This window comes from Dechloromonas agitata is5 (genome assembly GCF_000519045.1).
In the GTDB taxonomy this organism is placed as follows: Bacteria; Pseudomonadota; Gammaproteobacteria; order Burkholderiales; family Rhodocyclaceae; genus Azonexus; species Azonexus agitatus.
The window spans coordinates 1,414,545-1,470,113 of record NZ_KI912532.1 but is presented as its reverse complement, the minus strand read 5'-3'; the positions used below and the strand labels follow the sequence as shown (position 1 = coordinate 1,470,113).

The 55,569-nt window shown below is 65.4% G+C and carries 56 protein-coding genes (2 of these 56 running past the window's edge); 34 read left to right on the top strand and 22 right to left on the bottom strand.

Going from position 1 to position 55,569, the window contains the following annotated elements; all coding sequences use genetic code 11:
- The 12 genes from K420_RS0107255 to K420_RS0107200 form a co-directional block, all read left to right on the top strand.
- Positions 1-1,545, top strand: the 3' portion of a protein-coding gene (locus tag K420_RS0107255; protein ID WP_027457495.1) for a hypothetical protein. The gene continues 9 nt to the left of window position 1, outside the view; only the last 1,545 of its 1,554 coding nucleotides appear in the window; its start codon lies off the left edge, out of view; its stop codon occupies positions 1,543-1,545.
- Positions 1,546-1,634: 89 nt separating this feature from the next.
- Positions 1,635-1,886, top strand: a complete 252-nt coding sequence (locus tag K420_RS0107250) for a hypothetical protein (RefSeq protein WP_027457494.1) — start codon at positions 1,635-1,637, stop codon at positions 1,884-1,886.
- A complete protein-coding gene (locus tag K420_RS0107245; protein ID WP_027457493.1) occupies positions 1,883-3,331 on the top strand; it encodes a DegQ family serine endoprotease in 1,449 nt (482 codons plus the stop codon). The genes K420_RS0107250 and K420_RS0107245 overlap by 4 nt, the downstream gene beginning before the upstream one ends.
- A gap of 306 nt (positions 3,332-3,637) precedes the next feature.
- Positions 3,638-5,893 carry a methyl-accepting chemotaxis protein gene (locus K420_RS0107240; RefSeq protein WP_198293815.1) on the top strand — a complete coding sequence of 752 codons (2,256 nt, stop codon included), beginning with the start codon at positions 3,638-3,640 and terminating at the stop codon, positions 5,891-5,893.
- Between the two features lie 196 nt (positions 5,894-6,089).
- Complete coding sequence (locus tag K420_RS0107235; RefSeq protein ID WP_027457491.1) at positions 6,090-7,403, top strand: DUF3422 family protein; 1,314 nt, start codon at positions 6,090-6,092, stop codon at positions 7,401-7,403.
- Positions 7,404-7,441: 38 nt separating this feature from the next.
- Positions 7,442-8,374 (top strand): phosphoribosylaminoimidazolesuccinocarboxamide synthase, encoded by a 933-nt coding sequence (locus tag K420_RS0107230; protein WP_027457490.1) that lies wholly within the window; start codon positions 7,442-7,444, stop codon positions 8,372-8,374.
- A gap of 108 nt (positions 8,375-8,482) precedes the next feature.
- Positions 8,483-9,256: a DUF2189 domain-containing protein gene (locus tag K420_RS0107225; protein WP_051453005.1), complete on the top strand. Its 774-nt coding sequence runs from the start codon at positions 8,483-8,485 to the stop codon at positions 9,254-9,256.
- Positions 9,257-9,315: 59 nt separating this feature from the next.
- The gene (locus K420_RS0107220) at positions 9,316-11,373 is read left to right on the top strand and encodes a M3 family metallopeptidase (protein ID WP_027457488.1); all 2,058 of its coding nucleotides are present in this window, start codon (positions 9,316-9,318) and stop codon (positions 11,371-11,373) included.
- 23 nt (positions 11,374-11,396) lie between these two features.
- The gene (locus K420_RS18390) at positions 11,397-11,885 is read left to right on the top strand and encodes a glutaredoxin family protein (RefSeq protein ID WP_051453004.1); all 489 of its coding nucleotides are present in this window, start codon (positions 11,397-11,399) and stop codon (positions 11,883-11,885) included.
- Positions 11,882-12,655 carry an exodeoxyribonuclease III gene (xth, locus tag K420_RS0107210; protein ID WP_027457487.1) on the top strand — a complete coding sequence of 258 codons (774 nt, stop codon included), beginning with the start codon at positions 11,882-11,884 and terminating at the stop codon, positions 12,653-12,655. Before K420_RS18390 ends, xth begins: the two co-directional genes overlap by 4 nt.
- Positions 12,652-13,320 carry a Crp/Fnr family transcriptional regulator gene (locus K420_RS0107205; protein ID WP_027457486.1) on the top strand — a complete coding sequence of 223 codons (669 nt, stop codon included), beginning with the start codon at positions 12,652-12,654 and terminating at the stop codon, positions 13,318-13,320. The genes xth and K420_RS0107205 overlap by 4 nt, the downstream gene beginning before the upstream one ends.
- A 73-nt stretch (positions 13,321-13,393) precedes the next feature.
- Positions 13,394-13,582, top strand: a complete 189-nt coding sequence (locus tag K420_RS0107200; RefSeq protein WP_027457485.1) for a YgaP family membrane protein — start codon at positions 13,394-13,396, stop codon at positions 13,580-13,582.
- 127 nt (positions 13,583-13,709) lie between these two features.
- Here the strand turns inward: K420_RS0107200 and K420_RS0107195 are convergent, their stop codons facing one another.
- The 5 genes from K420_RS0107195 to K420_RS18385 form a co-directional block, all read right to left on the bottom strand.
- Positions 13,710-14,186 (bottom strand): hypothetical protein, encoded by a 477-nt coding sequence (locus K420_RS0107195; RefSeq protein WP_027457484.1) that lies wholly within the window; start codon positions 14,184-14,186, stop codon positions 13,710-13,712.
- Positions 14,187-14,331: 145 nt separating this feature from the next.
- Complete coding sequence (rsmA, locus tag K420_RS0107190; protein ID WP_027457483.1) at positions 14,332-15,099, bottom strand: 16S rRNA (adenine(1518)-N(6)/adenine(1519)-N(6))-dimethyltransferase RsmA; 768 nt, start codon at positions 15,097-15,099, stop codon at positions 14,332-14,334.
- Positions 15,096-16,085 (bottom strand): 4-hydroxythreonine-4-phosphate dehydrogenase PdxA, encoded by a 990-nt coding sequence (gene pdxA / locus K420_RS0107185; protein ID WP_027457482.1) that lies wholly within the window; start codon positions 16,083-16,085, stop codon positions 15,096-15,098. The genes rsmA and pdxA overlap by 4 nt, the downstream gene beginning before the upstream one ends.
- The gene (locus K420_RS0107180) at positions 16,085-17,392 is read right to left on the bottom strand and encodes a peptidylprolyl isomerase (protein WP_051453272.1); all 1,308 of its coding nucleotides are present in this window, start codon (positions 17,390-17,392) and stop codon (positions 16,085-16,087) included. Before K420_RS0107180 ends, pdxA begins: the two co-directional genes overlap by 1 nt.
- An 8-nt stretch (positions 17,393-17,400) precedes the next feature.
- Positions 17,401-19,947 carry an LPS-assembly protein LptD gene (locus K420_RS18385; protein ID WP_051453003.1) on the bottom strand — a complete coding sequence of 849 codons (2,547 nt, stop codon included), beginning with the start codon at positions 19,945-19,947 and terminating at the stop codon, positions 17,401-17,403.
- A 92-nt stretch (positions 19,948-20,039) separates the two neighbouring features.
- Here K420_RS18385 and K420_RS0107170 point away from each other — a divergent pair, with 92 nt between their 5' ends.
- From K420_RS0107170 to hemF, 13 genes are all read left to right on the top strand, one after another.
- Positions 20,040-21,065 (top strand): aminoglycoside phosphotransferase family protein, encoded by a 1,026-nt coding sequence (locus K420_RS0107170; RefSeq protein ID WP_027457480.1) that lies wholly within the window; start codon positions 20,040-20,042, stop codon positions 21,063-21,065.
- A complete protein-coding gene (murU, locus tag K420_RS0107165) occupies positions 21,066-21,755 on the top strand; it encodes an N-acetylmuramate alpha-1-phosphate uridylyltransferase MurU (protein WP_027457479.1) in 690 nt (229 codons plus the stop codon).
- The gene (locus K420_RS0107160) at positions 21,748-22,275 is read left to right on the top strand and encodes an AAA family ATPase (protein WP_027457478.1); all 528 of its coding nucleotides are present in this window, start codon (positions 21,748-21,750) and stop codon (positions 22,273-22,275) included. The genes murU and K420_RS0107160 overlap by 8 nt, the downstream gene beginning before the upstream one ends.
- Positions 22,272-22,490 (top strand): hypothetical protein, encoded by a 219-nt coding sequence (locus K420_RS0107155; protein ID WP_027457477.1) that lies wholly within the window; start codon positions 22,272-22,274, stop codon positions 22,488-22,490. Before K420_RS0107160 ends, K420_RS0107155 begins: the two co-directional genes overlap by 4 nt.
- A complete protein-coding gene (locus tag K420_RS0107150) occupies positions 22,487-23,785 on the top strand; it encodes an aminopeptidase P N-terminal domain-containing protein (RefSeq protein ID WP_027457476.1) in 1,299 nt (432 codons plus the stop codon). The genes K420_RS0107155 and K420_RS0107150 overlap by 4 nt, the downstream gene beginning before the upstream one ends.
- Positions 23,778-24,923 carry an FAD-dependent monooxygenase gene (locus K420_RS0107145; protein ID WP_027457475.1) on the top strand — a complete coding sequence of 382 codons (1,146 nt, stop codon included), beginning with the start codon at positions 23,778-23,780 and terminating at the stop codon, positions 24,921-24,923. Before K420_RS0107150 ends, K420_RS0107145 begins: the two co-directional genes overlap by 8 nt.
- Positions 24,924-24,980: 57 nt before the next feature.
- On the top strand, positions 24,981-25,397 hold the full coding sequence (locus K420_RS0107140; RefSeq protein ID WP_027457474.1) for a hypothetical protein: 417 nt from the start codon (positions 24,981-24,983) through the stop codon (positions 25,395-25,397).
- Between the two features lie 18 nt (positions 25,398-25,415).
- Positions 25,416-26,294 carry a 1,4-dihydroxy-2-naphthoate polyprenyltransferase gene (locus K420_RS0107135; protein ID WP_198293814.1) on the top strand — a complete coding sequence of 293 codons (879 nt, stop codon included), beginning with the start codon at positions 25,416-25,418 and terminating at the stop codon, positions 26,292-26,294.
- A 70-nt stretch (positions 26,295-26,364) separates the two neighbouring features.
- Positions 26,365-27,393, top strand: coding sequence for a tRNA dihydrouridine synthase DusB (gene dusB, locus K420_RS0107130; protein ID WP_027457472.1), 1,029 nt, complete (start codon positions 26,365-26,367; stop codon positions 27,391-27,393).
- Complete coding sequence (locus K420_RS0107125; RefSeq protein ID WP_027457471.1) at positions 27,390-27,623, top strand: Fis family transcriptional regulator; 234 nt, start codon at positions 27,390-27,392, stop codon at positions 27,621-27,623. The genes dusB and K420_RS0107125 overlap by 4 nt, the downstream gene beginning before the upstream one ends.
- Before the next feature lie 6 nt (positions 27,624-27,629).
- The gene (gene purH, locus K420_RS0107120; RefSeq protein WP_027457470.1) at positions 27,630-29,222 is read left to right on the top strand and encodes a bifunctional phosphoribosylaminoimidazolecarboxamide formyltransferase/IMP cyclohydrolase; all 1,593 of its coding nucleotides are present in this window, start codon (positions 27,630-27,632) and stop codon (positions 29,220-29,222) included.
- A gap of 27 nt (positions 29,223-29,249) precedes the next feature.
- Positions 29,250-30,527 (top strand): phosphoribosylamine--glycine ligase, encoded by a 1,278-nt coding sequence (gene purD / locus K420_RS0107115; protein ID WP_027457469.1) that lies wholly within the window; start codon positions 29,250-29,252, stop codon positions 30,525-30,527.
- A 67-nt stretch (positions 30,528-30,594) separates the two neighbouring features.
- On the top strand, positions 30,595-31,503 hold the full coding sequence (hemF, locus tag K420_RS0107110) for an oxygen-dependent coproporphyrinogen oxidase (RefSeq protein ID WP_027457468.1): 909 nt from the start codon (positions 30,595-30,597) through the stop codon (positions 31,501-31,503).
- Between the two features lie 63 nt (positions 31,504-31,566).
- Here hemF and K420_RS0107105 read toward each other — a convergent pair whose 3' ends face one another.
- The 5 genes from K420_RS0107105 to hemC are packed head-to-tail and all read right to left on the bottom strand — an operon-like array spanning position 31,567 to position 35,774.
- Positions 31,567-31,806, bottom strand: coding sequence for a hypothetical protein (locus K420_RS0107105; RefSeq protein WP_027457467.1), 240 nt, complete (start codon positions 31,804-31,806; stop codon positions 31,567-31,569).
- A gap of 24 nt (positions 31,807-31,830) precedes the next feature.
- The gene (locus K420_RS0107100) at positions 31,831-33,015 is read right to left on the bottom strand and encodes a heme biosynthesis protein HemY (RefSeq protein WP_027457466.1); all 1,185 of its coding nucleotides are present in this window, start codon (positions 33,013-33,015) and stop codon (positions 31,831-31,833) included.
- Entirely contained in the window at positions 33,012-34,052 is a 1,041-nt protein-coding gene (locus K420_RS0107095; RefSeq protein ID WP_027457465.1) for a uroporphyrinogen-III C-methyltransferase, read from the bottom strand. The genes K420_RS0107100 and K420_RS0107095 overlap by 4 nt, the downstream gene beginning before the upstream one ends.
- Positions 34,049-34,831, bottom strand: coding sequence for a uroporphyrinogen-III synthase (locus K420_RS0107090; protein ID WP_027457464.1), 783 nt, complete (start codon positions 34,829-34,831; stop codon positions 34,049-34,051). The genes K420_RS0107095 and K420_RS0107090 overlap by 4 nt, the downstream gene beginning before the upstream one ends.
- Positions 34,832-34,838: 7 nt before the next feature.
- Positions 34,839-35,774 (bottom strand): hydroxymethylbilane synthase, encoded by a 936-nt coding sequence (hemC, locus tag K420_RS0107085; RefSeq protein WP_027457463.1) that lies wholly within the window; start codon positions 35,772-35,774, stop codon positions 34,839-34,841.
- A 55-nt stretch (positions 35,775-35,829) separates the two neighbouring features.
- Between hemC and K420_RS0107080 the strand changes: the two genes are divergently transcribed.
- The 5 genes from K420_RS0107080 to K420_RS0107060 all read left to right on the top strand — a co-directional run bounded on the left by K420_RS0107080 (position 35,830) and on the right by K420_RS0107060 (position 40,846).
- The gene (locus K420_RS0107080; protein WP_051453002.1) at positions 35,830-36,252 is read left to right on the top strand and encodes a thioredoxin family protein; all 423 of its coding nucleotides are present in this window, start codon (positions 35,830-35,832) and stop codon (positions 36,250-36,252) included.
- Positions 36,249-36,854, top strand: coding sequence for a methyltransferase domain-containing protein (locus tag K420_RS0107075; protein WP_027457461.1), 606 nt, complete (start codon positions 36,249-36,251; stop codon positions 36,852-36,854). Before K420_RS0107080 ends, K420_RS0107075 begins: the two co-directional genes overlap by 4 nt.
- A 109-nt stretch (positions 36,855-36,963) precedes the next feature.
- The gene (locus K420_RS0107070; protein WP_027457460.1) at positions 36,964-37,434 is read left to right on the top strand and encodes a hypothetical protein; all 471 of its coding nucleotides are present in this window, start codon (positions 36,964-36,966) and stop codon (positions 37,432-37,434) included.
- A gap of 82 nt (positions 37,435-37,516) precedes the next feature.
- Positions 37,517-40,120 (top strand): aminopeptidase N, encoded by a 2,604-nt coding sequence (pepN, locus tag K420_RS0107065; protein ID WP_027457459.1) that lies wholly within the window; start codon positions 37,517-37,519, stop codon positions 40,118-40,120.
- A 210-nt stretch (positions 40,121-40,330) separates the two neighbouring features.
- The gene (locus K420_RS0107060; protein ID WP_027457458.1) at positions 40,331-40,846 is read left to right on the top strand and encodes an RNase H family protein; all 516 of its coding nucleotides are present in this window, start codon (positions 40,331-40,333) and stop codon (positions 40,844-40,846) included.
- Here K420_RS0107060 and K420_RS0107055 read toward each other — a convergent pair.
- The 3 genes from K420_RS0107055 to K420_RS0107045 are packed head-to-tail and all read right to left on the bottom strand — an operon-like array spanning position 40,836 to position 43,145.
- On the bottom strand, positions 40,836-41,351 hold the full coding sequence (locus K420_RS0107055; RefSeq protein WP_027457457.1) for a glutaredoxin family protein: 516 nt from the start codon (positions 41,349-41,351) through the stop codon (positions 40,836-40,838). The two genes, K420_RS0107060 and K420_RS0107055, sit on opposite strands and share 11 nt — an antisense overlap.
- Before the next feature lie 22 nt (positions 41,352-41,373).
- The gene (locus K420_RS0107050; RefSeq protein WP_027457456.1) at positions 41,374-42,150 is read right to left on the bottom strand and encodes a LytR/AlgR family response regulator transcription factor; all 777 of its coding nucleotides are present in this window, start codon (positions 42,148-42,150) and stop codon (positions 41,374-41,376) included.
- A complete protein-coding gene (locus K420_RS0107045; protein WP_051453001.1) occupies positions 42,129-43,145 on the bottom strand; it encodes a sensor histidine kinase in 1,017 nt (338 codons plus the stop codon). The genes K420_RS0107050 and K420_RS0107045 overlap by 22 nt, the downstream gene beginning before the upstream one ends.
- A gap of 67 nt (positions 43,146-43,212) precedes the next feature.
- Here K420_RS0107045 and argH point away from each other — a divergent pair, with 67 nt between their 5' ends.
- Both argH and K420_RS0107035 read left to right on the top strand, forming a co-directional pair.
- Positions 43,213-44,601 carry an argininosuccinate lyase gene (gene argH, locus K420_RS0107040; RefSeq protein WP_027457454.1) on the top strand — a complete coding sequence of 463 codons (1,389 nt, stop codon included), beginning with the start codon at positions 43,213-43,215 and terminating at the stop codon, positions 44,599-44,601.
- Between the two features lie 135 nt (positions 44,602-44,736).
- Entirely contained in the window at positions 44,737-45,114 is a 378-nt protein-coding gene (locus K420_RS0107035) for an OsmC family protein (RefSeq protein WP_027457453.1), read from the top strand.
- A 66-nt stretch (positions 45,115-45,180) separates the two neighbouring features.
- Here the strand turns inward: K420_RS0107035 and grxD are convergent, their stop codons facing one another.
- Genes grxD through prfA form a run of 3 tightly spaced genes read right to left on the bottom strand, consistent with a single transcriptional unit; the run spans position 45,181 to position 47,420 of the window.
- Positions 45,181-45,501 carry a Grx4 family monothiol glutaredoxin gene (gene grxD / locus K420_RS0107030; protein WP_027457452.1) on the bottom strand — a complete coding sequence of 107 codons (321 nt, stop codon included), beginning with the start codon at positions 45,499-45,501 and terminating at the stop codon, positions 45,181-45,183.
- Positions 45,502-45,513: 12 nt separating this feature from the next.
- Positions 45,514-46,335: a peptide chain release factor N(5)-glutamine methyltransferase gene (gene prmC / locus K420_RS0107025; RefSeq protein WP_027457451.1), complete on the bottom strand. Its 822-nt coding sequence runs from the start codon at positions 46,333-46,335 to the stop codon at positions 45,514-45,516.
- 2 nt (positions 46,336-46,337) lie between these two features.
- Positions 46,338-47,420: a peptide chain release factor 1 gene (gene prfA / locus K420_RS0107020; protein WP_027457450.1), complete on the bottom strand. Its 1,083-nt coding sequence runs from the start codon at positions 47,418-47,420 to the stop codon at positions 46,338-46,340.
- Between the two features lie 133 nt (positions 47,421-47,553).
- Between prfA and K420_RS0107015 the strand changes: the two genes are divergently transcribed.
- Positions 47,554-49,179, top strand: coding sequence for a GGDEF domain-containing protein (locus K420_RS0107015; protein ID WP_035854584.1), 1,626 nt, complete (start codon positions 47,554-47,556; stop codon positions 49,177-49,179).
- Between the two features lie 123 nt (positions 49,180-49,302).
- On the opposite strand, the gene hemA is transcribed toward K420_RS0107015, so the two are convergent.
- The 5 genes from hemA to K420_RS0106990 all read right to left on the bottom strand — a co-directional run bounded on the left by hemA (position 49,303) and on the right by K420_RS0106990 (position 54,554).
- Positions 49,303-50,553, bottom strand: coding sequence for a glutamyl-tRNA reductase (hemA, locus tag K420_RS0107010; RefSeq protein ID WP_027457448.1), 1,251 nt, complete (start codon positions 50,551-50,553; stop codon positions 49,303-49,305).
- Positions 50,554-50,625: 72 nt separating this feature from the next.
- Positions 50,626-51,693, bottom strand: a complete 1,068-nt coding sequence (locus tag K420_RS0107005; RefSeq protein ID WP_027457447.1) for a sulfate/molybdate ABC transporter ATP-binding protein — start codon at positions 51,691-51,693, stop codon at positions 50,626-50,628.
- A complete protein-coding gene (cysW, locus tag K420_RS0107000; RefSeq protein ID WP_027457446.1) occupies positions 51,690-52,565 on the bottom strand; it encodes a sulfate ABC transporter permease subunit CysW in 876 nt (291 codons plus the stop codon). Before cysW ends, K420_RS0107005 begins: the two co-directional genes overlap by 4 nt.
- The gene (cysT, locus tag K420_RS0106995) at positions 52,562-53,440 is read right to left on the bottom strand and encodes a sulfate ABC transporter permease subunit CysT (RefSeq protein ID WP_027457445.1); all 879 of its coding nucleotides are present in this window, start codon (positions 53,438-53,440) and stop codon (positions 52,562-52,564) included. The genes cysW and cysT overlap by 4 nt, the downstream gene beginning before the upstream one ends.
- Positions 53,441-53,555: 115 nt before the next feature.
- Positions 53,556-54,554: a sulfate ABC transporter substrate-binding protein gene (locus K420_RS0106990; protein WP_027457444.1), complete on the bottom strand. Its 999-nt coding sequence runs from the start codon at positions 54,552-54,554 to the stop codon at positions 53,556-53,558.
- Between the two features lie 178 nt (positions 54,555-54,732).
- Between K420_RS0106990 and K420_RS18380 the strand changes: the two genes are divergently transcribed.
- Positions 54,733-55,326 carry an OmpA family protein gene (locus tag K420_RS18380; protein WP_035854581.1) on the top strand — a complete coding sequence of 198 codons (594 nt, stop codon included), beginning with the start codon at positions 54,733-54,735 and terminating at the stop codon, positions 55,324-55,326.
- A 64-nt stretch (positions 55,327-55,390) separates the two neighbouring features.
- On the opposite strand, the gene K420_RS0106980 is transcribed toward K420_RS18380, so the two are convergent.
- Positions 55,391-55,569, bottom strand: the 3' portion of a protein-coding gene (locus K420_RS0106980) for a cytochrome c (protein ID WP_232422743.1). 148 nt of this gene lie beyond the right edge of the window; only the last 179 of its 327 coding nucleotides appear in the window; its start codon lies beyond the right edge, outside the window; it ends in the stop codon at positions 55,391-55,393.

Here is a 55,569-nt window from a genome sequence, read left to right as displayed (position 1 = left end):
GGCAAGATCGCCACGCTGCTGGTCATCGCCACCATCCTGTCGGTGATCGGCGCCTTGCTGGTCGCCTGGCGCTACCGTTTGGCAATGCAGGCGCTGATGAAGGCGCCGCTTACCACAACACCGGCAGCGAGCGAGATACCGGCAGCCCGCCTGCCCTACGCCGCCGATGCGGCGCCCGTTCCCGTCACGTTGGCCGACAACCGCCAGGCCGAGCGCCGGCTGATCCTCGCCTTCCTCGGCATCACGCTGGTCATGGCCCTGAGCCGCACCCTGCTCATGCAGCTACTGGCCAACGGGCCGATCACGCTGATCACCGTCAGTACCCTGTGCGCCGCCTACGCCTGGCCGGTGGTGCCGGTCGTCGCGGTGATCCGCCGCTGGTCGCGCTGGCGCTTCGTCGGTGTGCTATTGCTCTGGTTCGTCGCCGCCGTTGCGCTGCTCAGCTGGCGCACCAACGAGAATGTCAGCTTCGCGCAGGTCTTCGGCTGGATGCTGTTCGACATCGGCCTGCCGCTGATTGTTGTCACCGCGCTGTGCCTGGGCAGCGCGACGCGGGCCGTCGCCCCCTGGCTGGCGCCGCTGTTCATCGCCCTGTGCTGGGCTTCGCAAGCCGGCGTCGATCTGCTGGCGGCGCTGGTCGAGGCGCAAAGCCCGATTGCCTTCTGGCTGGCCAGGCAGATCGGGGCCGTCACGGCCATCGCGCTGTTCGCGCTGGCGCCCTGGCTGATCGCCTGGTGGCCGGCCCGGGCGCTCGGCCGCTGGCTGGGCCAAGCCTATGCCGCCCGCCGGATCTCGGAACTGTTCTACCTATTTACTGCGGTCTGGATCATCGCCCTGACCGGTCCGGCCCTGGGCGCCATCGCCAGCGAAGGCTGGGGTGCCCTGCTCTATTTCCTGCCCCTGCTCTGGATACCGCTCGGCGGGCACTTCATGGCCCGGCGCCGGCGCCCCGCCGGCCGGCCACCCACCCTGCTCGTGCTGCGCGTCTTCCGCCAGGATGCCAACGTGCAGGACATCTTCGACCGCGTCATCGAGCGCTGGCGCCTGACTGGCAACACCGTGCTGATCGCCGGCACCGACCTGGCCGAACGCACCATTGACGCCGACGACATCTTCACCTTCCTCGACGGCCGCCTGGCCGAGCGATTCATCCACCGCCCCGCCGATGTCCCCCGTCGGCTCGGCGCCTTCGAGTGGCAGCCGGATGCCGAGGGTCGCTACCGGGTCAACGAATGCTATTGCCACGACACCACCTGGCAACAGGCACTGGCCGAACTGCTCAAGGTCAGCGATGTGGTGCTGATGGATCTGCGCAACTTCGTCGCCGCCAACCAGGGCTGCCTGTACGAGTTGCAGACCCTGGCCGCCACGGCCGGCCGGCTGCGCGTCGTCGTACTGGTCAACGAACGCACCGAAAGGGCCGCGGCCCAGGCCGCCACAGCCCAAGCCCCGGCCGGACGCTTCGTCTGGCTGGCCCAGCAGGGCAGCACGCCCCCCGCCACCGACGCCGTGCTGGCGCCCTTGCTGGCGGCAGACGCGACCTGAAAAACTTGGATACAAATCGTCGCAAAAAGAGCACTTGAAAAAGCCCGGTTTCGCGCAAAACTTGGACGAAAAATCCAAGGAGCTTTTTCATGCAGCCCGAATCCTTCGCCCCCCACAGCCTGACCGCCTTTCTCAGGACGAGCCGCCGGCATTTCGGCCTGACCCCGGCGCCGGCCACCCACCGCGGGCAGCCGCCTGATCGCCTGCGTCCGATGCTGCGTTCCCTCGCCCTCATCGGCTCGCTCGGCACCGCCCTGGCCCAGCCGGCACTGGCCACTGAAGCCGGAGATGCCGCCCAGACCACACCCCCATCCGTTACCCAGGAGAAATCCACGCCATGAAACCCCTGAAGCTGACCGTTGCCGCTGTTGCGGTTGCTGCCGCACTTGGCGGCGCCTACTCCTTCGGCCATCTGCAAGCCATCCCCGACGCGCATGCCACGCCGGCCGCCAGCGTCGCAACGACTACCGTGCCGCCCGTCACCGTCGCGCCGGCGGCCCTGCCCGACATGCGCAGCATCGTCGCTGCCAATGCCCCGGCAGTGGTCAACATCAGCGTGACCGGTACGCGCAAGACGACGAATGGCCCGCAGATCGACCCGGACGACCCGTTCTACCAGTTCTTCCGCCGCTTCGGTGGGCGCCTGCCGCAGGGCGCGACGCCGGTACAGGGCCAGGGTTCCGGCTTCATTGTCAGCGCCGATGGCACCATCCTGACCAACGCCCACGTCGTCGAGGAGGCCGACGAAGTCACGGTCAAGCTCAACGACAAGCGTGAATTCAAGGCTAAGGTCCTCGGCGCCGACAAGACGAGCGACGTGGCCGTACTGAAGATCGCGGCGCAGAACCTGCCAACGGTGCGCATCGGCGCCTCGGCCCAGACCCAGGTTGGCGAGTGGGTGCTCGCCATCGGCTCGCCCTTCGGCTTCGAAAGCAGCGCCAGTGCCGGCATCGTCTCGGCCAAGTCGCGCAGCCTGCCGGACGGCAGCTACGTGCCTTTCATCCAGACCGACGTGGCTGTCAACCCGGGCAACTCCGGCGGCCCGCTGTTCAACATGAATGGCGAGGTGATCGGCATCAACTCGCAGATCTACTCGCGCAGCGGCGGCTACCAGGGCCTGTCCTTCGCCATCCCCATCGAAGTGGCGATGAACATCGAGCGGCAGATCGTCGCCACCGGCAAGGTGCAGCGCGGCAAGCTCGGCGTCAGTATCCAGGACGTCAACCAGGCGCTGGCCGACAGCTTTGGCCTGGCCAAGCCGGCCGGGGCGCTGGTTTCCTCGGTCGAGAAGGGCAGCCCGGCGGCCAAGGCCGGCCTGGAGCCGGGCGATGTGATCCTCGGCATCGACGGCAAGACGCTCGCCTCGGCTGGCGACCTGCCGGCTGCGGTCGCGCTGAAGAAGCCGGGCGAGGCCGCTCGCCTGCAGGTCTGGCGGCAGGGGGCGACGCGCGACATCGAGGTACGCGTCGGCAGCTTCGGCGACGAGAAGGTCGCGAAGCTCGACACGCCGAGCGCCGACAAGGGCCGCCTGGGCGTTGCCGTCCGCCCGCTGACACCGGAAGAGCGGCGCCAGGCCGAAACCAGGGGCGGCCTGCTCGTCGAACAGGCCAACGGGGCCGCGGCGCGGGCCGGGATCCGGCCGGGCGACATCATCCTGTCGGTGAACGGCCAGGCCATCGACAGCGTCGAGCAATTGCGCGGCATCATCGCCAAAGCCGGCAAGAAGGCGGCGATCCTGGTTGAACGCGGCGATTCCCGCCTGTTCGTGCCGGTCGATCTCGGCTGAAGCAAGACCAGCCGGTTTCCTGCGTTCCATGCTCAGCCCCGGATTTCCGGGGCTTTTTTTTGGCTGGGTCTGGCTTGCCCCCCGCCGCCAGCGTCCCTCCGCAAGGTAGCGCCGGGGGCGCAATACAATGAAAGCATTAAATGTGATTCAATCATCAATTCATCAAGGAACTGTGCGTAAAATGGGGTTCAAGGCCTTGGCCCTGACAGTTTTCGAAGTAAATTCCCTTGCAAATACCGTTTCTCAGTCCGTTTCAAAAAACCGGCAAAGGATGAATGGGTGATGGAAACAGGAACAAAATCCGAAATGAAGGTTTCAACCAGGCTGGCGCTGGGCTTCGGTGCCTTGGTATGTCTCATGCTGATCATCGGCGGCTCGGCCTGGTTGGCCATGAACAGCATCACCCACCGGCTGAACGAGGTGATCGAAGACAAGGTACCCAAGCTCGAATGGATTGCCTCGATCAACTACAACGTGCTCGACATCGCCCGAGGGCTGCGCAACGCGCTGCTCGAAGCACAAGATCCGGCCATCATGGAAAAGCACATCACGCAGGTGATGGAGGCGCGCAAACGGATCAAGGAAACGATCGAGAAACTGGAACCGCGCCTCGTGCAGCCCGAGGCCAAGGCCACGATGAAACGTATCCTCGAGGCCCGCAGCGCCTTCGTTGAAGGCCAGGATACGGTCATCCGCCTGCTGCGCGAAAGGAAGAACGAAGAAGCCCGCGACTTCCTGCTCACCGAGATGCGCGAGCGGCAGCGGTTATATGCAGCCGCCACCGGGGAGCTGCAGAAGCTTCAGGAAACCCTGCTCCATGAAACCGGCCATGCCGTCCAGCAGGAGGCCGACCAGGCCAAGCTCATCATGCTGGTATCGCTGCTGGTGGGGGTGCTGGCGGCAGGCGGCATTGCCTGGCTGATTGTGCGCAACCTGGTCAACCGCCTGGGCGGCGAACCGGCGTATGCCGCCGACAGCGTGCTGGCCATCGCCAAGGGCGATCTCTCGGCGAGCATCGTGACGCGGCCGGGGGACACGACCAGCCTGCTGGCTTCGCTCAGTGTCATGCAGGACAGCCTGGCCAAGCTGGTGGCCGAAATCCGCGACATGGTCGAAGCGGCGGCACAAGGCAACTTCGCGCAGCGCATCGATCTCACCGGCAAGCAGGGCTTCGGCCGCGACATCGGCGAGTCGCTCAATCGCCTGGCCGAAACCACCGACACCGGACTCAATGATGTGATGCGCGTGGCCAAGGCGCTGGCCCAGGGCGACCTGACGCAACGCATCGAGAAGAACTACCCCGGCGTTTTCGGTGAAACCGGTCGTTCGGTCAATGCCACGGTCGATGCGCTCAAGCAGATCGTCAGCGACATCGAAGAAATTGCCGAGGCATCGGCCCAGGGCGACTTCAGCGTGCGCGCCGAGGTGGCCGGCAAGCAGGGCTTCGCCCGCGACCTCAGCGTACTGCTCAACCAGCTCTCCGACACCACCGAAAGCGGCCTCAAGGACGTCATGCGCGTCGCCAACACCTTGGCCAACGGCGACCTGACCCAGCGCATCGACAAGGAATACCCCGGCCTGTTCGGCGAAACCCGCCAGGGCATCAACAGCACCGTCGGCAACCTGAGCGAACTGGTGGAGCAGATCAAGCAGGCAGTGGAAGCCATCAACACGGCCGCCAGCGAAATCGCCACGGGCAACCAGGACCTGTCGAGCCGTACCGAAGAACAGGCATCAAGCCTGGAAGAGACGGCGTCGAGCATGGAGCAGCTCAATGCTACGGTAAAGAACAACACGCAGAGCGCCCAGCGGGCCCGGGTGGAAGCCGTTGCGGCGACCGAAGTGGCACGCCGCGGCGGCGATACCGTCCGCACGTCGGCACTCACCATGGCCAGCATTGCCGAAAGCTCGGCCAAGATCGTGGACATCATCGGCGTTATCGACAGCATCGCCTTCCAGACCAACATCCTGGCCCTCAATGCGGCGGTCGAAGCCGCCCGGGCGGGCGAACAGGGGCGCGGCTTCGCGGTCGTCGCCAGCGAAGTGCGCAACCTGGCCCAGCGCTCGGCCGAAGCGGCAAAGGAAATCAAGGTGCTGATCAACGATTCGGTTTCGCGCGTCAAGGAAGGCACGACGCAGGCCGAACTGGCGGGCAGCCAGATGATGGATATCGTCAATGCCATCGATCGGGTCTCCGGCATCATCAACGACATTTCAGACGCCAGCGAGGAGCAGGCCTCGGGCATCGACCAGATTTCGCTGGCCGTGACCCAGATGGATGAAGTCACCCAACAGAATGCCGCCCTCGTCGAGGAAGCTGCGGCCGCGGCCGAATCCTTGCAGGAGCAGGCCGAGCAACTCCGGGGCGCGGTGGCCGTCTTCAAGCTGGAGACGCTGACCGGTAGCCAGCCGATGGCCATCGCCCGAAGCAAACCGGCCGCCCTGCCCAACCTTACCCCGCCTCGGCTCGCTGCCCAACCGAGCAAGGCGCCGCCACTTCGCCAAAGCCCTGCCCCGGCCCAGCACATGGGCGATGACGACGGCGACTGGGCCGAGTTCTGAGCCTCGCCGCCCTCCCCACCTGATTGTCGACAGCACGGGCGGGAGGGCCCTCCCGGGCCGGCCGGCAGGAAGCGGTTGGGCTAGTCTTCGCTAGCCCACGGTTTGCGCGAAACGCCGAAATCCGACGCGAGCGGTAAGCCGATCCCGATACGCTACAATCTGCTGCACCGCACCAACGACATCACCGGCACCGATCATGCACCCTCGCCTCGCGCTTTCCGAACTGCAGGAGCACCCGCTCCGCCAGCGCCTGAACAACGAGTTCCACGCCCGACCACCGGTGCCGCTGGTCGGTGCCATGCTCGTCTCACACCTGGTGTTCAAGCACAGCGCGGAAAAAGCGGCGCAGGCACGCGACAACCTCGGCAAGCTTTGCCAGAGCCATGTCTGCAACGCCATCGAAAGCTCCGACGCGCACCTGATGATCGATACCGGCGCCTTCCGCATGCGCTGGGAACTGCACACGGAATTCTCGAGCTACACCTTCTTCCGCCCGCTGGCGGATGGCGAAGAGTTGAACCCGGACGCCACCGCCTTCGATGCCGTGTACCCCGAGTGGATTTCTGGCATCCCGGGCAAGCTGATCGTTGCCACCCACGTCGAGTTGCGCTCAACCGACGAGATCAGCCCGGACTCCATCCTCGCCAGCCTGACCCCGAACGGCCGCACCATGGTCGCCGCCCGCGTCGCCGACAACGCGGCCTGGATCTTCACCGACTTCAAGATCGACAACGGCTTCTCGCGCTTCCTCGTCCTCAACGCCGGCATGACCCAGCGCCAGACCGGCCGCACGGTGCAGCGCCTGGTCGAGATCGAAACCTACCGGATGATGGCCCTGCTCGGCCTGCCGGTCGCCAAGGAAGTCGGTCGCTGGCTGTACGACGGCGAGAAGCGGCTGGCCGACATGATGGATCGCATCGGCCGGGCCCGCAGCGCCCAGGACGAACGCGACATCCTCGCCGCACTCTCGACGCTGGCGGCCGAAGTCGAGCACTCCGTGGCCCGCACCACCTTCCGCTTCGGTGCCGCACGCGCCTATCACGGACTGGTCATGCAGCGTATCGAGGAACTGCGCGAAACCCGGATTTCCGGCCTGCCGACCTTCTACGAATTCATGCAGCGCCGCCTGCTGCCGGCGATGAACACCTGCGAAGCGATCAGCCGCCGCCAGGAAGAACTCTCCGCCCGCGTCGCCCGCAACAGCCAACTCCTGCGCACCCGCGTCGATATCGAACTGGAGCGCCAGAATCAGGAGCTGCTCGGCCAGATGAACCGCCGCGCCAAGCTGCAACTGCATCTGCAGGAAGCGGTCGAGGGCCTGTCAGTGGTGGTGCTGACCTACTACGGCTCCCAGCTGGTGCAATACATCGCCAAGGGGACGAAGGAATTGCACCATCTGAATACCGACGTGATCACGGCGGTGTCCATTCCGGTGATTGCGGGGGTGGTGGCCTGGGGCACGCGTCGCATGCGCCGGAAACTCGCCGCCGAGGAAGGCGCCTCACATTAATTTATAATGCGCCTTTTGCACTTCTCGGGAACCCGATCGTGACCGCTCCGCTCTTCGAATCCTCCATCAAAAGCCTGCCGCTGATCTCCAAGGGCAAGGTCCGCGACATCTACGCCATCGACGCCGACAAGCTGCTGATCGTCACCACCGACCGCCTGTCCGCCTTCGACGTCATCCTGCCCGACCCCATCCCGCGCAAGGGTGAGGTGCTGCAGGCCGTGGCCAACTTCTGGTTCGAGAAGCTCGGCCACGTCGTCCCCAACCAGTTGACCGGCATCGACCCGGAAACGGTCGTCGCCGACAACGAACGCGAACAGGTGCGCGGCCGGGCCGTCGTCGTCAAGCGCCTGAAGCCGCTGCCGATCGAAGCGGTCGTGCGCGGCTACGTCATCGGATCCGGCTGGAAGGACTACCAGCAGACCGGCGCCATCTGCGGCATCGCGCTGCCGGCCGGGCTCAAGATGGCGGCCAAGCTGCCGGCGCCGATCTTCACGCCGGCCACCAAGGCCGAGGTCGGCGACCACGACGAGAATGTTTCCTACGAGCAGGCTGCCGCCAACTGTGACAAGACGCTGGCCGAGGCCCTCAAGGGCACCGGCAAGACCGGCGCCCAGCTCTGCGCCGAAGCCCGCGACGCCGCCATCCGCTTGTATCAGGAAGCTTCGGACTACGCCGCGACGCGCGGCATCATCATCGCCGACACCAAGTTCGAATTCGGCATCGACGCCGCCGGCACGCTGCACCTGATCGACGAAGCCCTGACCCCGGATTCCTCCCGTTTCTGGCCGGCCGACCAGTACCAGGAAGGCAGCAACCCGCCGTCCTACGACAAGCAGTACGTCCGCGACTACCTGGAAACCCTCGACTGGGGCAAGGTGGCACCCGGTCCGAAGCTGCCGGCCGACGTCATCGCCCGGACCAGCGCCAAGTACATCGAGGCCTTCGAGAAGCTGACCGGCAAAACGCTGTAAGCAGCCCCCACCGCACCCGGAACGCCCGCCACGCGCGGGCGTTTTTTTGCCTGAACCTGGCCGACCGGCTGCAGTCAAACAGGCAGTATTCCACTACTGGAGACTGCCATGAATCCCCTCCCGGAACTGCCCGCCCATGCCCTGCCCTTGCCTGGCGTTCGACGCATCGCGGCAGACCGTCCCCTGCGCTGGCTAAGTGCCGGCTGGCGGGACCTGAAGGCCAATCCCCTACCCTCGCTGGCCTACGGCCTGCTCTTTGCGCTGGCCGGCGACCTGATCATCCTCGCCACACTCGACCGACCGCACCTGCTGACGGTATCGATTTCCGGTTTCTTCCTCGTCGCCCCCCTGCTCGCTGCCGGTCTCAACGAACTAAGCCGACGCACAGCACGCGGGGAGAGAATCCTGTTCATCGACTCCATTCGCTGCTTCCGGCGCAATGGCGAATCGATGGCCCTCTTCGGCCTGATCCTGGCGCTGACCGCGCTACTTTGGGAACGTTTCTCCGCTGTCGCCTTCGCCTTGCTCGGCAGCAGTTCCGGCATCGACGCCGGTGCCTTCATTACCAGCCTGGTCCTGAGCGGCGAGCACACGGCCTTCATCGCCACCTGGTTCGCCCTGGGCGGCCTGCTCGCGCTGGGCGCCTTTGCCATCTCCGTTGTCGCCGTGCCGCTGATGCTCGACCACGACGCCGATGTGCCGACCGCCATCCTGACCAGCCTGCGCGCCTTCGCCACCAGCCCAGGCCCGTTGCTGCTGTGGGCGGCCCTGCTCGTCGGCCTGACCCTGATCGGCTTCGCCACCCTGCTCTTCGGCCTGGTCGTGATCATGCCGATTCTCGGCCACGCCTCGTGGCACGCCTATCGCGACCTAGTAGAATAAGCTGTTGAACGCCAATCCACGGGCGGCGCAGACCGCCCGTTTTTATTGCCCCGACGACCATGACCCATACCCAGAATCCGCTGCTCGATTTCACTGACCTGCCCCGCTTCGACCTGATCCAGCCGGAACACGTCAAGCCCGCCATCACGCAACTGCTGGCCGATGGCCGGGCGCTGGTCGAGCAACTCACTGCCGAAACCACGCCAGCCACCTGGGCCGACTTCGCCGGTCCGCTCGGCGACGGCCTGGAAGGCTTTGGCCGCGCCTGGGGTATCGTCGGCCATCTGCATTCGGTCAACGACGTACCGGCCTGGCGCGAGGCCTACAACGAAATGCTGCCCGAAGTATCGCGCTTCTACACCGAACTCGGCCAGAACCTGGCGCTGTTCGACAAATACCGCGCTCTGAAGGCCAGCCCGGCATACGCCACGCTCTCCGCCGAGCAGAAAAAGATCGTCGATAACGAAATCCGCGATTTCCGTCTCGGCGGCGCCGAACTGCCGGAAGACCAGAAGCCACGCTTCCAGGCGATCATGGAAGAACTGTCGCAACTTGCCGCCAAGTTCTCGGAAAACCTGCTCGATGCGACCAATGCCTTTGCCGAAGTCGTCACCGACGAGGCACAACTGGCCGGCCTGCCCGACTACGCCCGGGAGGCCGCCCGCGAAGTGGCCGAGAAGGCCGGCGTCGACGGCTGGCAGTTCACCCTGCACGCCCCGTCCTACGGCCCGGTCATGCAGTACGCCGACAACCGCGACCTGCGCGCCCGCCTGTACCGCGCCTACGCCACCCGCGCCGCCGAGATCGACAACGGCTACTCCAAGCCGGAATGGGACAACGGCCCGCTGATGAAGCGCATCCTCGAACTGCGTGCCGAAGATGCCCAGATGCTCGGCTTCAGGAATTTCGCCGAAGTCTCCCTGCTCCCCAAGATGGCCGACACGCCGGAACAGGTCCTCGCCTTCCTGCGCGACATGGCGAAGAAGGCCAAGCCCTTCGCCGAGAAGGACATGGCCGAATTGCTCGCCTTCGCCAGGGACGAACTGGGCATTGCCGATTTCCAGCCGTGGGATGCCGCCTACGTCTCGGAAAAACTGCAGCAGGCGCGCTACGCCTTCTCGGCGCAGGAGGTGAAGCAGTACTTCACCGAGCCGAAGGTGATCGCCGGCCTGTTCAAGGTCATCGAGAGCCTGTTCACCGTCCAGGTGAAGGAAGACACCGCGCCGGTCTGGCACGAGGACGTGCGCTTTTACCGCATCGAAACGCCGGCCGGCGATCTGGTCGGCCAGTTCTACATGGACCTCTACGCCCGCGAAACCAAGCGCGGCGGCGCCTGGATGGACGAGGCCCGCTCCCGCAAGCACACGGCCGGCGGCATCCAGAAGCCCATCGCCTACCTGAACTGCAACTTCGCCCGCCCGGTCGGCGGCAAGCCGGCCACCTTCACGCACGACGAAGTCATCACCCTGTTCCATGAAACCGGCCACGGCCTGCACCACCTGCTGACGCGCGGCACCGAGCTGGGCGTCTCGGGCATCCACGGCGTCGAGTGGGATGCCGTCGAATTGCCCTCGCAGTTCATGGAAAACTACTGCTGGGAATGGGATGTGCTGCAAGGCATGACCGCCCACGTGGACACCGGCGAGCCGCTGCCGCGCACCCTGTACGACAAGATGCTGGCCGCCAAGAACTTCCAGAGCGGCATGATGACCGTCCGCCAGCTCGAATTCTCGATCTTCGACATGCGCCTGCATTGCGAATTCGACCCTGCCGGCAAGCAGACGATCATGGACCTCATCGACGCAGTGCGCCGCGAAGTCGCCGTCCTGATCCCGCCCGCCTGGCACCGTTTCCCGAACAGCTTTTCGCACATCTTCGGCGGCGGCTACGCAGCCGGCTACTACAGCTACAAGTGGGCAGAAGTGCTGTCGGCGGACTGCTACGCTGCCTTTGAGGAAGCCGGCAATCCGTTCGATCCGGTGGTCGGCAAACGCTTCCTGGACGAAATCCTGTCACGGGGCGGCGAGCGCCCGGCGCTCGACAATTTCCGGGCCTTCCGCGGCCGCGAGCCCAGCCCGGACGCACTGCTTCGACACAGCGGTATGATTGCGGCGTGAGATCGCCGAGGGAGGAAAACAAGATGCGTCGCCTGTTCATGCTCTGCCTCGCCCTGACCTGCCTGCAGGCCCAGGCCGAAACCTACCGGTGGACCGATTCCGCCGGGCGAACCGTGATTTCCGACACCCCGCCGCCGGGCCAGACCAAGTCCGTGGTCAAGACCGGCGAGGCGGCCGAGGCCGGCGAAGCCCTGCCGTTCGCCACCCGCAAGGCGATGGCGTCCTTCCCCGTCACGCTGTACACCTCGGCCGACTGCGTCGCCGACTGCAAGCAGGCGCGAGACGTCCTGAACGGACGCGGCGTGCCCTTCACCGAAAAAATGGTGCAGAAGCAGGAGGACATCGACGAACTGAAGCAACTGGTCGGCGATGCCGCCGTGCCGTCGCTGAAGGTCGGCAAGCAATCCTTCCGCGGCTTCGACGGCGCCGCCTACAACAACCTGCTCGACCTCGCCGGCTACCCCAAGACGGCGCCCTACGGCAGCAAACCGGCAGGCGGGCTGAGCCAGTGAAAATCGCCAGCTGGAATGTCAATTCGCTGAAGGTCCGGTTGCCCCACCTGCTCGACTGGCTGGCCGCCGCCAGGCCTGACGTGCTGTGCCTGCAGGAACTGAAGCTGGAAGACCACAATTTCCCCCGGGCGGAGATCGAGGCAGCCGGCTACCACGTTGCCTTCTCCGGACAGAAGACCTACAACGGCGTGGCCCTGCTGGCCCAGCAACCGATCCACGATGTCGTCTGCGGCAACCCGCATTTTCCCGACGAGCAGAAGCGCCTGATCAGCGGTACGGTCGACGGCACGCGCATCATCTGCGCCTACATGCCGAACGGCCAGGAAGTCGGTTGCGACAAGTACGACTACAAGCTGCGCTGGCTCGACGCCCTGGCCGTCTGGCTCGGGGAGGAACTGGCAAAATATCCGCAACTCGCGCTGTGCGGCGACTACAACATCGCCCCGGACGACCGCGATGTGCACGACCCGCAGCGCTGGGCCGGCAAGATCCTCTGTTCCGAGCCGGAACGCGCTGCCTTCCAGCGCCTGCTTGGCCTTGGCCTGACCGACAGCTTCCGCCTGTTCGAACAGCCGGAAAAGACCTTCTCGTGGTGGGATTACCGCATGCTCGGCTTCCAGAAGAACCTCGGCCTGCGCATCGACCACGTGCTGCTCTCCAAGCCACTGGCCGAGCAGTGCTCGGCGGCTGGCGTCGACCGGGCACCGCGCAAGCTGGAACGCCCGTCCGACCACGCCCCGGTATGGGCCGAGATCGGTCGGCCGGCATGAGCGCCGCCCTGACACCCGAGGGGCTGGTCGCGCTCTACCCGGCCCTCGCCGGCCTGCCGGCCGAACGGCTCGCCCGGCTGCTCCGCCCCGAAGCCATCATGCACCTGCCAGCCGGCACGCAGGTGTTCGCCGAGCACCAGCCCTGCCAGGGCTTTCCGCTGCTCGTCGACGGCACCATCAAGGTCATCAAGCTCGCCGCCAGCGGCCGCGAGTTGATGCTCTACCGCGTTAGCCCGGGCGGTTCGTGCATCATCAGCTCCAGCTGCCTGCTCGGCCATACCGACTACAACGCACGCGGCATCGCCGAAACGCCGCTCACCCTGCTGGCACTGCCGATGCAGGAGTTTTCGTCGCTCATCGTCGAGCACCCGGCTTTCCGCGATTTCGTCTTCCACTTGTTTGCCGAGCGCATCGGCGAATTGATGCAACTGGTCGAGGAAGTCGCCTTCGCCCGTCTCGACCAACGTCTGGCCAAGCTGATCCTGGCCCGCAACGAGGCGACGCTGAACGTCACGCACCAGCAGCTAGCCGACGAACTGGGCAGCGTGCGCGAGATCGTCAGCCGGCTGCTCAAGGGCTTCGCCTCGCAAGGCCTGGTCAGCCTCGGCCGCGAGCAGGTGGCGGTCATCGATCGGGAAGGCCTGCAGAAACTGGCGACTGTGTGACCCAGGTTACATACGGCTGACACCGCCCGGCCGTACAGTGCGCTCGTCTACAACACCTGACGGAGAACACACCATGGCTGCAAATGTTGGCGGTATCGACAAAATCTTGCGTATCGTTGCCGGCGCCGGCCTTGTCGGCTGGGCCGCGATGGGCGGACCGGTCTGGGCCTGGATCGGCGTCGTCCCCCTGGCCACCGGCGTCATGGGCTGGTGCCCGGCCTACACGCTGTTCGGCATGAACACCTGCCCGATGAAGAAATAAGCCCGCAGCACAAGGCTTTCCAGGCTTTATCGCAGAAGGCGGCCGGGGCAACCCGGGCCGCCTTTTTCGTGACCCCACCCCATTTTTTCGAATCAACAGGGACGGCGTAGGGACAAACGCCAGCCGCTCAACCCTGCGCGGCGCGCCAGCCCGGATGCTGGAAATACTGCCCGTAGGCCTTCAAGGCGCGCAGCACCCGGACCGCCCCGTCATGGCGATCGACCCCCGTCTTGCCCGACATCACCTCGGCACCGCCCTGCAAGTCGGCGATGATCAGGTGCAGCATGGCGTCGGCCTTGGCGTCGAGCTTGCAGTTCTCGATGGCAAAGGCGATCTGCTGTTCGATGCTGCCGGCCAGCGCCTGGTACTGCGCATCGCTGAATTGCTGGCGGTGAATGAGCGGCAGTGCCTTGCCCATCGCCTCGTTGATGGCCGACATCGCCTGGCGCAGCGAGGCATCCGTCGCCCACTTCTTGCCGGCATTGAGTTGCAGTTTTTGGGGCACCTCGGCTTCGTGGCCATGGTGATGGTCATGCGCAGCATGCGCGGCACCGGCCAGGCACAAGCCCAGCGCGACAACATAAATCGAACGGGTCAATTTCATCGCTTCCTCCTTGAGTGACATCGCCCGGCCTGGCATCTTCCTGGCCGATGGCGAATCCCGAGTAATTTACTCAAGCAATCTTAAAGCGGGCTTAAGGCGGGGCCGGGGACGCCCCGTGGCCAACGGCACGGGGCTCTGCTCCGGCTCAACTCAGGAAGTTGGCGATCCGCACGTAGTCTTCGACCGGGATATCCTCGGCCCGTCGCGTCGGGTCGATGCCGAGGGCAGCGAAGCCGGCGTCGTCGAGGGTGCCCCTGAGGGTATTGCGCAGCATCTTGCGGCGTTGCGCGAAGGCCTGCTGGACGACAGCCGCCAGCCTGGCCGACGACTTGGCATTCAACTCGCCAAGCGGCTTGGGAATCAGGCGCACCACGGCCGAATCGACTTTCGGCGCCGGATCGAAGCTCTCCGGCGGTACGTCGATCAGCCATTCCATCCAGAAGCGGTATTGCAGCATGACCGACAGGCGGCCGAAATCGGCGTCGCCCGGCTCGGCCACCATACGCTCGACGACCTCCTTTTGCAGCATGAAGTGCATGTCGTACACCTGCTCGGCATAGTCGGCCAGATGGAAGAGGAGCGGCGTCGAGATGTTGTAGGGCAGGTTGCCGACCAGGCGCAGTCGCTGGCCGATGGTGGCGAAATCGAAGGCCAGCGCGTCGCCCTCGTGGATGGTCATGCGCTCCGGACTATGCTGTTTCTTCAGGCGGGCGATCAGGTCGCGGTCGATTTCGACGACGTGCAGGTGATCGACGCGCTGCAGCAGGGGTTCGGTGATGGCGCCCAGGCCGGGGCCGATTTCGACGACCGTATCGCCGCGTTGCGGGTTGATCGCCGAGACGATGGCGGAAATGATACCGCTGTCCACCAGGAAATTCTGGCCGAAGCGTTTGCGAGCGATGTGGCCTTTCATGCAGTCTTCCTTTGAGCCATGCGGGCCGCTTCGGCGACCGCCGCGAACAGGCTGCCCGGGTCGGCCTTGCCGGTGCCGGCCAGTTCCAGCGCCGTGCCGTGATCGACCGAAGTCCGGATGATGGGCAGGCCCAGCGTGACATTGATGCCGTGGCCGAAGGTAGCGTATTTGAGCGCCGTCAGCCCTTGGTCGTGGTACATCGCGAGGACGGCATCGCCACCGGCCAACACCGGCGGCGTAAACATGGTGTCGGCCGGATGCGGCCCGGAAAGTTGCATCCCTTCAGCACGCAGTGTGTCGAGTACCGGCGTGATGACCTCGATTTCCTCCCTGCCCAGATAGCCGCCCTCCCCGGCATGCGGGTTGAGTCCGGCGACCAGGATGCGGGGCTGGGCAATCCCGTATTTGCCGCGCAGATCGGCATGCAGGATGCGGAGGGTCTGTTCCAGCACGGCCGGCGTGATGGCTGCCGGGACATCTCTGAGCGGCAGATGGGTGGTCGCCAGCGCCACGCGGAGCGGGCCGCGCGGTGTGTCGCCAGCCAGCATCATGACGACCAGCGGGGTAGCGGTTTTCTCGGCCAGATACTCGGTGTGGCCGGTGAACGGCACGCCAGCCTGGTTGATGACCCCCTTGTGCACCGGGGCCGTCGCCATGGCGGCGAATTCGCCGGACTGGCAACCGGCCAGCGCCCGGTCGAGCAGGGCAAGGACGTAAGGTCCGTTGGCCGGATTCAGCCGACCGGCCTGCGCTGCAGTGGCGAGCGGCAGGTGCAGCACGTCGAGCGTGCCGGCCAGGGGAGCATTGGCCGGGTGGTAGTCACGCAGGGTGACAGCCATGCCAAGCGCGGCAGCCCGTGCTTCGAGCAGGGCGCGGTCAGCCAGGACGACCGGATGCGCCTCGCCCGGCTGGGCAGCCAGGCGCAGGCAGAGCTCCGGCCCGATACCGGCCGGTTCACCACTGGTGACGGCGATGCACGGCCGCATCACTGCTCGTTGAGCCGGTTTTCGACGTAGGTCCGGTCGCGCAGCTGGCGCAGCCAGTCCTGGTAGGCCTCGTCGAGCTTGCGCTCCCGGATGGCCTGACGGGCCACGGCCCGCTGACGCTCGGCCGATACGTCCTTCTCGCGCCGCTCCAGGACCTGGATCAGGTGCATGCCGAACGGCGACTGGACGACCGGGCTGACTTCGTTGACCTTCAGCGCATTCATCGCCTGCTCGAACTCGGGGACCGTGTCGCCCGGGTTGAGCCAGCCGAGATCACCGCCCTTGGCGGCCGAACCGTCCTGCGAGTAGAGGCGAGCTTGTTCGGCGAAATCGATGCCGTTGGCGATGCGCTCGCGGACGCTTTCCAGCTTGCGGCGCGCTTCCCCTTCGGAAACCACTTCGTTGACCCGGATCAGGATGTGACGGGCGTGGGTCTGCTGCACCGAAGCGGCATCGGAACCGCCCCGCTTGCCGATCAGCTTGACGATATGGAAACCGGCCGACGAGCGGAGCAGGTCGCTGACTTCGCCGGCCTGCAGGCGGGCGGCCACCTCGGCATAGAGGCCGGGCAGGCGGCTCAAGGGGCGGAAGCCGAGGTCGCCCCCCTGCAGGGCATCCGGCGCGTCGGAAAAGGCGGCGGTCAGTTCGGCGAAATTCTCGCCGGCCCGCGCCCGCTTCAGCGCCTGCTCGCCGCGCTGACGCAGCTTCTGCAATTGCTCGGGACTGGCCGACTCCGGGGCGCGCAACAGGATGTGGGCCAGCTGATATTCCTCGGAAGTGCCGCTGGCGGCCTGGTTGGCCAGGTAGTTGTCGATTTCGCCGTCCGAGATGACCAGCTTGCTATCGACTTCGCGCTCGCGCAGGCGGACGGCAATCATTTCGTTGCGGATTTCCTCGCGGAAGCTGGCGTACTGGACACCGTCCTTCTCCAGGGCAGCCCGGAACTGCGGCACCGTCATCTTGTTGCCGGCCGCGATGCGACCGATGGCCTGGTCAAGCTGGGTGTCATCCACGCGCATGCCGGAGTCCTTCGCGTACTGCAACTGGGCGCGGTCCATGATCAGGCGCTCCAGCATCTGGCGCTCCAGCACATCCTGCGGCGGCAGCGGCGTGCCCTGCTTCTGCAACTGCTTGAGCGCGGTCGCCAGGCGGCTGCGCAACTCGACGTAGGTGATCACGTCGGTGCCGACGACGGCGACGATGCGATCCGCCTCGACAGGGTCCTGCGGCACGGCAAGCGCCGTTTGGGAGAGCAGGCCGGCGAAGACGGCGAACAGGAAGGCGAGGATGCGGACGAAGGGGGTCATGGATCTCACTAGGGGGTTAGCAGGCGGCTATCGGTCGGCAATTCGTTGATCTTGCCATAGCCCGGAACGCTGCGCCGGAGCAAGCCGATCGGGTTGGAGCCGATGCTGCCGAAATCGTTGAGTTCGAGTTGCAGGAACAGGGTTTCGTTGGGGGCACCGGAAATGGCCGCCAGACGCTGGCCGACCAGGCGGATCGACCAGCAACTGGCGTTGTACTCGACGCCGGCGATGACCTCCAGCGCCTTGCTGTCGCGCAGCGAGTAGTTGTAGCGACCAACCGCGTACCAGCGGCTCGACAGCGGCCACTGACCGGCGAAATCGACCTGGTCGACCGTCGAATTACCGGTCAACGGGTCACGGGTGTAGCGGTAGCTGGCCGAGAGCACGCGGCCGTAATCCGGCTGGAAGCGCGCCCCGGCCGAGAAGCGCTCGATAACGTTCTCGCGGTAATTGTATTCGGTCGCCACGTCGGCATAGGTCTTGGGCGCAACCAGGCCGTTGAAGGCCGCGACGATGTTGGAGAAGTTTTCCGCACGGGTCGTTTCGCCGGCGATCGAGACGCGCTGTGGCTTGAAATAATAGCGCTGGCCAACCATCGCCTTGAAACGCTCGACCCCCGTCGCCCCGTCGAGCAGGCGAGTAGTCAGGCCGGCCGTCAGTTGGTTGGCGTCGTTCAGTCGGTCATAGCCGCTGTAGCGGTTCTCGGAGAAGATCTGCGCAAAATTGAAGTCGGACAGACCGGTATCGAAGAGCGGAATCTGGCTCTGGTCCTTGTACGGAATATTCACGTAGTAAAGGCGTGGCTCCAGGGTCTGGATGTAGCTCTTGCCGAGCAACTCGCCCTCGCGCTCGAAAACCACCGTCGAGTCGAGCGAGAAGGTCGGCAGGGCGCGGCTGAAGGTGTTGGGCAGGCCGGCGGCCTGCTCATCCAGGGAATATTTGGTCAGATGCAGGCCGACCTTGGGCGTGATCTGGAAAGCCGGATGCACGATGGGCAGCGACAGCTGCGGATAGAACACCATCCGGTCGCCCTGTACCTTGCCGGCGTCGACATGGGTAAAGCGGGAATACTGGCCGATCATCGTGAAATCGGTCTTGAACACGTTGGCCTTGTAACCGAGCACGTTCAGTTGCGGCTCCAGGAAATAAGGCCGGGCAATCGGGTTGCTCGGGTCGATCTGCAACGTCTGGTAACGCAGGACCTGCATGCTGGTCTGCAGCCAGGGCGCCGGCGAATAACCGAACACGACCTGGCGTGGCAGTTGAGTCTGCGAGGTCTGCAACAGGCGGGAGGTCAGGTCCTGCCAGTAGTAGTCGTCGGAAACACCGTTCCAGTTGACCGTCGTCGAGAAGCCGCGCCCCAGATTCTGCCGGTGATCGATCCGGTAGGCGTAACGGCTGCGGCCGAATATCTCGTCATCCGGCATGTACTCCACGCGCACCTGACCATCGTAGTGGTGCGAGGTATAGCGTGCGTCGGCTCCCAGCTGGAAACCCCGCTTGGACATGTAACGCGGCGCCAGGGTCAGATCGTAGTTGGGTGCCAGGTTGAGATAGTACGGCACCGTGAAATCCAGGCCGCTGCGCGTCGATGTTGAAAAGCGCGGGTGCAGGATGCCGGAGCGCCGTTGGCTGCTCAGCGGAAACGAGGCGAGCGGCGTATAGAGGATGGGCGTCCCCTGGAACCACAGGGTCGAATGCTTGGCCGTCCCCTCGCTCTTGTCGTAATCGAGATGCGTCTCGTCGCTCTTCAGGTACCAGTCCGCGCTACCCGGCTTGCAGGTCGAATAGGTATTGCCGAAGAGGGTCATCTGGTTCTCGCCCTCGAAGTCCATCCGCTCGGCATAGCCATTGGCTTCCGACGGCCGGGGAGGCGGCAACTGGGTCGGCAGGCCATAGCTGTTGGCGACATTGAGCATCATCGGCGCGCCGGAGTTGTTCGCATTGCTGCTCGCCACTGTAACCACCGTCTGCTGCGCGGCATAGAAACGGCTCGGCACCTCGCGGACGATACGGTAATTAACCTGTTCGGCCGAGCCGATCTGTTCGGCCAGGCGCATCTTCAGGTGCGGCCCGGTGATCTCGGCACCGTCCTGCAGCAGACGAACGTTGCCGGTCGCCTCCACCTCATCCTCCAGCGGACGGTAAGTCAGGCGGTCGGCATAAACCAGCGTATCGACCTTGCGCAACTCGACGTTGCCTTCCGCCTCGCTGACATCGTCGGCTCGCCCTTCGATCTGGTCGGCAATGATGAACAACGGCGGATTGTCGTCCTGCTGCCCCGTGACCGGCGGTGTCTCGCCCGGCAGTAGCGGTGCGGCCGGCTTTTCGGTCGGTGCCTTCTTTTTCTTCAGCAGGTTGAAGCGCCGCTCCTGGCGCAAGTTCAGCGGAGGATCATGGGCCGCCAACCGGGCCGGCACATCCGCCACGACGACCGGCGCAGCATCGACTGGCGCGCTCGGCCGTCCGGTATCGGCGACCGCGAGCCCGGTCTGCGTGCCGGCAAACAGGCAACAAACCAGGGCAGCAAGCGGACGACGGGAGAAACCGGGCATGCAGGGCGTTCGAGGAAAAGGCGAGGGCCGGAACGGCCGGAACCCGAGTGTTAAAATCGCGCCATTTTACAACGAACACTCCCCACCCGCTTATGACCGCTACGACGCGCGATCAATTGGTTACCGACTGGGTTGCCCAGCGCTTCCCGAACCAGGACGTCCAGATCACCCCGGCCTCGGCCGACGCCAGCTTCCGCCGCTATTTCCGCCTGACCTGGCCGGACGGCAACACGCGCATCCTGATGGATGCGCCGCCGGAAAAGGAAGACTGCAAGCCCTTCATCCACGTTGCCGGGCTACTCGCCAAGGCCGACCTCGCCGCGCCGCGCATCCTCGACAAGGATCTCGACAACGGCTTCCTGGTCCTTACCGACCTCGGGCGCATCGGCTATCTCGACGCCCTGAACGCCGACCTCTCACTGGCCGACCTGTTGATCCGCCCGGTACTCGACGCACTGGTCCAATGGCAACTCGCTTCGACCGCCGGCACGCTGCCGCCCTACGACGGCCACCTGCTGCGCCGCGAGCTCGACCTCTTCCCGGAATGGTTCATCGGCCGCCACCTCGGCATCGAACTGGCCGACGAAGACCGGGTCATGCTCGACCGCACCTTCAAGTTCCTGATCAATTCGGCGCTTAACCAGCCCAAGGTCTTCGTGCACCGCGACTTCATGCCGCGCAACCTGATGGTCGTCGAGAGTGCTGAACGCCTGACGCCGGGCATCATCGATTTCCAGGACGCGGTCTACGGCCCGATCACCTACGACGTCGTCTCGCTCTTCCGTGACGCCTTCATCTCGTGGGACGAAGAGCAGGAGATCGACTGGGTCGTTCGCTACTGGGAAAAAGCCCGCGCCGCCGGCCTGCCGGTGCGCACCGACTTCGGCGACTTCTGGCGCGAATACGAGCTGATGGGCCTGCAGCGCCACCTCAAGGTGCTCGGCATCTTCTGTCGCCTGAAGTACCGCGACGGCAAGGACAAGTACGTCGAAGACCTGCCGCGCTTCATGAACTACGCCAAGAAGACCGCCAGCCGCTACCTGCAGCTCAAGCCCCTGCTCAACCTGCTCGACCGGCTGGATGGGCAGACCGACCAGATCGGCTACCGCTACAAGTAAATGAAGGCGATGATCCTCGCCGCCGGCCGCGGCGAACGCATGCGGCCGCTCACCGACCACACGCCCAAGCCCTTGCTGGTCGCTGGCGGCAAGCCGCTCATCGTCTGGCACCTGGAGCGCCTGGCGGCAGCCGGCTTCCGTGAGATCGTCATCAACCACGCCCACCTCGGCGCACAGATCGAGCAGGCGCTCGGCGACGGGGCGACCTGGGGCCTGCGCATCGCCTACTCGCCCGAACCGCCGGGCGCGCTCGAAACCGCCGGCGGCATTGCCACTGCGCTGCCGCTACTTGGTGACGCACCCTTTCTGGTGGTGAACGGCGATATCTGGTGCGACGTGGACTTTGGCCGCCTCGCCGATTTCCCGCTGGCACCCGGCCGAGCCCACCTGGTGATGGTGGACAACCCGGCCCACCATACCGGTGGCGATTTCAGTCTCGACGGCGATCGGATTGTTGTCGCCCACGGTGGCCAAACGGTCACCTATGCCGGCGTCGGCGTTTTCTCGCCCGCCTTTTTCTCCGCCGTCGCGGCGGGCACGGTCATGAAACTGCGCCCCCTGCTCGACGCCGCCATCGCTGCCGGCACACTGACCGGGGAACGCTTCGCCGGCCGCTGGGTCGACGTGGGAACACCACAACGACTGGCCAAACTGGATTCCGAACTGGCTACAACCTCGGTTAATGAGTAAACCTCAACCCCGGATTCTGATTATCGCCGGCCCGAATGGCGCCGGGAAAACCACATTTGCCCGTGAATTCCTGCCCAACGAAGCGGGCTGCCCGATCTTCATCAATGCCGACCTGATCGCTGCCGGCCTGGCCCCCTTCTCGCCAGAATCAGCCGCCATTCCAGCCGCTCGCCTGATGTTGCAGGAACTGGCTCGCCACTTCGCCGCACGCTCAAGTTTTGCCTTTGAAACAACCCTGTCCGGGCGAACTTACCTACGCTTCATCGACGCATGGCAAACTGCTGGTTATCGCGTCAAACTGATTTTTCTGCGCCTTGACACTCCCGAGGAAGCGATTGCCCGCGTGGCGCAACGCGTTCGCCAAGGCGGACACGATATTCCCGAGGCGGTGATCCGCCGCCGCTACCACGCCGGCCTGGAAAATTTCCACCACCATTACGCGCCGCGCGTCGATGCCTGGATGCTTTACGATAACAGCGGCTTGACGCCAACCTTGCTGGACTGGAGCGAAAAACCATGAACACAGCCCCCATCGAGACCGCACGCGACCCGGATTTGCGGCTTTCCGTCAGCGCCATGGCACGCGCCGCCTTGCGAGCACGGGAAATCGCCCGCCAGACCGCCACCGCACTGGTGATCGGCCACAACGGCATCGTCGAACTGCTACACCCCGATCAACTCCCCCCATCAACGCCTGCGGTTCAAGAACCGGCCGCCGACTACAAAAGCGCATGACCCACGCCCACTTTCTCGCCCGCCGCAAACGCCTGTTGAAAGCCATCGGCGATGGCGTCGCCATCGTGCCGACCGCGCCGGAGGTCATCCGCAACCGCGATGCGCATCACCCTTACCGCTTCGACAGCTACTTCTGGTACCTGACCGGCTTCCCGGAACCGGAGGCGGTCGTCGTGCTGGTCGGCGGCAAGCGGCCGAAATCCATCCTGTTCTGCCGTGAGAAGCACGAGGAACGCGAGATCTGGGACGGCTACCGCTACGGCCCGAAGGCCGCCAAGGCCGCTTTCGGCTTCGATGCGGCCTACTCCATCGACCAACTCGACAAGAAGCTGCCGGAACTGCTGGTCGACCGCGATACGCTGTGGCACGCCATCGGCCACGACGCCGCGTGGGATGCGCGCATCGCCAAGGCGCTGAACGCCGTGCGGGCGCAAACCCGTGCCGGCAAGCGCGCCCCGCGCGCCATCCACGACCTGCGTGCCGAACTGGACGCCATGCGCCTGATCAAGGATGACGCCGAAGCCGCCATCCAGCAACGCGCCGCCGACATCGCCAGCGCCGGCCACGCCCGCGCCATGCGCGCCTGCCGCCCCGGCATGGCCGAATACGAACTCGAAGCCGAGCTGACCTACGAATTCCGCAAGCGCGGCGCCGACGCTCACGCCTACACGCCGATCGTCGCCGGCGGGGCCAACGCCTGCGTGCTGCACTACGTCGAGAACAACAAGCTGCTCAACGACCATACGCTGGTGCTGATCGACGCCGGTTGCGAAGTCGAGGGCTATGCTGCCGACATCACCCGTACCTTTCCGGTCAATGGCCGTTTCAACGCAGCGCAGAAGGACGTGTATGAAATCGTCCTCGCCGCACAGGAAGCCGCTTTCGCCGCCACCGCGCCCGGCCGCCACTTCATGGAAGCACACGACGCCGCCGTGCGCGTACTGACGCAAGGCCTGATCGATCTCAAACTGCTCACCGGCGACCTCGATAACCTGATCGAAAAGGGCGATTTCCGCCGTTTCTACATGCACCGCACCGGCCACTGGCTCGGGCTCGACGTGCACGACGCCGGCGAATACAAGGTCGGCGAGCAGTGGACGGCCTTGCAGCCGGGCATGACCGTCACTGTCGAGCCCGGCCTCTACATCCGCCCGGCCGACGACATCCCCGAGGCGCTGGCCGGCATCGGCATCCGCATCGAAGACGACGTGCGCGTCACCGAAACGGGTTGTGACATCTACACGTCAGCACCGAAGACCATCGCCGAGATCGAGGAGGTCATGCGTCGTGACTGAGGCCGCCGTGGAAAATGTCGACATCCTGATCATTGGCGCCGGCCCGGTCGGCCTGACGCTGCACCTGGCACTGGCGGCCGGCGGCCAGACCTCGCTGTTGCTCGACCGCCGGCCGCCCCCCGCGCTGCAAGCCGACCCGCGCGCGCTTGCCCTGTCGCACGGCGCCCGCGAACTGCTCGAACAGATCAATAGCTGGCCGCGCCGCGCCGCCACCCCGATCGAAACCATCCACGTCTCGCAAAAGGACGGCTTCGGCCGCACCCTGATCGACCGCACCGACTACCGATTGCCGGCACTCGGCTACGTCGTCCGCTACCGTGACCTCGCCGCCGCGCTCGCCACGCCCCTGAACCCGGACTGCCTGCTGGCCGAAGCGGACATCATCGACATCCATGCCGACGACGACGGCGCCACCGTTTCATTGCGCTACGCCGGCCAGTTACGCACCATCCGCTGCAAACTGCTCGTCCATGCCGAAGGCACGCCGGGCGACGATCCAGCGGTTTCGGTCAGCGACTACGGCCAGCACGCCGTGATCTGCGAAGTCACCCCAACGCCCGGCCACAACCAACGGGCCTGGGAGCGCTTCACACCGGACGGTCCGCTCGCCCTGCTCCCCCTGGGCGACGAATACTCAGTCGTGTTCACGCTCCCCCCGGCCAGAGCCGATGCCGTGATGGCCCTCGATGACGACGCCTTCCTCGCCGCATTGCAGGGCCAGTTCGGCCGCCGTATGCGCTTTTCCAAGCCCGGCAAGCGCAGCCGTTTCCCCCTCGCCCTGCGAATGCGCGACACGCTGGTCAAGGGCCGTGAAGTCTGGATCGGCAACGCCGCCCAGACACTGCACCCGGTTTCCGGCCAGGGCTTCAACCTCGGCCTGCGCGATGCCTGGCAACTGGCAGATATCCTGCTCAATCAAGGTATCGCAGCCGGAACGCTGGCCGGTTACGCCGCCAGCCGCCGTGTCGACCGCTGGGGAGGGGCCTTCTTCACCGACCAGATCGTCAAGCTCTTTTCCAACGACAGCGCACCGCTCAAGTTCGCCCGAGGCCTCGGCCTGCTCGGGCTCGACCTCTGCCCGGCGGCCCGCCATTTTGTCGCCAAACGCATGATCTGGGGTGCCCGCGCCTGGCCTTGAGCCGATTTGCTTCTGTGCCACAATGCGCACCGTTTCTACCGACGAAAGCCTTTCAAAATGATCATTTCAGGATTCCAGAGCCTGTTGCAAGCCGCCCGCATGCAGCCCGAGCCGCAACAGATGCTGTTCGTCTTCGCCCGCACCGAACTGCCGGCAGATGCCAGCGCGGAAGAAAAGGCCCGCTTCGCCAAGGGCCAGGGCGGCGCACTGGTGCCGATCATGTTCGTCGACAAGAAACCAGGTGAAATCGAGAACTTCGCCCAACTGGTGGAGGAAGCGCGTCAGATGGAGCAGGACTGGGATTTCGTCTTCGTCGGCTGCCTGGGCGGCCAGGGCGACCGCGAGCCGAGCGACGAGGAAGTAACCCAGGCGCTGGAGGTCATGGTCAAGTCGATCCAGGGCGGCATCATCGACCATCTGCTGACCTATCGCCCCGACGGCGAACAGGTGCGCCTGCAGGCTCCGCAGCTCTAAGGCAAGCTGATCCACCCGATGTCACCCGGACGCCTGCGCGCCTGGTTCCTCGCCTGTCGCCCCAAAACCCTGCCGGTATCGCTATCGCCGGTCGTTGTCGGCAGTGCCCTTGCCTGGCATGACACGCACGCCCTGCTCTGGCTGCCGCTGCTCGCCGCCGCGCTCGGCGCCGCCTTCATCCAGATCGGCACCAACCTGTTCAACGATGTCGGCGATTTCCTGCGCGGCACCGATACACCCGATCGGCTGGGCCCCAAGCGCGCCACTGCCGAAGGCTGGTTGACGCCGGACGCGGTCAAGGCCGGTGCCTGGCTCTGTTTCGCGCTGGCCTTCCTGTGCGGCATCTATCTCGTCTGGCACGGGGGCTGGCCCATCGTCGCCATCGGCCTCGCCTCGCTGGCCGCCGGCTGGGCCTACACCGGCGGGCCGAAGCCCATCGCCTACGGGCCGCTCGGCGAATGCTTCGTCTTCATCTTCTTCGGCCTGGTCGCCGTTGGCGGCAGCTACTACCTGCAGACCCTGAGCCTCACGCCCACCGCGTTGCTCGTGGCGGCGCTGGTCGGCATCCACGCGGCCGCGGTAATCACCGTCAACAACTACCGCGATCACGACGGCGATGCCCGGAACGGCAAGAACACCCTGGCCGTCCGTCTCGGCCGACCAGCGACGCGTTGGTTCTACACAGTCGAAATGCTCGCTCCCTACGCCTTGCTGCCCCTGCTCGCCGGCCTCGGTTGGCCGGCTGCGCTGCCCCTGCTGTCGCTCCCGCTGGCGCTGCGCCTGATCCGCCGTTTCCACCACGAAGCGCCTGGTCCGGTGTTCAACACCATCCTCGCCGCCACAGCGGGCCTGCAACTGATCTTCGCGCTGCTGCTCGCCGTCGGCTTCACGATTTGACTATTTTTTAGGCGCCCTTTCGGGTAGAATGCGCGCCTTCCCCTCGCCCTGCCCTACCCCCCGCTCGCCCATGGAATTTGCCGGTTTTACCTTGCGAAACAATCTCTTCGTTGCGCCGATGGCGGGTGTTACGGATCGTCCGTTCCGCCAGTTGTGCAAGAAGATGGGGGCCGGGCTGGCCGTCTCCGAGATGGTCACGTCCAACTCGCTGCTTTACGGCAGCGCCAAGACGCTGCGCCGGGCGAATCACACGGGTGAAGTCGAGCCGATCTCGGTGCAGATCGCCGGGGCCGATCCCAAGATGATGGCCGAAGCGGCCAAGCACAACGTCGATAACGGCGCCCAGATCATCGACATCAACATGGGTTGTCCGGCCAAGAAGGTCTGTAACGTGATGGCCGGCTCGGCACTGATGCAGAACGAGCAACTGGTCGGCGACATCCTCGACGCCGTGGTCGGCGCCGTGCCGAACACGCCCGTGACGCTCAAATTCCGCACCGGCTGGAACATCGCCAACAAGAACGCGCCGAACATCGCGCGCATCGCCGAGAGTGCCGGCATCCGCGCCGTCGCCATCCACGGCCGGACGCGCTGCCAGCAATACACCGGCGAGGCCGAGTACGACACCATCGCCTACGTCAAGACGCTGGTGAAGATTCCGGTCATCGCCAACGGCGACATCACGACCCCCGAGAAGGCCAGGCACGTCCTCGATGTGACCGGCGCGGACGGACTCATGATCGGCCGCGCTGCGCAGGGTCGCCCCTGGCTGTTCCGCGAGATCGAACACTATCTGAAGACCGGCAAAAAGCTGGCACCGGCCCCAGTTTCCGAGATTCACGCCATCCTGATGGCACATCTTGAAGACCTTTACGATTTCTACGGTCTGGACACGGGGGTCAAGGTCGCGCGCAAGCACATCTCCTGGTACACCAAGGGCCTGATCGGCTCGGCGGCGTTCCGCAAGGTGATGAACACGCTGCCGACCGTGGAGTTGCAGCACCAGGCGGTCAACGAATTCTTCCTGCGTTACGCGGAAGAGCACGAACACCTGCAGTACGAAGATAACAAAACACAAGAGGAGGCGTTGGCAGCATGAGCCAACATGATTTGGGGCAATGCGTCGTTGACGCGCTGGAGCAGTATTTCCGGGATCTCGATGGCGAAAAGCCGGCCGCCATCTATGACATGGTCCTGAGAAAGATCGAGCGACCGATGCTGGAAGTCGTGCTCACCAAGGCCGGCAGCAACCAGACGCTGGCGGCCGAGATGCTGGGCATCAACCGCAACACACTGCGCAAGAAACTCACCGAACATCAACTTCTGTAAATCGCCATGACCATCAAGCAAGCACTGATTTCCGTCTCCGACAAAACCGGGGTTCTCGAATTCGCCCAGGGCCTCGCCGCGCAAGGCGTCAAGCTGCTGTCCACCGGCGGCACCGCCAAGATGCTGCGTGACGCCGGCCTGGCCGTCACCGAAATCGGCGACTACACCGGCTTCCCGGAAATGCTCGATGGCCGCGTCAAGACCCTGCACCCGAAGGTGCACGGCGGCATCCTGGCCCGCCGCGATCTGGCCGAGCACATGGCCACCCTCTCGCAGCACGGCATCCCAACCATCGACCTGGTCTGCGTGAACCTCTACCCGTTCGCCGCCACCATCGCCAAGCCGGGTGTGACGCTGGAAGACGCCATCGAGAATATCGACATCGGCGGCCCGGCCATGGTCCGCTCCTCGGCCAAGAACTACAACGGCGTTGCCATCGTCACCGATCCGGAAGACTACGCCCCGCTGCTCGCCGAAATGAAGGCCAACGGTGGTGCCCTGCAACTGGCCACCCGCTTCAACCTGGCCAAGAAGGCCTTCACGCACACCGCCCGTTACGACAGCATGATCGCCAACTGGCTGACCGGCCTGGACGAAGGCGTCGAAGCCAAGCCGGCCGAAGCCGCCCCGGTTCCGGCCATCTTCCCGGCCAAGCTGCAACTGGCTTTCGACCGCACCGAAATCCTGCGCTACGGCGAGAACTCGCACCAGCAAGCCGCCTTCTACCGCGACACCGTCGCGCTGCCAGGCAGCATCGCCGCTTACACCCAGTTGCAGGGCAAGGAACTGTCCTACAACAACATCGCCGACTCGGACGCCGCCTGGGAATGCGTCAAGGCCTTCGACGCGCCGGCCTGCGTCATCATCAAGCACGCCAACCCGTGCGGCGTGGCCATCGACGGCACCCTGCTCGGCGCTTACGAAAAGGCCTTCAAGACCGACTCGACCTCCGCCTTCGGCGGCATCATCGCCTTCAACGGCGAAGTCGGCCTCGATGTGGTCAACGCCATGAATGAGCGCAAGCACTTCGTCGAAGTGCTGATCGCCCCGTCCTTCACCGCCGAAGCCAAGGCTGCCCTGGCGTCCAAGACCAACCTGCGCGTGCTGGTCGTGCCGCTCGGCCGCGACCTGAACAAGCTGGAACTGAAGCGCGTCGGCGGCGGCCTGCTGGTGCAGACGGCGGACGACTTCACCGCGCAAGCCAGCGGCCTGAAGGTCGTCACCAAGGTCCAGCCGACCGCCCAGCAGATCGAAGACCTGCTCTTCGCCGAGCGCGTCGCCAAGTTCGTCAAGTCCAACGCCATCGTCTTCTGCGGCGGCGGCATGACCCTCGGCGTCGGCGCCGGCCAGATGAGCCGCGTCGATTCGACCAAGATCGCCAGTATCAAGGCCACCAACGCCGGTCTGTCGCTCAAGGGTTCGGTCGTCGCCTCCGACGCGTTCTTCCCGTTCCGCGACGGCCTCGACGTGCTGGCTGAAGCCGGCGCCAGCGCGGTTATCCAGCCGGGTGGCTCGATGCGCGACGAGGAAGTCATCGCCGCGGCCGACGAACACGGCATCGCGATGGTGTTCACCGGCGCCCGCCACTTCCGTCACTAATAACAACGACACTCGAAGAGATTAGCCATGAAACTACTGGTAATCGGTTCCGGCGGCCGCGAACACGCCATGGCCTGGAAGCTGGCGCAGACACCCGGCCTGCAGAAAGTGTACGTCGCCCCCGGCAATGCCGGCACGGCGCGCGAACACGAGCTGGAAAACGTCAATATCACCGACCCGGAAGCCCTGGCTGATTTCGCCGAGCAGAACAAGATTCACCTGACACTGGTCGGCCCGGAAGCGCCGCTGGCCGCCGGCGTGGTCAACGTCTTCCGCACCCGGGGCCTGAAGATCTTCGGCCCGACCAAGGAAGCTGCGCAGCTCGAATCCTCCAAGGATTTCGCCAAGCGCTTCATGGCCCGCCACAACATTCCGACCGCCGGCTTCGAAACCTTCTCCGATGCCGCCGCAGCTCATGCCTACATCGACAAGCAGGGTGCGCCCATCGTCATCAAGGCCGACGGCCTGGCGGCTGGCAAGGGCGTCGTCGTGGCGATGAACCTGGATGAAGCCCACGCTGCCATCGACGACATGTTGTCCGGCAACAAGCTGGGTGATGCCGGCGCCCGCGTCGTGATCGAGGATTTCCTCGACGGCGAGGAAGCCAGCTTCATCGTCATGGTCGACGGCAAGAACGTCCTGCCGCTCGCCTCCAGCCAGGATCACAAGCGCATCTTCGACGGCGACCAGGGCCCGAACACCGGTGGCATGGGCGCCTACTCCCCGGCTCCCTGCGTCACACCGGAAGTACACGCCAAGGCGATGCGCGAAATCATCCTGCCCACCGTGCGCGGCATGGCGGCGGACGGCATCCCGTTCACCGGCTTCCTGTACGCCGGCCTGATGATCGGCAAGGACGGCTCGGTCAAGACACTGGAATTCAACTGCCGCATGGGCGACCCGGAAACCCAGCCGATCCTGATGCGCCTGAAATCCGATTTCGTCACCCTGCTCGAACATGGCATCGCCGGTACGCTCGACCAGATCGAAGCCGAATGGGATCGCCGCATCGCACTCGGCGTCGTGCTCGCCGCAGCCAACTATCCGGACACACCGAAGAAGGGCGACGTCATCGGCGGCCTGCCCAAGGCCAACCGCTTCAACGAGGACTGCCACGTCTTCCACGCCGGTACTGCAGACAAGGATGGCCAGGTGGTGACTGCCGGCGGTCGCGTGTTGTGCGTCACCGCGCTTGGCGAAAACGTCAAGCTGGCCCAGAAGGCCGCCTACGAGGCCGCCGCCCAGATCGCCTGGGATGGCATGCAATACCGCAAGGACATCGGCTACCGCGCGATCGGCCGCTGAACCTTTCGGCGCAAAACCACTCAGACGGGCGGCCCTGGCCGCCCGTTTTACATTTTCCGGAGACACGATGGATACCACCCGCCTCAAGGACTACTTCACCGGCCTGCAAAGCCGCATCGTCGCTGAGCTCGAAGCCTTCGACGGCCAACCCTTCCGCAGCGACAGCTGGCAGCGCCCCGAAGGCGGCGGCGGCATGTCGCGCCTGATCGAGGAAGGTGACTTTTTCGAGCGGGGCGGCGTCAATTTCTCGCACGTCACCGGCCAATCCCTGCCCGCCTCGGCCACCGCCGTTCGCCCGCAGCTGGCCGGCCGCGCCTGGGAAGCCATGGGCGTCTCGCTGGTCCTGCATCCGCGCAATCCCTATTGCCCGACGGCCCACATGAACGTGCGCTGCTTCGTCGCCACCAAGGAAGACGAGGAGCCGGCCTGGTGGTTCGGCGGCGGCATGGACATGACCCCCTACTACGGCCAGCGCGAGGATGTGCAGCATTTCCACCGGACCTGCCGCGACGCGCTCGCCCCGTTCGGTGACGCGGTTTATGCGAAGTACAAGGCCTGGTGCGACGAGTACTTCTTCCTCAAGCACCGCAACGAGCCGCGCGGTGTCGGCGGCATTTTCTTCGACGATCTCAACGAAGGCGGCTTCGAGCGCTGTTTCGCACTGACCCAGGCGGTCGGCGATGCCTTCACCCAGGCCTATCTGCCGGTATTGGCGAAGCGCCGTGACACACCTTATGGCGAGCGCGAACGCGATTTCCAGGCCTACCGCCGCGGCCGCTATGTCGAATTCAACCTGGTCTGGGATCGCGGCACCCTGTTCGGCCTGCAGTCGGGTGGCCGCACGGAATCCATCCTGATGTCCCTGCCCCCCATCGTCAAATGGCGCTACGACTGGAAACCGGCGGCGGGTACGCCGGAAGCGGAACTCTACGACATCTTCCTCAAGCCGCAGGACTGGCTGGACGGCAGTTGCTAGTTACCCGTTGTTGGCAAAACCCGGGGCGCCCAGCCCCCCAAAATATTCGCTAACGACTCGCGACTATTTCAGCTTTCCCTTGACCACCCGGACGCGTGCCGGGTTTTTCACACCCATCTTGCCGCCTCCGCCATTCAGATTGCCGCAGGCGCAGGCCGCCTTGATGTGCGGCACGGAATTGACGATGACCGCGCAATCCAGGCATTCGTAATAGACATCGCCGCCGGTCGGCAGGGCTGCGGGATCGGGCGCCGGCTCGACCGGATAGAAGTTGTAGATTTTCCGCAGGTCGATATTCAGCATGTTCCCTCTCCGATCCGGTCGTGCCTAGCGAGCGTCAAGCTGGGCGCTGGCCCGGTAATGTTGGTTGGCCTCGTCGCCCCGATCAAGCTGGTCGAGCAAACGTGCCAGTTCAAGATGCGCTTCCTGGCTCGGAGCAACCGCCAACGACGCCTCCAGGTAGCTCTGCGCCTTGCCCCACAGGCGCTGGCGCTGGCACATGCGGCCCAGCGCCATGAGCAGGACGGCATCGTCCGGATGGCGGCGCAACCAGGTCTCCGCCCGGGCGATGCGGGCTGTCGATTCGCCGCCGGTCAAGCGACCGTAGATGGCCGCCAGCTCGGATGACCAATCGTCATTGTCCGCGCCGTCCAGTACGGCCTCGATCAGCTTCTGTGCCTCGCCATCGGCGCCGACAGCCACCAGCGCCTTCGCCGCCGCCAGGGCAATCCGCCGGCCGCGCTCCGCCTCGGGCAGGGCGCGCAGATAGGCCGTCAGTTGCGCCGCATCCTTGCTGCACCGGGCAATATTGGCCAGGTGTGCCTGGGTGCGCACTTCGGCCACCACTTCGGCCGGCAGTGCATCACGCTTGGCCAATTGACGGACAAGCCGCAGCACACCGTCCCAGTCACCGCTGCCCTGACGGGCGCGCAACTCCAGGCGCAAGGCGGCAATGTGCCGCCCCTGCTTGCCCTGCAGGCGATCCAGCGCAGCCAGCGCATCGGCGAAGCGGCGTTCCTCGTTGGCCATTTCGGCGTCGAGCATCAGGGTTGCCGCCTCGGTGCGCGGATCGTCGGTCTTGGCGTGCTCCAACCAGTATTGCTGCTTTTCCGGCTCGCGCATGCGCTGGGCAGCCCGCGCCGCGATCAGCGCCGAGAGGCCGGGGGCCGTGCCGTTACCGTGCGCTTCCGCGGCTTTTTTCATGGCTTGGCCGAAGCGCCCTTCGAAGAGCAGGCGGACGGCATCCTGAAAGACCATTCCGGCCTGGTCGCGCTGGCGGCGGGCGCGGTATTCGCGGACCCGGCCGGGCAAACCGAAGGTAACGACGAGCAAGCGCAGGGCCGCATAAAAGGCGAGGAACAAGCCGAGCAGCGCGATGATGAAGAGGTTGAGCGACACCTCGGCCCGCCAGGGCGGCACGATCAGCAGCAGGTAGCCATCGTTGAAGCGGGCGCCGAGCGCCGCAACCACCGCCAGCCCGAACAGGGCCAGTATCCAGAACAGGCCCTTCACCGCTTTTCCTTGCTCTGGCGCAGGTTGCGCAGCGCAGCCTGGGTGTCGTTCAGGTTGGGCAGTTCGACATTGATCTCGCTTGCCGTCATCTGACGCAGGGTCGCCTGGGCCGCAAGCACTGCCTTGTCGCTCGTATCGAAATGCTTGCCCAGCCATTCCTGGGCCACTTTCAGCTCATTCCGGTAGGTCCACTGGTCGCGTGCGAACAAGGCCAGACGGGCATTAAGCAGGCGCAACTTGAGGTTTTCGCGTAACAGGAAGCCCTGGCCGGGTGCCAGCAGCGCCGGATCCTCACGGTCGAAGCGCTGGATGCGGATCAGGCCCTTCAACTCCTGCCAGGCCTCGCCGGCAGCAGCCTGCCACCACGACGCAGCGATCGCCGGCTTTGCTCCGTCGGCCTTGTCGAGCGGCCGGCCATAGGCGGTCAGCGGCAACTTGTCGACGCCGAGGATCAACTGTTCCAGGCGCAGGCTGATCCCGGGCATGTCGACAAACGGCAGGGCGTTCAGCCGTTCCAGATCCTTGGTCAGGGCCTTGCGCAAGGGCAGGTAGGCCGGCCGGTCGAGACGGGCCAGGCGCGAATCGGCCGTCTGCAGGGCGAGAACGGCGACCGGCACGTTGCCGGCCAGCTGCAGTTGCTGTCCCGCCAAGGTGACCGCCTGCTCGACTTCGAGCAGCGTGGCCTCCTCCCGGCCGCGTGCGATCTCCTGGTTGAGCGCCTTGAGCGCCTCGGTCTGCGCCTGGAATTCGCTGAAGCGATCTTCCACGGCACCCAGTTTGGCGTGCAGTGCCTCGACCTGCTCGCGCAACTGCTTCTGCGCGCCACGTTCTTCCTTGTTGCCGGTGTCGAATTCAGCCAGACGGCGACTAACCTCCTGCTGCTGGCTGTCGAGTTGCTGGCGGGTTTCATGCCACTGCCAGCCGGCAACAGCGAGGGCGACCAGAGCGAGCGCCAGAGCCAGGCCAGTGCGGGGCGAACGACGGGCCGGCTGGGCCGCCGGGGCGATGGTTTGCGGGGTAGGGGTATCGGTACTCATTGCAGCCAATTATAAGCACGCAGGCCGGCAATCAGGCCGGCATCGGCGGCTTCCGTCAGGACGATGTTGCTCAAACCCAGTGCCCGGGCGTTTTCTGCGATGCGGGCATGCGGCACGAAGAGCGGGGTTGCCTTCAGGAAAACCAGCCCCTCGGCGTCGAGCAGGTCGACCAGATAACGCAGGCCCTCGCTGCTCGATACGGTGATGGCGTCGAGCCGGCCCTGCCGCCAGGCACTGAGCAGCGGAGCGATGCCGTCCGACGGGCCGGAGCGGCGGTAGCAGGTGATGCAATCGACGGTTGCCCCGCGCTGGCGCAACGTATCGGCCAGCAGTTCGCGCCCGCCGTCACCTCGGAAAATGGCGACACGCCGGCCGGCGACCCGCTCGGCGGCCAACTCCGGCAGGGCGAGCAAAGCTTCGGAATCGAAACGTTCGGTCGGCGCGATACAACCTGTCACGCCGCGCGCCGCCAGGGCCTTGACCGTGCCTTGCCCGACAGCCGCCGGCAACAGGCCGGCCGGCCAGGCGGCGTGCGTCAGGAGAACCGGCAAGGCATGCTCGACGGCGTTCGGGCTGACGAAGGCAGCCACCGCGTACTCCGCCAGGCGTGCCGCCGCTTCGGCTAGGGGTTGCGGATCAGCCGCCGGCGCAATTTCGAGCAACGGGAAGACGATCGGGGTGCCGCCGGCGGCGACAATCGCCTCGGCCAGCGGCGCCGCCTGCGCCTGCGGCCGGGTAACGACAATGCTGCGCCCGGCCAGCGGGCCGACCACGCTCATGCCGAGATCAGGCGTGGCAGGCGAGCTTGGCGAGGATGGCGTCGGCCCCCTGGGCGCGCAGCGTCTCGGCCAGCTGGCGACCAAGCGCCTCGTCGTCCGCCGGGTTGCCGCGCAGTTCGGCGCTGACCATTTCCTTGCCGTCGACCGTGGCGACAAAGCCGCGCAGCCACAGTTGGCCATGGTCGATGATCGCGTAGCCGCCCAGCGGCACCTGACAGGAACCGCCCAGGGCGCGCGAGAAGGCGCGTTCGGCCTTGACGCAGTGGGCGGTCTCGGTGTCGTTGAGCGGGGCGACAACCTCGGCCATCGCCGCATCGCCTTCGACCAGTTCGATGCCCAGCGCGCCCTGCCCCGGTGCCGGCAGGGACTGCTCCGGCGTCAGGACAGACTTGATGCGATCCTTCAGGCCAAGACGGATCAGGCCGGCAGCGGCCAGGATGATCGCGTCGTACTCGCCGGCATCGAGCTTCTTCAGGCGGGTATCGAGGTTGCCGCGCAGGCTCTTGATAACCAGCTGCGGGTACTTGGCGCGCAGGATGGCCTCGCGACGCAGGCTGGAGGTGCCGACCACGGCCCCGGCCGGCAGCGCGTCGAGGCCGGCGTACTTGTTCGAGACGAAGGCGTCGCGCGGATTCTCGCGGGCCGAAATGGCAGCCAGCACGAAGCCTTCCGGCATCACCATCGGCACGTCCTTCATCGAATGCACGGCGAGGTGGGCCTTGCCCTCCTGCATCGCCACTTCGAGTTCCTTGATGAACAGGCCCTTGCCGCCGATTTCGGCGAGCGGCCGGTCGAGGATCTGGTCGCCCTTGGTGGTCATGCCAAGAATGACAACTTCCGACCCGGGATTTAAACTCGACAAGCGACTTTGGACATGAACCGCCTGCCACATGGCCAGACGGGATTCGCGGGAGGCAATGACGATCTTGGAAGGACGGGACATGATGCGACGAGGGGCTGGGCAAATAGGAGCGCTGATTCTAGCATGCGCCCCCTGGGTGGCTCTTGATGCATCCGAGCTTTCCCGCGCCGCGGACCTGCGCGCCGAGGCCGCTGCAGCCGCCCGCACCGGCCAGCCGCTCATCGTCATCTACAGCCGGGACGACTGCAGGTTCTGCCAGACGATCAAGCGCGAGCACCTCGGGCCGATGGCCGCCGACACCCAGCGCGGCAAGCGCCTGATGATCCGCGAAATCGGCCAGGATCGCGACACGCCGCTGATCGACTTCCAGGGGCGGCCGACTACCCACGCCGCCTTCGCTACCCGCGAGAAGATCAAGCTGGTGCCGGTCGTCGCCTTCTATGGCCCGAACGGCCGCAAGCTGGCCGAGCCCATCGTCGGCGCCCGGCTGCCCGACTTCTACCAAAGCTATCTCGACGATGCCATCGAGCAGGCAAGCCGCAAACTGAAACAGCCATGACTGAAACCACCAAGCCCGCCGACCAGCGCCCCGAACATCCCGACTTCTGGTGCAAGCGCTTCGGCGAGGGGACGACACCCTGGGATGCCGGCCAGGTACCGGGCGACTTCGCCGAATTCGTCGCCCGCCAGGCCCGGCCGCTGAACACCCTGATCCCCGGCTGCGGCAGCGCCTGGGAAGCGCAGCATCTCGCCGCGCACGCCTGGCCGGTCACGGCGCTGGACTTTTCGCCGCAGGCCGTCGCCCGCGCCCGCGAGGTGCTCGGCGCAGCCGCCGTTGATCTGGTCTGCGCCGACTTCTTCGCCTGGCAACCGCAACAGCCGCTCGAACTGATCTACGAACGCGCCTTCCTGTGCGCCCTGCCGCGCAAATTGTGGGCCGACTGGGGCCGCCGGGTCGCCGAACTGCTGCCGCCGGGCGGCCTGCTGGCCGGCTATTTCTTCCTCTGCGATCAGCTCAAGGGCCCGCCCTTCGGCATCCTGCCTGAGCAACTCGACGACCTGCTGCAAGCCGACTTCGAACAAATCGAGGACCGGGCTGTCCATGATTCCATATCGGTCTTCGCCGGCCGGGAACGCTGGCAGGTCTGGCGACGGCGCTAGGCTTCCCGGCAGCTTGTCGCAAAAAAGCGACAAGTATTTTGTACCCCGGCGTCCACCAGGCCGGCGGTTCTGTCGTTAAATCGATATGTACTGAAAGGAATCCGTCGCCATGAAGCTACGCCATTTTCTCGCAGCCATGCTGCTCCCCCCCCTCCTCATCGCACCGGCCACCGCCCAGGTGTCGGTCAGCATCGGCCAGCCCGGCTTCTACGGGCGCATCGACATTGGCGGCTACCCCGCCCCGGCGTTGATCTTCCCGGAGCCGATGATCATCCGCCCGGCGCCGGTCGCCTACCCGCCCATCTACCTGCGCGTACCGCCCGGCCACGCCAAAAAATGGCGCCACTATTGTGGCCGCTACAACGCCTGTGGCCGCCCGGTGTATTTCGTCCAGGACGACTGGTACCGCCATGAATACGCGCCGCGCTACCAGGAGCGCCATGGCCACCGCGGACGCGACCGAGACTATCGTGACGGTTACCGCGACGGCTATCGCGCTGGTGACCGCTATGAAGAGCGCGGCGGCCGGGGCGACCGCGACCATGGTCACGGACACGGGCACGGCCGCGGCCGCGACTGAGGCTCCGCACGCTCCGGCCACGCGACCGGAGCGGTTCCTGGCGTATCATCGGGCGCTTGTTTGACGTCAGCGCCCGCCCCCCATGAAAACCGATACGCCCCCGACCGTTTATCTCAAGGATTACACCCCGCCGGCCTTCTGGATCGACACCGTCGATCTCGATTTCGACATCGCCGCCGGCAGCACCACCGTCACCGCCACGCTGGCCCTGCGCCGCAACCCCGCGTGCCCCGGCCAGCCGCTTGTGCTCGATGGCGAGGAACTCGACACCCTGTCGGTCACAGTCGACGGGAAAAATTGGCCCAAATCCGAAACGCCGACTTCGCTGACGCTGGCCGACCTGCCCGACACCTGCACGCTGCAGACCGTCGTGCGCATCGACCCGGACAAGAACACCCGCCTGTCGGGCCTCTACCGCTCAAAGGACGGCTATTTCACGCAATGCGAGGCGCAGGGTTTCCGCCGCATCACCTGGTTCCTCGACCGGCCGGACGTCATGGCGACCTATACCGTGACGCTGCACGCCGACAAGGCCACCTATCCGGTGCTGCTCGCCAACGGCAACCCGGTGGCCAGCGGTGACGAGGCCAACAACCGCCACTGGGCCAAGTGGACCGATCCCTTCAAGAAACCGGCCTACCTGTTCGCCGTCGTCGCCGGCAAGCTCGATGTGCTGCGCGACACGTTCCGCACTGCTTCCGGCCGCACCGTGCAGCTCGCCATCTACGTCGAACCGGGCAAGCTCGACCAGTGTCCGCACGCCATGGCCGCCCTGCAGAAATCCATGAAATGGGACGAGGAACGTTTCGGCCTGGAATGCGACCTCGACCATTACATGATCGTCGCTGTCGGCGACTTCAACATGGGCGCGATGGAGAACAAGGGCCTCAACATTTTTAATACCAAGTACGTGCTGGCCCGGCCCGATGTCGCCACCGACGTCGATTTCGAGAATATCGACCGCGTCGTGGCCCACGAATACTTCCACAACTGGACCGGCAACCGCGTCACCTGCCGCGACTGGTTCCAGCTGTCACTGAAGGAGGGGCTGACCGTCTTCCGCGACCAGGAATTCGGTGCCGACCTGCACAATCGCCAGACCGCCCGCATCCGCGAGGTGCGCGGCCTGCGCGCCGCGCAGTTCCCGGAAGATGCCGGTCCGATGGCCCATCCGGTGCGCCCGGCCAGCTTTGTCGAGATCAACAACTTCTACACCGCCACGGTGTATGAAAAGGGCGCCGAAGTCATCCGCATGATCCAGACACTGATCGGCCGCGACGGCTTCCGCCGGGGCATGGACGAATACTTTCGCCGCCACGACGGCCAGGCCGTCACCTGCGAGGACTTCGTCGCTTCGATGGCTGCCGCCAGCGGCTTCGACTTCGGCCAGTTCATGCGCTGGTACAACCAGCCGGGCACACCGCACGTCGCCGTCGACGGCCACTACGATGCCGAGTCGCGGACCTACACGCTGACCTGCACGCAGAGCAATCGCCGCGCCTCAGACGATCAGCCTTACCTGATCCCGATCCGCGTTGCCCTGTTTTCGGAAGCCGGCGACCTGCTGTCCGGCAGCGAACGCACGTTGCACCTGACCGCCACCAGCCAGTCCTTCGTCTTCAACGACGTCGCTGCCGAACCGGTGCCGTCGCTGCTGCGCGATTTCTCGGCGCCGGTCTATCTCGATTTCGACTACACGCCGGAACAACTGGCCCTGCTGCTCGGCCATGAATCCGATGCTTTCAACGCCTGGGAAGCCGGCCAGCGGCTGGCCACAACCCTGATCCTCGACGCCGCCCAGGCCATCGCCGCAGGCCAAAATCCGGGCTGGCCCGACACCTTCACCGCCGCCTGCCGCCGCCTGCTGCAGACGCAAGCCCAACGGGGCGCCGCCTTCGTCGCCGAAGCCCTGACGCTGCCCGGCGAAGGCACGCTGGCCGAACTGCTCGACGTCGTCGATCCCGACGCCCTGCACGCCGCGCGCAACGGCCTGCGCCGCCATCTGGCCGAGGAACTGGAAGGCGAGTTCTCCGGCCTCTACGCCGCGCTGGCCATCACCGAACCCTACGCCCCGACCAGCGAACAGGCCGGCCGCCGCGCCCTGCGCAACGTCTGCCTGGGCTACTTGCTCGAACTCGATACCGACGCCGTTCGCCAACGGGCACTGCAGCAGTTCAAGGCGGCCGACAACATGACCGACCAGTATGCCGCGCTGGCCGCCCTGGCCAACGTCAATGCCGCCACCTGCCCGCAACGCGACGAAGCGCTCGCCGCTTTCTACGCGCAATGGCGCGACGAAGCGCTGGTCGTCGACAAGTGGCTGGCCGCGCAATCGAGCAGCCGCCGGCCGGACACGCTGGCCACCGTCAAGGCGCTGACCACCCACCCTGCCTTCGACGCCGGCAACCCGAACAAGATCTATGCGCTGATCCGCAACTTCGGGGCCAACCTGGTGCGCTTCAACGCTGCCGACGGCAGCGGCTACGCCTTCATGGCCGACCGTATTCTCGAGCTGCACGACAAGAACCCGCAGGTTGCCTCGCGCCTGGCGCGCAGTTTCGACCGCTGGCAGAAGTTCGATGCCGGCCGCCAAGCCCACGCCCGCGCCGCACTCGAACGCATCCGCCAGCATGACGGCTTGTCGCGCGACGTGCTCGAAGTCGTCAGCCGGGCCCTCGGCGATTGAAGCGAAACACAGCGATACGCTCTGTTGCAAACCGTTACTTGAAAGCGGCGGGGGCTGGCCTTATCTTGAACACATGCGCTGAACAGACATCAGCCATGACGGCCCCCTCCCCCAACCCCCACCGGCCGTCCAGAAAGCCCCGTACTCCCCCCGGTACGGGGCTTTCGCCTTTTCCGGGCCGCCATTCGACCAGACCCACAGGCAGGCGCGATGGCCAGGCGTAGAAACCGCAAGCCCGCAGCCCCCATCCACCTCTCGGCCGGCCCGCTGCCCGAACGCCTGATGACCGACTTCGCCGGCTGCCGACTACTCTTCACCGATGCCAGCCGCCTGCGGCACGGCGGGCTGTCGGTCGTGCTGTATGCCGACCCGGCCAGCGAACCGGCGATCTTCACGCGCAGCGTGGCGCTCGACGGCAGTAACCAGCTTGAACTCCAGGCCGCAGTGTTTGGCCTGGAGCAGGCCAGCCGGCTCTATCCCGGCCAGGCCGTCGCCCTGTTTTCCGACAATCGCGATGCCCTCGCCTGGCTGGCCGGCATCCAGTCATCGCCACCCCGTGAGCCGGGCAATATCGGTGCGGCAGGCATCCCGGGAACCGCTCTCCACGCCCAGCTTGCCCATACCACGTTGCACTGGATCAAGGGCCACGGCCGCTGTCGCGGCAACGCCCTGGCCGATCGGCATGCCCGTCTGGCGGCGGGCGGCGTGGCGGGCTTCAGCCTTTGAGCCAGGGCGCCAGCAAACGGCGCAGGGCTGCCTCGTTCCAGCCCTTGACCACGTCATCGCCGACCACGATCAAGGGCACCCCGTTGCCGCCTAACTTGCGGTGCTCCTTGAGGGCTTCCGAGCTTTGTTCGATATCGTGTTCGACATACTGGATGCCGTTGGCGGCGAAGAAGTCACGCGTCAGCCGGCAGTAGCCGCACCAGGCCGTCGCATAGAGGCGAACTTCCGGCTGGCCTGTGGCAGCCGGCCCATCCGGCGCCGCCGTTGCCGGGAACAAGGTGCGCCCGAACCAGAGTGCGGCGCCGAAAGCGAGCAGGACGAGCAACCAGCGTCCGACGCCGCCCTGGTGGCCCATGGAATGACGCGGGCGAGCGTTGTTCGTGCCATCGGGCGGCGGCACGGCAGCGGCCTTGGCATAGGCTTTGGTGCAAGCCGGGCATTGCCAGTCGGGGGCGTCGTCGTCAGGTTGTCGGACGTAGTGGCAGTGCGGGCAGCGTTGGCTCACGTCGTTTCTCACTCTCCAGATTTCAGGAACTCTTGACCAGCGCCTTGGCCGGCGCCCATTGCCGGCGGCTGACCGGCAGCTTTTCCGGCACGCCGCGCAGCAACGCCCAGCCATAGGCCTCGGCATCGTCGCCGGCGGCCTTCTCGAAACCAGCCAACGCCGTCTTGGCAACCAGCACCGAGCGATGCAGGCGCAGGAAGCGATCGGCGAACTCGCCTTCCAGATGGGTCAGCGCCTCGTCGAGCAGGTATTCGCGCTCAGCGGTGCGCGCCGTGACGTACTTCAGGTCGGCCTTGAAATAGAGCACTTCGCCGACCGGCACGAGGAGCAGGCGGCCGCGCTCGTGGCAGGACAGATGGGTCCGGCCACCGCCGCGGATTTCCTGGCCGATTCGGGCGAACAGCGTGCCGTCCGGCCGGCTGGCCGGCACCTTCTGTAGCGCCGCGAGCAGGCGCTGGGCGCGCACCGGCTTCAGCAGGTAATCAACGGCATTGAGATCGAAGGCCTGCACGGCGTAATTGTCGTAGGCAGTACAGAAAATCACTGCCGGCGGCTTTTCCAGGCGGCCAAGGTGGGTCGCCAGTTCGATGCCGTCCATCCCCGGCATGCGGATGTCGGCCAGCACGACATCGACGGTGTGCACCTGCAGCAGATCGAGCGCCTGGACGCCGTTCGCCGCCTCGCCCACCACCACACTCGGCAATTGCACGGCAAGGTCGGCCAGTAACGTGCGCAGGCGGTCACGAGCCAGTGGCTCGTCATCGACGATCAGGATATTCAACGGACTTTGCGCTGGCATGGCAGGGTGATACGGACATCGTAACGGTGGTCGCCCACCTCGGTTTCCAGACGGGCTTCCAGATCGTAATACAGGGCCAGGCGTTCGCGGATGTTGGCTAGGGCCATCTGGTTGCCGGCGGCGTGCTGCGCCTGACCGGCGGTCGGGTTGCTGATCGTGATGTGCAACTCGTCACCGTCCCGGGCGATGGCGACCACCACCGTGCCCCCCTCCGGCGAGGGCTCGATGCCATGATAGACGGCGTTTTCGAGCAAGGGCTGCAGCATCAGCGGCGGAATCGGCAGGTCGAGCGGCGCCGTGCCGAGTTGCCAGTCGACGCGCAACCTGTCCTCGCCCAGGCGCAACGTCTCCAGTTCCAGATATTGCCGGCCCAGGGCAATTTCATCGGCCAGGCTGACCAGTTCGCCCGGATCGCGCATCGCTGCCCGGAACAGGTCGGAGAGCGACTCCAGCGCCGCTTCGGCCTGCTGTGGCCGGGCGCGGATCAGCGACAGCACGGCATTCAGCGAATTGAACAGGAAATGCGGCCGGATGCGGGCGTTCAGCGCGGCCAGGCGGGCCTCGGCCTGGGCCGGCGACAGGGCCTTGGCGCGCAGCTCAAAATAGGCGAGCAGCAGGCCGGCAGTTGCCATGGCCAGCAGGACCGCGCGCAGCGCCGCACCGGGTTCGACCAGGGTCAGGCTGCCGGCATACAGGATGAGCCAGCCGGCCAGAGCCCCGGCCAATCCGATGACCAGGGCCTGCCCGATACGCAGCGGGAGGCGCCACAGGGCGTCGCGCAGCAGGGCGAGCAGCCCCAGTGAGACGAGAAGCAGCGGCTCGACGATGGCCGCCATCTGCAGATAGCTTTCCAGCCACTTGCCGATGGCCGGCGCCTGGATCAGCGCGGCGAGCGCTGCCAGGCCATTGATTCCGAGCAGGACGCGCAGCATGACCCCGAAATTGCGCCAGTCGGGCAGCGGGTGCGTCGCCGGAAAGTGCCGTATACTTGCCATCCTTGTGCGGGTTTCCTTGAAATTCGTCGTCAAATCGTCGCCTAGCGCCCCATTCTAGACCAGAGTCATGACCTCCAACGCCAATCAATACACTTGGGCCGGCCGCTTCTCCGAGCCGGTTTCAGATCTCGTCAAACGCTACACGGCCTCCGTGGACTTCGACCAGCGCATGTGGCGCCAGGACATCCGCGGTTCGCTGGCGCACGCCAGAATGCTCGCCAAGCAGGGCATCATCAGCGCCCAGGACCTGGCCGACATCGAGCGCGGCATGGCGCAGGTGGCGCAGGAAATCGAATCCGGCCAGCTGGAATGGTCGATCGACCTGGAAGACGTGCACCTCAACGTCGAGAAGCGCCTGACCGCACTGGTCGGCGATGCCGGCAAGCGCCTGCACACCGGCCGTTCGCGTAACGACCAGGTGGCTACCGACATCCGCCTCTACCTGCGCGACAGCATCGACGACATCCAGGTGCTGTTGAAGCAATTCCGCAGTGCGCTGGTCGACCTGGCCGAGAAAGAAGCCGCCACGCCGATGCCCGGCTTCACGCACCTGCAGGTCGCCCAACCGGTCACCTTCGGCCACCACATGCTCGCCTACTTCGAAATGTTCGGCCGCGATGCCGAGCGCTTCGCCGATGCCCGCAAGCGTACCAACCGCCTGCCGCTCGGCTCGGCCGCGCTGGCCGGCACGACCTACCCGATCGACCGCGAATTCGTCGCCGCCGAACTGGGTTTCGAAGGCGTTTGCGAAAACTCGCTGGACGCTGTGTCCGACCGCGACTTCGCCATCGAATTCACCGCCGCCTGCGCCCTGCTGATGATGCACATCAGTCGCCTGTCCGAAGAACTGGTCATGTGGATGAGCCCGCGCGTCGGCTTCATCCAGATTGCCGACCGCTTCTGCACCGGCTCCTCGATCATGCCGCAGAAGAAGAACCCGGACGTGCCGGAACTCGCCCGTGGCAAGACCGGCCGCGTCTACGGCCAGCTGATGAGCCTGCTGACCCTGATGAAGTCGCAGCCACTGGCCTACAACAAGGATAATCAGGAAGACAAGGAACCGCTGTTCGACGCCGTCGACACCGTGACCGACACGCTGCGCATCTTCGCCGACATGGCCGGCGGCATCACCGTGCGGGCCGACAACATGAAGGCCGCACTGACCCAGGGCTTCGCCACCGCCACCGACCTCGCCGACTACCTGGTCAAGAAGGGCCTGCCCTTCCGCGACGCGCACGAAGCCGTCGGTCACGCCGTCAAGGCCGCCGAAGCCAAGGGCGTCGACCTGCCGCAGCTGACGCTCGATGAACTGAAGGCCTTCTGCCCGCAGGTCGAAGCCGACGTCTTCGCCGTGCTGACCGTCGAGGGCTCGCTGGCTTCCCGCAACCACATCGGCGGCACCGCGCCGGAGCAGGTCAAAGCTGCCATCGCCCGCGCCCGTCAGCGGCTCGCTTGATCAAGCCAGGCACCGCAAGAACCGCCGGCCACCCCGGCGGTTTTTTTGCGCCTTCGCCAACGGAGGTTTAATATATAAGCACTCGTTGATATACCGATCAACCAGCCAAATAAAATTCACCTCAGGACGAACAGCATGTACAACACCGTTGTCGACAGCACCCCCCTCATCAAGGTCACCAGCGCCAAGCACGAAGCCAACTATGCGGTGAACGGCTCGCTGATGAACCCGCTCGAAGCCTTCTACGCCGCGCTGGCCGCCTGCGCCGCCGTCTACACCAAGAAGGCCTGCAAGGAACTCGGCATCTCGCCGGAAGGCATCGTCATCGATTGCAAGCCCTTCACCGGCGCCGGTGGTCCGCTGACCCTGGCCAAGTTCCGCAGCGAGGTCCGCTTCCCGGCGCACTTCACCGCCGAGCAGAAGGCCAAGGTGCTGGACAGCGTGGCCCACTGCGCCGTGAAGGAAATCGTCAAGGATGGCGCCAGCATCGATTTCCAAGTGGCCGAAGCCTGAACATCAGGCAAACCGCCAACAAAAAACCGGGGCACGCCCCGGTTTTGCTTTTCAGCCAGCCGACAATCAGGCGGCAATACCTTCCAGCAACTGCTGCAACTCGCCGGACTGGTACATTTCCTTCATGATGTCGCAACCGCCGACGAACTCGCCCTTGATATAGAGCTGCGGAATGGTCGGCCAGTTGGCGTATTCCTTGACGCCCTGGCGGATTTCCTCGTCGGCCAGCACATTGACCGTCACGAAATCGGTCACGCCGCACAGCTTGAGAATCTGCACGGCAGTGGCCGAAAAGCCGCACTGCGGGAAGCGGGCGTCGCCCTTCATGTAGAGGACGACCGGATTGTTGGTCACGGTTTCACGGATGCGTTGCTGAACGTCGGACATGGGTTCTCCAGATTACAGGTGGCCGCCTGAGACGCGGGCAATGCCGGCTAGGTCGGGGTGAGTGAATACATCTTTGAAACCGGCCGCAGCCAATAAGTTCCGGCTCGCCTCGCCCTGGTCGTAGCCGTGCTCGAAGAGCAGCCAGCCGCCGGGGGTCAGATGGGTGGCCGCATCGCCCACGATGCGCTGGATGCAGGCCAGACCGTTGCCGCCCGATTGCTGGTCGGTCAGCGCCAGGCGCGGCTCATGCGGCAGGCCGTTCAATGCGAGGTGCGGATCGCCCTCGGCGATATAGGGCGGGTTGGAAACGATCAGGTCGAAGCGCCGGCCGGCCAGCGGCGCCAGCCAGTCGCCTTCGTGGAAATCAACCTTCGCCCCCAGCCGACCGGCATTGTTGCGGGCAACGGCCAACGCCCCGGGCGACAGGTCGACCGCCACAACCGACGCCGCCGGGTATTCCAGGGCCAGCGAAATGGCCACGATGCCGGAACCGGTACCGAGATCGACGACGGACGGAGCGGCTTGTCCGGCGAGCCTGGCCAGCGCCAACTCGATCAGCACCTCGGTCTCCGGACGCGGAATCAGCACGGCGGGCGACACCTGGAAAACGCGGCCGCGAAATTCCGTTTCGCCGACCAGATAGGCCAGCGGCTCGCCAGCGGCGCGGCGCGCGAGCCAGTCGGCAAATTGCGCGAAGGCCGCGGGAATGACCGGGGTTTCCGGACGAGCCAGCAGGTCGGCATGGCTGCAGCCGGTGGCGTATTGCAGGAGCAGCCGCGCATCGAGACGGTCGATCCGGCCGCGCGCCAGGGCCAGCGCCTCGCCCAGCGTCATGCTCAGTTCTGCTCGGCCAGTTCGGCCAACTGGTCGGCCTGGTGTTCGGAGGCCAGCGCGCCGAGCAGTTCGTCCATGTCGCCGTCCATGATCGCCGCGATCTTGTACAGGGTCAGGTTGATGCGGTGATCCGTCACCCGCCCCTGCGGGAAGTTGTAGGTACGGATCCGCTCGGAGCGGTCGCCGGAGCCGATCAGGCTCTTGCGGGTACTGGCGATGGCGCTCTGCTGGGCGCGCACCTGGACGTCCTTGATGCGGGCGGCCAATACCTTCATGGCCGATGCCTTGTTGGCGTGCTGCGAGCGGCCGTCCTGACACTCGGCGACGATGCCGGTCGGCAGGTGCGTGATGCGCACTGCCGAATCGGTTTTGTTGATGTGCTGGCCGCCGGCGCCGGAAGCGCGGAAGGTGTCGATGCGCAGGTCGGCCGGGTTGAGGTTGACGTCCTCGACCTCGTCGGCTTCCGGCATCACCGCGACGGTGCACGCCGAGGTGTGGATGCGCCCCTGGGTCTCAGTTTCCGGCACGCGCTGCACACGGTGGCCGCCGGATTCGAACTTGAGCCGGGAATAAGCGCCGTTGCCGGCCAGCCGGCAGATGATTTCGCGGTAGCCGCCGAGTTCCGATTCGCTGGCCGACAGCACCTCGACCTGCCAGCGCTGGCGCTCGGCATAGCGGGAATACATGCGGAAAAGGTCGCCGGCGAACAGCGCCGATTCGTCACCGCCGGTACCGGCACGAATTTCGAGCAGCACGCTGCGCTCGTCGTTGGGGTCTTTCGGCAGCAGCAATTTCTGCAACGCGATTTCCAGCTCCGGCAGGCGGGCCTTGGCGGCGGCGATTTCCTCCTCGGCGAACGCGCGCATGTCGGGGTCGGCCAGCATGGCCTCGGCCTCGACGATGTCGTTTTCGGCCTGGCGGAACGCATTGAACTGGATGGCCACCGGCTCGACCTCGGCCCGTTCGCGCGACAACTTGCGGAACTGCTCCATGTCGTTCGCCGCATCGGGCGCCGACAGCAGGCGGTCGATCTCGTCGAGGCGATCGACCAGCAACTCGAGTTTTTGGCGGATGCTCGATTTCATGGAAGTGGTGGGTTAGCCGGGAAACATTTCAGGGGGCGCGATTTTAACCGAGATCGCCGTTCATCGGCGATGAAAGGTGATTGCCAGCAAGGACTTATGCCGCAATAATCCCCCCCTTCGCGGGCCGACTCCCATGCACAAAGTATCCCACTCCTTCATCGCGCAGGCGGAAACGCTTGAACTGCGCTGGCAGAACTATCTCGGTAGCGGCGACTTCGACCAGTTCGTCGAATTCACGCTGTCGCTCAACGGCCTGACCGAACGCCTGAATCAGCAAAACCTGCCGGGGCTGGCCAGTGCCTGCCAGGAGCTGGAGAACCGCGCCCTCGCCTTCTTCACCGACCACACGCTGCGCCCGGTTACCAACGAGCAGACAGCGGCGATCAGCCAGCAACTCGACACCATCCTGCAACTGCTGTACCGGCACGAGACGCCGGCCGTCATCACCAAGCGGCTGTCCGACCAGACCAACGACGAGCGCGACCCGTGGGTGCGCCAGCGCAACGTGCTGATCGTCTCGCGCCCCGGCCACCCGTGGAGCGCCGCACTGGTCGAGCAGCTGAGCTTCTACGGTTTCCGGTCGCATACCCTGGACTGGGAAGGGGCGGCCAACCTGGACGAAGCGCCGCTCGCCATCGTGCTGGTCCCCGACCAGGAGGACAGCACCTACCCGCAGCAGGCGCTGACGGCGTTGCAGCGCCTGAAGGAGCGCTACGTTGCCAGCTACGTCTATTGCCTGTCGGTGCCGGCCTCGCTGGAGGCCATCGTCAGCCTGCAGCGGGCCGGGGCCAATGTCTGCATCCCGGCCGAGGTCAAGCTGAGCGACATCCTGTCGCGCATCCTCGACCTGGTCGAGAGCCGCGAGCAGGAAACCCACCGCGTGCTGATCGTCGAGGACTCGAAGACCGCCATCGCCCACATCCAGCGCGCCCTCGACCTGCACGGCATCGACAGCCGGGCGATCAGCACGCCGCTGTCGCTCCTCCAGGCCTGCGCCGAATACCGGCCACACGCCATCCTGATGGACATGTACATGCCCTTCTGCACCGGCGTCGAAGTCACCCGCGCCCTGCGCCAGATTCCGGAATACCAGTCGTTGCCGGTCATCTACCTGTCCGGCGAGGCCGACATCGGGCAACAAGTCGAAGCCCTGCGCCTGGGCGGCGACCAGTTCCTGACCAAGCCGGCCAACCCGATCATCCTCAGCGCCGTGGTCAAGACCAAGATCGACCGCTACCGCGACATGCTGCGCTCCGGCCGCCACGACAGCCTGACCGGCCTGCTCAACCACTCGGCCTCCAAGGAGCAGCTCGAACAGATGCTGCGTCGCACGCTGCCGGTCGGGCAGCTGGCGGTGGCGATGATCGACATCGATCGCTTCAAGTCGATCAACGACAACTATGGGCACCCGGTCGGCGACCAGGTCATTCGTAGCCTGGCCTGGCTGTTGCGCGGCCGTCTGCGCAATAGCGACCTGATCGGGCGTTACGGTGGCGAGGAATTCATCGTCACCCTGGGCGGGGTCGACGCCAACCAGGCAGCAAACCTGCTCAACCGTATCCGCGAGGATTTTTCGCAACTGCCGCACGCCCACAGCCGGGGCGCCCTGCGCGCCAGCTTCAGTTGCGGCATCGCGGCGGTGCCGCACTACCTCACCGGCAGCGCGCTGATCGAAGCGGCCGACGAAGCCCTGCTGCAAGCCAAACGGGACGGACGCAACCGGATCGTCACCGCCGGCCGCCAACGCCCCGGCGCATAACAGAACGAGGCCGGTCAAGCCGGAATAGGCACGTCACCGCCGAGGCGCCGAAACGAGCAAGCGCGACCCCGGCATTCGCCGCGTCTCTCTGCGCCCGCCGCGCTTCGGCGGCGGGTATTCTGATTATTCGCCGGTATGAAGATGGAAGAGGCGCGCCGCGGCGTGCTGCAGCTGGCTGCGCTCGGTCCCGTCCGCTGAGTTGAGGGCTTGCGTCGGGGCGTGCAGGAACTTGTTGGTCAGGCGATGCGACAGGTGGTCGAGCACCTTTTCCGGGCTCTCGCCCTTGGCCAGTTGTTTCAGTGCATGTTCCATCTCGTGGCGGCGCATGCGTTCGGCTGCATCGCGCAACGAGCGGATGACCGGCACGGTGTCGCGTGATTCGAGCCAGGCCAGGAAGTCCCTGACCCGGTTGGCGATGATGTCCTCGGCCTCGACCACGGCCGCCTGCCGCGACTCCAGGCCGCTTTCCACCACCTGCGCCAGATCGTCGACGGTGTACAGGAAAACGTCATCGAGGCGACCGACCTCCTCCTCGATATCGCGCGGCACAGCGAGGTCGACCATGAACATCGGGCGGTGACGGCGGGCCTTGATCGCCCGTTCGACCATCCCGAGGCCGATGATGGGCAGCGGTGCGGCGGTGCAGGAAACGACGATGTCGTGCTGCGCCAGATGCTCACCCAGTTCGTCGAGGCGAATGGCGGTGCCGCCATACTGCTCGGCCAGCGCCCGGCCGCGCTCGACGGTGCGGTTGGCGATGGTGACCTGTTTCGGCTTCTGGGCGCAGAAATGGGCGGCACACAGTTCGATCATCTCGCCGGCCCCGATGAACAGGATGCGCTGTTCGCTGATCGACTCGAAGATGCGCTCGGCCAGATGCACGCCCGCGGCCGCCATGGAGACGATATTGGCGCCGATGGCGGTCGTGCTGCGCACTTCCTTGGCCACCGAGAAGGAGCGCTGGAAAAGCTTGTGCAGCTGGGTGCCGAGGGTGCCGTTTTCCTCGGCGGCGCGCACGGCGTCCTTCATCTGGCCGAGGATCTGCGGCTCGCCAATGACCATGGAATCGAGGCCGCTGGCGACGCGGAAGGCGTGACGGATGGCTTCCGGCTGGTTATGGGTGTAGACGTAAGGCGCCAGTTCGTCGCGCGGCACCTGGTGGTAATGGGCCAGCCAGTCGATGACGACCTCCGGCGACTCGGCGGCGCAGTAGATCTCGGTGCGGTTGCAGGTGGACAGGATGGCCACCTCGCGCACCGGCCGCTCGCGCGTCAGGTCGGCCAGGGCATGGCCCAGCTTGTCGGCGCCGAACGCAACGCGCTCGCGAATGGCGAGCGGAGCGGAATGGTGGTTGATGCCGAGAGTAAAAATCACCGATGTCGGTTAGCGCTGACGAAATGGGGGGCGATTATAGCATCCGCCCCCGAGCGCCCGATTTGCCGCGGATCAGAACAGGAAAGCCTGCTTTTCTGACGGCGGTTTCGGCTGGTTGTCGGCGCCGAACACCCGCATCTGGCGTGGCCGGAACCAGACCCCCTGGCCGACAGCCAGTTGCAACGCCTCGTGCCGCTCGCGCGACAGCTCGACTTCGACGATCTCGCCGCCATGCTGCAACTCGACGCGCACCACCGGGCCGATCGGATGGACATGCGCCACCGTGGCGGCCAGCGCACCTTCGGTCGGCTGCCGGGCGATATCGATATCGTGCGGCCGGACGAAGGCGGTGGCCTTCTCCGGCGTTTCGCTGCGCTCGACCTCGGCATAGCCGCCCTGCACCCGGCTATGGAAGACGTTCACATTGCCGAGGAACTGATAGACGAAAGGCGTTGCCGGGGCCGAATAAACCTCGTCGGGCGAACCGATCTGCTCGATCCGGCCGTGGTTCATGACCACGACGCGGTCGGCCACCTCCAGCGCTTCTTCCTGGTCGTGCGTGACGAAGACGCTGGAGATATGCATGTCGTCGTGCAGGCGGCGCAGCCAGCGGCGCAACTCCTTGCGCACCTTGGTATCGAGCGCGCCAAACGGCTCGTCGAGCAGCAGCACCTTGGGTTCGACGGCCAGCGCCCGGGCCAGCGCGATGCGCTGACGCTGGCCACCGGACAGTTGCGACGGATAGCGGTCGGCCAGCCAGTCGAGCTGGACGAGGCCAAGCAGTTCCATGACCCGGCGCTTGATCTCGCTCTCGCTCGGCCGCTCCTTGCGCGGCTTGACGCGCAGGCCGAAGGCGACGTTCTCGAACACCGTCATGTGGCGGAACAGCGCGTAATGCTGGAAGACGAAGCCGACGTTGCGCTCGCGGGCGTGCAGATGGGTGGCCTCGGCGCCGGAGAACAGGATCTCGCCCTGGTCGGCCGACTCCATGCCGGCGATGATCCGCAGCAGCGTCGTCTTGCCGCAGCCGGAAGGGCCGAGCAGCGCGACCAGCTCGCCGGTCGGAATGTCGAGATTGATGTTGTCGAGCGCGACAAAGTTGCCGAAGCGCTTGGAGATGTTACGGATTTCGATGCTCATGCGGTTTTCTCGCCGGGGAGTTCAGCATTCAACATGTCGGTTTCGGCCTTCATGCGCCATTCAACGATGGTCTTGGCCACCAGCGTGACCAGCGCCAGCAGGGCCAGCACCGAGGCGGCGGCGAAGGCGCCGATCGCGTTGTATTCGTTGTAGAGGATCTCGACGTGCAGCGGCAGCGTGTTGGTTTCGCCGCGGATGTGGCCGGATACCACGCTCACTGCACCGAATTCGCCCATCGCGCGGGCGTTCGACAGGATCACGCCGTAGAGCAGGCCCCACTTGATGTTGGGCAGCGTGACGCGCCAGAACATCTGCCAGCCGGAAGCACCGAGCGAGATCGCCGCCTCTTCCTCATCCTTGCCCTGCGACTGCATCAGCGGGATCAGCTCCCGGGCGATGAAGGGAAAGGTGATGAACAGCGTCGCGAGGATCATGCCCGGTACGGCGAAGATGATCTTGATCTCCTTGGCCGCCAGCCACTCGCCGAAATAGCCCTGCGAACCGAAGAGCAGGATGAAGATCAGACCGGCAACCACCGGCGACACCGCGAACGGCAGGTCGATCAGCGTGATCAGCAAGCTCTTGCCGCGAAAATCGAACTTGGCGATGGCCCAGGCCGCCGCCACGCCGAACAGGATGTTGAAGGGCAGCACGGCCAGCGCGATGACGATGGTCAGCCAGATCGCCGAACGGGTTTCCGGTTCCTTCAGCGCTTCGAGATAGACTGGCAGGCCCTGCGCCAGGGCTTCGACGAAGACGGCGACCAGCGGCAGGCCGAGGAAGAAGAACAGGAAGCCGAGGCCGATCGTCAGCAGCCCGTAGCGCACCCAGGCCGGCTCCTGCGTCGCGCGGGTCAGTTTGTGGGTGCTCATGCCTCAGCCTCCTTGCCCGCCTTGCCGGCCGCCACTTCCAGCGGCTCGGCATTCTTGTGACGATTGGCCGCCCACCATTGCAGGGCGTTGATGGCCAGCAGCAACACAAAGGAAATCGCCAGCATCACGACGGCCAGCGCCGTGGCGCCGAGCACGTCGTATTGCTCCAGTTTGGAGATGATGAGCAGCGGCACGATTTCGGAGACCAGCGGCAGGTTGCCGGCGATGAAGATGACCGAACCGAATTCGCCGAGCGCCCGGGCGAAAGCCAGCGCGAAGCCGGTGAGCAGGGCCGGGCCGATGGCCGGAAAAATCACCTTGACGAAGGTCTGCCAGCGCGAGGCGCCGAGCGTCGCAGCGGCTTCCTCGACTTCGGTTTCGATGTCCTCGATCACGGGCTGCAGCGTACGTACGACAAAAGGCAGGGTGATGAAGGTAAGCGCGAAGACGATGCCGAGCGGCGTGTAGGCGACCTTGATGCCGAGCGGTTCGAGATGGCTGCCCAGCCAGCCATTGCCGGCGTACAGCGTGGCCAGCGTGATGCCGGCCACCGCCGTCGGCAGCGCGAAAGGCAGATCGACCAGCGCATCGACGAAACGCTTGCCGGGGAAGGGGTAGCGGACCAGCACCCAGGCCACGATCAGGCCGAAGAAGGCATTGATCAGGGCAGCCAGCAGCGATGCGCCGAAGGTGACGCGAAAGGCGGCCAGTGAGCGCTCGCCAAGGGCGATGTCGATGATCTGCCCGAAGCCGAGTTCGGACGCCTTGAGCACCATGCCGCCGAGCGGCAGCAGGATGAGCAGCGACAGGTAGACCAGGGTGTAGCCGAGCGCCAGGCCAAAGCCGGGCAGGACGCGGTGATTTTTTGCAGACATGGAATAAGCGCTATGCCGCAAGGGCACGAAGGCGCCCAGGGGGCGCATAGAAAAGCGCAACCCCCTCGGCCTGACCTGGGCGCCTTCGCGCCTTTGCAGTGGATGTCACGATCAATTACTTCGCAACGTAGATCTGGTCAAAGCTGCCGCCATCCTTGAAGTGGGTGGCGAAGGCTTTGTTGGCACCGCCGAAGACTTCATCGACGGTGAAGGTCTTCACCGGCGGGAAGAAGTGGGCGTATTTCTTGAGCAGCTCCGGATCACGCGGCCGCAGGTAGTTCTGGGCGGCGTTTTCCTGGCCTTCCTTCGACCACAGGTATTCCAGATAGGCGGTGGCCTGCTTGCGGGTACCCTTCTTGTCCACCACCTTTTCGATGATGGCGACCGGGAACTCGGTCTGCATGGTCAAGCTGGGATGAATCACCTCGAAGTTGCCCTTGCCGAATTCCTTGGCAATCATCTCGGCCTCGGATTCGAAGGTGATCAGCACGTCGCCCAGGCCACGCTGCATGAAGGTCGTCGTTGCATCACGGCCGCCGGCGGCGAACAGCGGGGCGTTCTTGAGCAGCTTGCCGACAAACTCCTGCGCCGACTTGTCGCTGCCGCCGGGCTGCTTGAGCGCCCAGGCCCAGGCCGACAGGTAGGTGTTGCGGCCGTTGCCGGTGTTCTTCGGGTGCGGGATGATGATCTGGACACCCGGCGCCGCCAGGTCGTTCCAGTCCTTGAACCCCTTCGGGTTGCCCTTGCGCACGATGAAGACCATGGTCGAGGTGTAGGGCGAAGCGTTGTTCGGGAATTTCTTGGCCCAGTCCTTGGCGACCAGGCCCTTGTCGGCCAGGAACTCGATGTCGTTGGCCTGGTTCATGGTGACCACGTCGGCTTCCAGGCCGTCGGCCACGGCGCGCACCTGCTTGGTCGAGCCGCCGTGTGACTGCTTCAGCTCCAGGCTTTCACCGGTTTTCGCCTTCCAGTGCTTCTGGAACATCGGGTTGTAGTCCTTGTAGACGTCACGGGCGACGTCGTAGGACGCGTTGAGCAGGGTGGTGTCGGCCAGGGCGGCACCGGCAACCAGGCCGAGCAGGAGAGTGGCGATCGATTTGCGGAATTGGGTCATGGCTTACCTCACGTGGAATGGTTGCCAATTTAGCGAATTGATATATAACCACAAAGACAATTTTTGAATTTGTTTATTCCAAATAATGAGAGAAACCTGGATAAACCCCCGGGCGGCACTGTTCGTCCATTCGACGAGCGGCTATCATGCGGGATTCTTCTCGCCGCCCCAATCCACGATGCGCGCCACCCTGCCCCTCACCCTCCTGCTTTCCGCCCTGCTCGCTGCCTGCTCGACCAAAGGCGACATTCCGCCAAGCAAGCACATTGCGCAAAGCGGTGCCCTGCGCGTCCATCCCGGCCTGCTCGGCAAGCCGGTGCCGGCTGAATTGCAGAGCGAGGCACGTGCCGCCAGCACGCCGGCAGCCCCGGCCGCAAACGCCACGGCAAATGCCCCTGCGGATGGCACGATCCGGATGGATGACGTCGGCCTGCGCACGCAACGCAGCGTCTACTTCGACCTGAACAGCGCCGACATCAAGGCCGATTTCGACCCGGCCCTGCGCGCCCACGCACGCTACCTGGCCGAGCACCCGAAGGCGCGCGTCCGTATCGAGGGGCACGCCGACGAACGGGGCAGCACCGACTACAACCGCCGCCTGGGCCTGAAGCGGGCCGAGAACGTCCGCGCCTCGCTACTCACGCACGGCGCCGGCGAACAGCAGGTCAAGGTCAAGACCCTGGGTGAGGCACGGCCGAAGCTGACCGGCCACGATGAAAGCTCATGGTCCGAGAACCGCCGCGCCGACGTGGTGTACGAAACCGAGAACTGAGCGCGCGGCACTCGCCGCAGACACAGCAAGGGGGCCACGGCCCCCTTGTGCTTTTCAGGCCCGCTCAGTTGTCGAAGCGGTAATACAGCTTGTTCAACCAGGCCGCGACGTTCGCTTCATCTTCCGGAAACCAGCCGGCGTTCATCTGCGCGTTGCAGGCCGCGACGCGCTGCAACAGTTCCAGCCGGTTGGACAGCATGCGCCCATCGCGGGTGTACATCGTGCTGCCATCGCCACCATACA

What these genes read in the sequence shown, in the direction of transcription:
- K420_RS0107250 (WP_027457494.1), top strand. Translation starts at nt 1,635, where the DNA reads ATGCAGCCCGAATCCTTCGCCCCCCACAGCCTGACCGCCTTTCTCAGG.
- K420_RS0107245 (WP_027457493.1), top strand. Translation starts at nt 1,883, where the DNA reads ATGAAACCCCTGAAGCTGACCGTTGCCGCTGTTGCGGTTGCTGCCGCA.
- K420_RS0107240 (WP_198293815.1), top strand. Translation starts at nt 3,638, where the DNA reads ATGAAGGTTTCAACCAGGCTGGCGCTGGGCTTCGGTGCCTTGGTATGT.
- K420_RS0107235 (WP_027457491.1), top strand. Translation starts at nt 6,090, where the DNA reads ATGCACCCTCGCCTCGCGCTTTCCGAACTGCAGGAGCACCCGCTCCGC.
- K420_RS0107225 (WP_051453005.1), top strand. Translation starts at nt 8,483, where the DNA reads ATGAATCCCCTCCCGGAACTGCCCGCCCATGCCCTGCCCTTGCCTGGC.
- K420_RS0107220 (WP_027457488.1), top strand. Translation starts at nt 9,316, where the DNA reads ATGACCCATACCCAGAATCCGCTGCTCGATTTCACTGACCTGCCCCGC.
- K420_RS18390 (WP_051453004.1), top strand. Translation starts at nt 11,397, where the DNA reads ATGCGTCGCCTGTTCATGCTCTGCCTCGCCCTGACCTGCCTGCAGGCC.
- K420_RS0107205 (WP_027457486.1), top strand. Translation starts at nt 12,652, where the DNA reads ATGAGCGCCGCCCTGACACCCGAGGGGCTGGTCGCGCTCTACCCGGCC.
- K420_RS0107200 (WP_027457485.1), top strand. Translation starts at nt 13,394, where the DNA reads ATGGCTGCAAATGTTGGCGGTATCGACAAAATCTTGCGTATCGTTGCC.
- K420_RS0107195 (WP_027457484.1), bottom strand. Translation starts at nt 14,186, where the DNA reads ATGAAATTGACCCGTTCGATTTATGTTGTCGCGCTGGGCTTGTGCCTG.
- rsmA (WP_027457483.1), bottom strand. Translation starts at nt 15,099, where the DNA reads ATGAAAGGCCACATCGCTCGCAAACGCTTCGGCCAGAATTTCCTGGTG.
- pdxA (WP_027457482.1), bottom strand. Translation starts at nt 16,085, where the DNA reads ATGCGGCCGTGCATCGCCGTCACCAGTGGTGAACCGGCCGGTATCGGG.
- K420_RS0107180 (WP_051453272.1), bottom strand. Translation starts at nt 17,392, where the DNA reads ATGACCCCCTTCGTCCGCATCCTCGCCTTCCTGTTCGCCGTCTTCGCC.
- K420_RS18385 (WP_051453003.1), bottom strand. Translation starts at nt 19,947, where the DNA reads ATGCCCGGTTTCTCCCGTCGTCCGCTTGCTGCCCTGGTTTGTTGCCTG.
- K420_RS0107170 (WP_027457480.1), top strand. Translation starts at nt 20,040, where the DNA reads ATGACCGCTACGACGCGCGATCAATTGGTTACCGACTGGGTTGCCCAG.
- murU (WP_027457479.1), top strand. Translation starts at nt 21,066, where the DNA reads ATGAAGGCGATGATCCTCGCCGCCGGCCGCGGCGAACGCATGCGGCCG.
- K420_RS0107160 (WP_027457478.1), top strand. Translation starts at nt 21,748, where the DNA reads ATGAGTAAACCTCAACCCCGGATTCTGATTATCGCCGGCCCGAATGGC.
- K420_RS0107155 (WP_027457477.1), top strand. Translation starts at nt 22,272, where the DNA reads ATGAACACAGCCCCCATCGAGACCGCACGCGACCCGGATTTGCGGCTT.
- K420_RS0107150 (WP_027457476.1), top strand. Translation starts at nt 22,487, where the DNA reads ATGACCCACGCCCACTTTCTCGCCCGCCGCAAACGCCTGTTGAAAGCC.
- K420_RS0107140 (WP_027457474.1), top strand. Translation starts at nt 24,981, where the DNA reads ATGATCATTTCAGGATTCCAGAGCCTGTTGCAAGCCGCCCGCATGCAG.
- K420_RS0107135 (WP_198293814.1), top strand. Translation starts at nt 25,416, where the DNA reads ATGTCACCCGGACGCCTGCGCGCCTGGTTCCTCGCCTGTCGCCCCAAA.
- dusB (WP_027457472.1), top strand. Translation starts at nt 26,365, where the DNA reads ATGGAATTTGCCGGTTTTACCTTGCGAAACAATCTCTTCGTTGCGCCG.
- K420_RS0107125 (WP_027457471.1), top strand. Translation starts at nt 27,390, where the DNA reads ATGAGCCAACATGATTTGGGGCAATGCGTCGTTGACGCGCTGGAGCAG.
- purH (WP_027457470.1), top strand. Translation starts at nt 27,630, where the DNA reads ATGACCATCAAGCAAGCACTGATTTCCGTCTCCGACAAAACCGGGGTT.
- purD (WP_027457469.1), top strand. Translation starts at nt 29,250, where the DNA reads ATGAAACTACTGGTAATCGGTTCCGGCGGCCGCGAACACGCCATGGCC.
- hemF (WP_027457468.1), top strand. Translation starts at nt 30,595, where the DNA reads ATGGATACCACCCGCCTCAAGGACTACTTCACCGGCCTGCAAAGCCGC.
- K420_RS0107105 (WP_027457467.1), bottom strand. Translation starts at nt 31,806, where the DNA reads ATGCTGAATATCGACCTGCGGAAAATCTACAACTTCTATCCGGTCGAG.
- K420_RS0107095 (WP_027457465.1), bottom strand. Translation starts at nt 34,052, where the DNA reads ATGAGTACCGATACCCCTACCCCGCAAACCATCGCCCCGGCGGCCCAG.
- K420_RS0107090 (WP_027457464.1), bottom strand. Translation starts at nt 34,831, where the DNA reads ATGAGCGTGGTCGGCCCGCTGGCCGGGCGCAGCATTGTCGTTACCCGG.
- hemC (WP_027457463.1), bottom strand. Translation starts at nt 35,774, where the DNA reads ATGTCCCGTCCTTCCAAGATCGTCATTGCCTCCCGCGAATCCCGTCTG.
- K420_RS0107075 (WP_027457461.1), top strand. Translation starts at nt 36,249, where the DNA reads ATGACTGAAACCACCAAGCCCGCCGACCAGCGCCCCGAACATCCCGAC.
- K420_RS0107070 (WP_027457460.1), top strand. Translation starts at nt 36,964, where the DNA reads ATGAAGCTACGCCATTTTCTCGCAGCCATGCTGCTCCCCCCCCTCCTC.
- pepN (WP_027457459.1), top strand. Translation starts at nt 37,517, where the DNA reads ATGAAAACCGATACGCCCCCGACCGTTTATCTCAAGGATTACACCCCG.
- K420_RS0107060 (WP_027457458.1), top strand. Translation starts at nt 40,331, where the DNA reads ATGGCCAGGCGTAGAAACCGCAAGCCCGCAGCCCCCATCCACCTCTCG.
- K420_RS0107050 (WP_027457456.1), bottom strand. Translation starts at nt 42,150, where the DNA reads ATGCCAGCGCAAAGTCCGTTGAATATCCTGATCGTCGATGACGAGCCA.
- K420_RS0107045 (WP_051453001.1), bottom strand. Translation starts at nt 43,145, where the DNA reads ATGGCAAGTATACGGCACTTTCCGGCGACGCACCCGCTGCCCGACTGG.
- argH (WP_027457454.1), top strand. Translation starts at nt 43,213, where the DNA reads ATGACCTCCAACGCCAATCAATACACTTGGGCCGGCCGCTTCTCCGAG.
- K420_RS0107035 (WP_027457453.1), top strand. Translation starts at nt 44,737, where the DNA reads ATGTACAACACCGTTGTCGACAGCACCCCCCTCATCAAGGTCACCAGC.
- grxD (WP_027457452.1), bottom strand. Translation starts at nt 45,501, where the DNA reads ATGTCCGACGTTCAGCAACGCATCCGTGAAACCGTGACCAACAATCCG.
- prmC (WP_027457451.1), bottom strand. Translation starts at nt 46,335, where the DNA reads ATGACGCTGGGCGAGGCGCTGGCCCTGGCGCGCGGCCGGATCGACCGT.
- prfA (WP_027457450.1), bottom strand. Translation starts at nt 47,420, where the DNA reads ATGAAATCGAGCATCCGCCAAAAACTCGAGTTGCTGGTCGATCGCCTC.
- K420_RS0107015 (WP_035854584.1), top strand. Translation starts at nt 47,554, where the DNA reads ATGCACAAAGTATCCCACTCCTTCATCGCGCAGGCGGAAACGCTTGAA.
- K420_RS0107005 (WP_027457447.1), bottom strand. Translation starts at nt 51,693, where the DNA reads ATGAGCATCGAAATCCGTAACATCTCCAAGCGCTTCGGCAACTTTGTC.
- cysW (WP_027457446.1), bottom strand. Translation starts at nt 52,565, where the DNA reads ATGAGCACCCACAAACTGACCCGCGCGACGCAGGAGCCGGCCTGGGTG.
- cysT (WP_027457445.1), bottom strand. Translation starts at nt 53,440, where the DNA reads ATGTCTGCAAAAAATCACCGCGTCCTGCCCGGCTTTGGCCTGGCGCTC.
- K420_RS0106990 (WP_027457444.1), bottom strand. Translation starts at nt 54,554, where the DNA reads ATGACCCAATTCCGCAAATCGATCGCCACTCTCCTGCTCGGCCTGGTT.
- K420_RS18380 (WP_035854581.1), top strand. Translation starts at nt 54,733, where the DNA reads ATGCGCGCCACCCTGCCCCTCACCCTCCTGCTTTCCGCCCTGCTCGCT.